At 43.3% G+C, this 54,955-nt stretch carries 47 protein-coding genes and 1 pseudogene; 28 read left to right on the forward strand and 20 right to left on the reverse strand.

Annotated elements, in window-relative coordinates; genetic code table 11:
• The first annotated feature begins 208 nt into the window (after positions 1-208).
• From ACEYKX_RS00620 to ansB, 5 genes are all read left to right on the forward strand, one after another.
• Complete coding sequence (locus tag ACEYKX_RS00620) at positions 209-1,306, forward strand: transferrin-binding protein-like solute binding protein (protein WP_373767438.1); 1,098 nt, start codon at positions 209-211, stop codon at positions 1,304-1,306.
• A 247-nt stretch (positions 1,307-1,553) separates the two neighbouring features.
• The gene (glmU, locus tag ACEYKX_RS00625) at positions 1,554-2,927 is read left to right on the forward strand and encodes a bifunctional UDP-N-acetylglucosamine diphosphorylase/glucosamine-1-phosphate N-acetyltransferase GlmU (RefSeq protein WP_373767439.1); all 1,374 of its coding nucleotides are present in this window, start codon (positions 1,554-1,556) and stop codon (positions 2,925-2,927) included.
• Between the two features lie 332 nt (positions 2,928-3,259).
• Positions 3,260-3,985 carry a 30S ribosomal protein S2 gene (gene rpsB / locus ACEYKX_RS00630; RefSeq protein ID WP_373767440.1) on the forward strand — a complete coding sequence of 242 codons (726 nt, stop codon included), beginning with the start codon at positions 3,260-3,262 and terminating at the stop codon, positions 3,983-3,985.
• Positions 3,986-4,083: 98 nt separating this feature from the next.
• Positions 4,084-4,935 (forward strand): translation elongation factor Ts, encoded by an 852-nt coding sequence (tsf, locus tag ACEYKX_RS00635; protein WP_373767441.1) that lies wholly within the window; start codon positions 4,084-4,086, stop codon positions 4,933-4,935.
• 234 nt (positions 4,936-5,169) lie between these two features.
• The gene (gene ansB / locus ACEYKX_RS00640; protein ID WP_373767442.1) at positions 5,170-6,213 is read left to right on the forward strand and encodes an L-asparaginase 2; all 1,044 of its coding nucleotides are present in this window, start codon (positions 5,170-5,172) and stop codon (positions 6,211-6,213) included.
• Positions 6,214-6,252: 39 nt separating this feature from the next.
• Here ansB and ACEYKX_RS00645 read toward each other — a convergent pair whose 3' ends face one another.
• On the reverse strand, positions 6,253-7,791 hold the full coding sequence (locus tag ACEYKX_RS00645) for a phosphoethanolamine transferase (protein WP_373767443.1): 1,539 nt from the start codon (positions 7,789-7,791) through the stop codon (positions 6,253-6,255).
• 142 nt (positions 7,792-7,933) lie between these two features.
• Between ACEYKX_RS00645 and pyrH the strand changes: the two genes are divergently transcribed.
• The 10 genes and pseudogenes from pyrH to ACEYKX_RS00695 all read left to right on the forward strand — a co-directional run bounded on the left by pyrH (position 7,934) and on the right by ACEYKX_RS00695 (position 18,911).
• A complete protein-coding gene (pyrH, locus tag ACEYKX_RS00650) occupies positions 7,934-8,647 on the forward strand; it encodes a UMP kinase (RefSeq protein ID WP_373767444.1) in 714 nt (237 codons plus the stop codon).
• Positions 8,648-8,916: 269 nt separating this feature from the next.
• A complete protein-coding gene (locus tag ACEYKX_RS00655) occupies positions 8,917-10,455 on the forward strand; it encodes a phosphoethanolamine transferase (RefSeq protein WP_373767445.1) in 1,539 nt (512 codons plus the stop codon).
• Between the two features lie 26 nt (positions 10,456-10,481).
• Positions 10,482-11,093 carry a fused MFS/spermidine synthase gene (locus ACEYKX_RS00660; RefSeq protein ID WP_373767446.1) on the forward strand — a complete coding sequence of 204 codons (612 nt, stop codon included), beginning with the start codon at positions 10,482-10,484 and terminating at the stop codon, positions 11,091-11,093.
• A complete protein-coding gene (locus ACEYKX_RS00665; protein ID WP_373767447.1) occupies positions 11,086-12,591 on the forward strand; it encodes a fused MFS/spermidine synthase in 1,506 nt (501 codons plus the stop codon). The genes ACEYKX_RS00660 and ACEYKX_RS00665 overlap by 8 nt, the downstream gene beginning before the upstream one ends.
• Positions 12,592-12,736: 145 nt before the next feature.
• Positions 12,737-12,937: pseudogene (locus ACEYKX_RS00670) on the forward strand (ACT domain-containing protein); the annotation flags it as partial.
• A 456-nt stretch (positions 12,938-13,393) separates the two neighbouring features.
• On the forward strand, positions 13,394-14,341 hold the full coding sequence (locus ACEYKX_RS00675) for a sigma 54-interacting transcriptional regulator (protein ID WP_373767484.1): 948 nt from the start codon (positions 13,394-13,396) through the stop codon (positions 14,339-14,341).
• Entirely contained in the window at positions 14,341-16,017 is a 1,677-nt protein-coding gene (locus ACEYKX_RS00680) for an ABC transporter substrate-binding protein (RefSeq protein ID WP_373767448.1), read from the forward strand. The genes ACEYKX_RS00675 and ACEYKX_RS00680 overlap by 1 nt, the downstream gene beginning before the upstream one ends.
• 12 nt (positions 16,018-16,029) lie before the next feature.
• Complete coding sequence (locus ACEYKX_RS00685) at positions 16,030-16,989, forward strand: ABC transporter permease (protein ID WP_373767449.1); 960 nt, start codon at positions 16,030-16,032, stop codon at positions 16,987-16,989.
• Complete coding sequence (locus ACEYKX_RS00690; protein ID WP_373767450.1) at positions 16,979-17,866, forward strand: ABC transporter permease subunit; 888 nt, start codon at positions 16,979-16,981, stop codon at positions 17,864-17,866. The genes ACEYKX_RS00685 and ACEYKX_RS00690 overlap by 11 nt, the downstream gene beginning before the upstream one ends.
• 7 nt (positions 17,867-17,873) lie before the next feature.
• Positions 17,874-18,911: an oligopeptide/dipeptide ABC transporter ATP-binding protein gene (locus ACEYKX_RS00695; protein WP_373767451.1), complete on the forward strand. Its 1,038-nt coding sequence runs from the start codon at positions 17,874-17,876 to the stop codon at positions 18,909-18,911.
• A gap of 86 nt (positions 18,912-18,997) precedes the next feature.
• Here the strand turns inward: ACEYKX_RS00695 and ACEYKX_RS00700 are convergent, their stop codons facing one another.
• The gene (locus ACEYKX_RS00700) at positions 18,998-19,888 is read right to left on the reverse strand and encodes a LysR family transcriptional regulator (RefSeq protein WP_373767452.1); all 891 of its coding nucleotides are present in this window, start codon (positions 19,886-19,888) and stop codon (positions 18,998-19,000) included.
• Positions 19,889-20,026: 138 nt separating this feature from the next.
• Between ACEYKX_RS00700 and topA the strand changes: the two genes are divergently transcribed.
• Positions 20,027-22,639, forward strand: a complete 2,613-nt coding sequence (gene topA, locus ACEYKX_RS00705) for a type I DNA topoisomerase (protein WP_373767453.1) — start codon at positions 20,027-20,029, stop codon at positions 22,637-22,639.
• Here topA and ACEYKX_RS00710 read toward each other — a convergent pair.
• Genes ACEYKX_RS00710 through proB form a run of 4 tightly spaced genes read right to left on the reverse strand, consistent with a single transcriptional unit; the run spans position 22,603 to position 26,000 of the window.
• Positions 22,603-23,457, reverse strand: a complete 855-nt coding sequence (locus ACEYKX_RS00710; protein ID WP_373767454.1) for a YihY/virulence factor BrkB family protein — start codon at positions 23,455-23,457, stop codon at positions 22,603-22,605. The two genes, topA and ACEYKX_RS00710, sit on opposite strands and share 37 nt — an antisense overlap.
• A 9-nt stretch (positions 23,458-23,466) precedes the next feature.
• Positions 23,467-24,102, reverse strand: a complete 636-nt coding sequence (nth, locus tag ACEYKX_RS00715; RefSeq protein ID WP_373767455.1) for an endonuclease III — start codon at positions 24,100-24,102, stop codon at positions 23,467-23,469.
• A 3-nt stretch (positions 24,103-24,105) separates the two neighbouring features.
• A complete protein-coding gene (locus tag ACEYKX_RS00720) occupies positions 24,106-24,879 on the reverse strand; it encodes a TSUP family transporter (RefSeq protein ID WP_373767456.1) in 774 nt (257 codons plus the stop codon).
• Between the two features lie 20 nt (positions 24,880-24,899).
• Positions 24,900-26,000 (reverse strand): glutamate 5-kinase, encoded by a 1,101-nt coding sequence (gene proB, locus ACEYKX_RS00725; protein ID WP_373767457.1) that lies wholly within the window; start codon positions 25,998-26,000, stop codon positions 24,900-24,902.
• Positions 26,001-26,083: 83 nt separating this feature from the next.
• Between proB and folA the strand changes: the two genes are divergently transcribed.
• The 5 genes from folA (at position 26,084) to ACEYKX_RS00750 (ending at position 31,341) form a co-directional block, all read left to right on the forward strand.
• The gene (gene folA / locus ACEYKX_RS00730; protein ID WP_373767458.1) at positions 26,084-26,584 is read left to right on the forward strand and encodes a type 3 dihydrofolate reductase; all 501 of its coding nucleotides are present in this window, start codon (positions 26,084-26,086) and stop codon (positions 26,582-26,584) included.
• Between the two features lie 193 nt (positions 26,585-26,777).
• Positions 26,778-28,373, forward strand: a complete 1,596-nt coding sequence (locus tag ACEYKX_RS00735; protein ID WP_373767459.1) for a lactate permease LctP family transporter — start codon at positions 26,778-26,780, stop codon at positions 28,371-28,373.
• 122 nt (positions 28,374-28,495) lie between these two features.
• Positions 28,496-29,227, forward strand: coding sequence for a (Fe-S)-binding protein (locus tag ACEYKX_RS00740; protein ID WP_373767460.1), 732 nt, complete (start codon positions 28,496-28,498; stop codon positions 29,225-29,227).
• 1 nt (position 29,228) lies between these two features.
• Positions 29,229-30,635: a LutB/LldF family L-lactate oxidation iron-sulfur protein gene (locus tag ACEYKX_RS00745; RefSeq protein ID WP_373767461.1), complete on the forward strand. Its 1,407-nt coding sequence runs from the start codon at positions 29,229-29,231 to the stop codon at positions 30,633-30,635.
• Positions 30,636-30,639: 4 nt separating this feature from the next.
• The gene (locus ACEYKX_RS00750) at positions 30,640-31,341 is read left to right on the forward strand and encodes a lactate utilization protein C (protein ID WP_373767462.1); all 702 of its coding nucleotides are present in this window, start codon (positions 30,640-30,642) and stop codon (positions 31,339-31,341) included.
• 69 nt (positions 31,342-31,410) lie between these two features.
• Here ACEYKX_RS00750 and mltA read toward each other — a convergent pair whose 3' ends face one another.
• The gene (mltA, locus tag ACEYKX_RS00755) at positions 31,411-32,523 is read right to left on the reverse strand and encodes a murein transglycosylase A (protein ID WP_373767463.1); all 1,113 of its coding nucleotides are present in this window, start codon (positions 32,521-32,523) and stop codon (positions 31,411-31,413) included.
• A 178-nt stretch (positions 32,524-32,701) separates the two neighbouring features.
• Between mltA and ACEYKX_RS00760 the strand changes: the two genes are divergently transcribed.
• The gene (locus ACEYKX_RS00760; protein ID WP_373767464.1) at positions 32,702-32,974 is read left to right on the forward strand and encodes a GNAT family N-acetyltransferase; all 273 of its coding nucleotides are present in this window, start codon (positions 32,702-32,704) and stop codon (positions 32,972-32,974) included.
• Here the strand turns inward: ACEYKX_RS00760 and ispF are convergent.
• The 3 genes from ispF to ftsB are packed head-to-tail and all read right to left on the reverse strand — an operon-like array spanning position 32,971 to position 34,411.
• On the reverse strand, positions 32,971-33,450 hold the full coding sequence (ispF, locus tag ACEYKX_RS00765) for a 2-C-methyl-D-erythritol 2,4-cyclodiphosphate synthase (RefSeq protein WP_373767465.1): 480 nt from the start codon (positions 33,448-33,450) through the stop codon (positions 32,971-32,973). The genes ACEYKX_RS00760 and ispF overlap by 4 nt on opposite strands.
• Entirely contained in the window at positions 33,447-34,127 is a 681-nt protein-coding gene (gene ispD / locus ACEYKX_RS00770) for a 2-C-methyl-D-erythritol 4-phosphate cytidylyltransferase (protein ID WP_373767466.1), read from the reverse strand. The genes ispF and ispD overlap by 4 nt, the downstream gene beginning before the upstream one ends.
• Before the next feature lie 8 nt (positions 34,128-34,135).
• Complete coding sequence (ftsB, locus tag ACEYKX_RS00775; protein WP_373767467.1) at positions 34,136-34,411, reverse strand: cell division protein FtsB; 276 nt, start codon at positions 34,409-34,411, stop codon at positions 34,136-34,138.
• A 176-nt stretch (positions 34,412-34,587) separates the two neighbouring features.
• Here ftsB and pckA point away from each other — a divergent pair, with 176 nt between their 5' ends.
• Positions 34,588-36,198 (forward strand): phosphoenolpyruvate carboxykinase (ATP), encoded by a 1,611-nt coding sequence (pckA, locus tag ACEYKX_RS00780; protein ID WP_373767468.1) that lies wholly within the window; start codon positions 34,588-34,590, stop codon positions 36,196-36,198.
• Between the two features lie 213 nt (positions 36,199-36,411).
• On the opposite strand, the gene ACEYKX_RS00785 is transcribed toward pckA, so the two are convergent.
• The 6 genes from ACEYKX_RS00785 to ACEYKX_RS00810 all read right to left on the reverse strand — a co-directional run bounded on the left by ACEYKX_RS00785 (position 36,412) and on the right by ACEYKX_RS00810 (position 45,190).
• Positions 36,412-37,533 (reverse strand): porin, encoded by a 1,122-nt coding sequence (locus ACEYKX_RS00785; protein WP_373767469.1) that lies wholly within the window; start codon positions 37,531-37,533, stop codon positions 36,412-36,414.
• Positions 37,534-37,764: 231 nt separating this feature from the next.
• Complete coding sequence (gene sucD, locus ACEYKX_RS00790) at positions 37,765-38,637, reverse strand: succinate--CoA ligase subunit alpha (protein WP_373767470.1); 873 nt, start codon at positions 38,635-38,637, stop codon at positions 37,765-37,767.
• Entirely contained in the window at positions 38,637-39,803 is a 1,167-nt protein-coding gene (sucC, locus tag ACEYKX_RS00795) for an ADP-forming succinate--CoA ligase subunit beta (protein WP_373767471.1), read from the reverse strand. Before sucC ends, sucD begins: the two co-directional genes overlap by 1 nt.
• A 298-nt stretch (positions 39,804-40,101) precedes the next feature.
• Positions 40,102-41,331, reverse strand: a complete 1,230-nt coding sequence (odhB, locus tag ACEYKX_RS00800; RefSeq protein WP_373767472.1) for a 2-oxoglutarate dehydrogenase complex dihydrolipoyllysine-residue succinyltransferase — start codon at positions 41,329-41,331, stop codon at positions 40,102-40,104.
• 168 nt (positions 41,332-41,499) lie between these two features.
• On the reverse strand, positions 41,500-44,307 hold the full coding sequence (gene sucA / locus ACEYKX_RS00805) for a 2-oxoglutarate dehydrogenase E1 component (protein ID WP_373767473.1): 2,808 nt from the start codon (positions 44,305-44,307) through the stop codon (positions 41,500-41,502).
• A gap of 244 nt (positions 44,308-44,551) precedes the next feature.
• Positions 44,552-45,190, reverse strand: a complete 639-nt coding sequence (locus ACEYKX_RS00810; protein WP_373767474.1) for a LysE/ArgO family amino acid transporter — start codon at positions 45,188-45,190, stop codon at positions 44,552-44,554.
• 113 nt (positions 45,191-45,303) lie between these two features.
• Here ACEYKX_RS00810 and udk point away from each other — a divergent pair, with 113 nt between their 5' ends.
• Positions 45,304-45,957, forward strand: a complete 654-nt coding sequence (gene udk, locus ACEYKX_RS00815) for a uridine kinase (protein WP_373767475.1) — start codon at positions 45,304-45,306, stop codon at positions 45,955-45,957.
• 12 nt (positions 45,958-45,969) lie between these two features.
• Positions 45,970-46,554, forward strand: a complete 585-nt coding sequence (gene dcd, locus ACEYKX_RS00820; RefSeq protein WP_373767476.1) for a dCTP deaminase — start codon at positions 45,970-45,972, stop codon at positions 46,552-46,554.
• Between the two features lie 56 nt (positions 46,555-46,610).
• On the opposite strand, the gene ACEYKX_RS00825 is transcribed toward dcd, so the two are convergent.
• Together ACEYKX_RS00825 and leuB are read right to left on the reverse strand one after the other, a co-directional pair.
• On the reverse strand, positions 46,611-47,681 hold the full coding sequence (locus tag ACEYKX_RS00825; RefSeq protein ID WP_373767477.1) for a transferrin-binding protein-like solute binding protein: 1,071 nt from the start codon (positions 47,679-47,681) through the stop codon (positions 46,611-46,613).
• 258 nt (positions 47,682-47,939) lie between these two features.
• Positions 47,940-49,016 (reverse strand): 3-isopropylmalate dehydrogenase, encoded by a 1,077-nt coding sequence (gene leuB, locus ACEYKX_RS00830; RefSeq protein WP_373767478.1) that lies wholly within the window; start codon positions 49,014-49,016, stop codon positions 47,940-47,942.
• A 124-nt stretch (positions 49,017-49,140) separates the two neighbouring features.
• Here leuB and ACEYKX_RS00835 point away from each other — a divergent pair, with 124 nt between their 5' ends.
• Positions 49,141-49,371: a YceK/YidQ family lipoprotein gene (locus ACEYKX_RS00835; RefSeq protein WP_373767479.1), complete on the forward strand. Its 231-nt coding sequence runs from the start codon at positions 49,141-49,143 to the stop codon at positions 49,369-49,371.
• Positions 49,372-49,421: 50 nt separating this feature from the next.
• On the opposite strand, the gene ubiG is transcribed toward ACEYKX_RS00835, so the two are convergent.
• Positions 49,422-50,135, reverse strand: coding sequence for a bifunctional 2-polyprenyl-6-hydroxyphenol methylase/3-demethylubiquinol 3-O-methyltransferase UbiG (ubiG, locus tag ACEYKX_RS00840; protein WP_373767480.1), 714 nt, complete (start codon positions 50,133-50,135; stop codon positions 49,422-49,424).
• Positions 50,136-50,365: 230 nt separating this feature from the next.
• Between ubiG and gdhA the strand changes: the two genes are divergently transcribed.
• A complete protein-coding gene (gene gdhA / locus ACEYKX_RS00845) occupies positions 50,366-51,706 on the forward strand; it encodes an NADP-specific glutamate dehydrogenase (RefSeq protein WP_373767481.1) in 1,341 nt (446 codons plus the stop codon).
• Positions 51,707-51,807: 101 nt separating this feature from the next.
• On the opposite strand, the gene ACEYKX_RS00850 is transcribed toward gdhA, so the two are convergent.
• Entirely contained in the window at positions 51,808-52,317 is a 510-nt protein-coding gene (locus ACEYKX_RS00850; protein ID WP_373780355.1) for a peptidylprolyl isomerase, read from the reverse strand.
• A 241-nt stretch (positions 52,318-52,558) separates the two neighbouring features.
• On the opposite strand from ACEYKX_RS00850, the gene ACEYKX_RS00855 reads away from it, so the two are divergent.
• Positions 52,559-54,955, forward strand: a 2,397-nt coding sequence (locus tag ACEYKX_RS00855; protein WP_373780356.1) for an ESPR-type extended signal peptide-containing protein, incomplete at its 3' end; no start/stop codon positions are given.

Consider the following 54,955-nt stretch of genomic DNA (forward strand, 5'->3'; position numbering starts at 1 on the left):
AACCGACCGCTTGTTGTGTTTTATATCAGTGTTTCCCTCGCAAAACTTGATTTTTGCTAAACTTTGCTAAATTTTTACATAAAACAGGCGTTTGTCTGCTGGTTTTTTTGAGGATTTAGCCTATACTCACCTTATACCTTCCGGCTTTATTTTGAAGGTCTCCCGCCCGTTTAAACGGCTCGTCAATATTAAAAATATAGGTGTAATTATGAAACGCTTGGTCTTCTTTTTTCCTATTTCATTGATTTTGGCATTAACCGCATGCGGAGGCAGCGGTGGCGGCGGGAATTCCGCCGGCACGACCGTACAACCTGATACGACCTCAAGCACTCATGCTAACCAAACTGCCAATAATTCCTCAAATTCCTCAACTACCTCCGACGCACAAAATAGCGGAACCACATCGGGAACCACCGGTACAAACGATACACCGAATACTTCTACTACAGATAAGTCGGATGATTCCGTGGGGCAGAACGGAACAAGCGGTACGGTAAACAAGACCGTCTCCGGACACTATAATGAATTTATCCAAGCTACCCCTTTGGACAATATCCAACCTGTTCAAGAAATATTCTCTATAGGCAATACGGAGCATATTGATCACTTAAATCTAGAGGGGAAAACCATTAACCTTCAGCCAATCTCGGATATGCACCATTCGGTGAAAGAATTTGCCGAGTTTCCGAATATTTTTGTTAAAGTACCGAATGACGGTACCGATCCAAGCATAATCGAGAAAATTAGCGACACGAAACAGATTGAAGAGTTACTGGTCGGGATGGATTTAAATTATGCACGCTACGGCGTGGTTTCCAATGCGCTTAGAGGAAACCGTGACTCGGGTATCGCCGCCACGGCGTTTGCTCAAGGTTATCAAACGGCGTTAGAGGCAATGCCGAATAGGGGGAGTGTAGAATATAGAGGACATGCTCTCGTACATACGCCATCCGGTATCCAAAAACCGATACCGATGGGGCTTTCTGCTGATTTTGATAGGAAAATGGTATTGGGTGAGATTGATTTATCCAATTTCCATTCTGACTACTATGCACTTGGCAGTGCAAGCGTTTATGCTGATAGTACCTTTGCCTTTTATGCTAAAATTACCGGAAACACGTTCCAAACCGAAAAAAGAGCACCTACGCCTCATGACTATGTTGACACCTTAGATGTATCGTACTTACATGAAACTGTAGCACAAGGTGCCTTCTACGGACCGAATGCGGAGGAAGTCGCCGGTACATTCTATAACGGTGTGGAAGGTGGAGCATTCGGCGGTAAAAAAGTGGAGAATGGAAAATAGCACGGAGTACACGTCTCACCGCTATGTGTTAACACACCCATCCGCAGGGTAAACAAGCGGTCGGTTTCACCCCAAAATTTGCAAATTTTGAAGGAAAACCGACCGCTTGTTGTGTTTATAACCTGTTGCTTAGTCAAGTGATATTTACTCAATTAAATTTTTTTTACAACTTATGGTCTATACGTTGCATTCTTTTTTAACGTAAAATGCACCCCGTTATTTTCTTTTTAAATCAATAAGGTTATTTATGACTCAGCTCAGTGTGGTAATTTTAGCCGCGGGTAAAGGTACCCGTATGTACTCGGATTTACCGAAAGTATTGCATCCGATTGCAGGCAAACCGATGGTGAAGCATGTAATTGATACGGCAAAACAATTGGACGCGAAACAAATTCATCTTATTTACGGTCACGGCGGTGATCTGTTGCAACAACGCCTTGCCAATGAGCCGGTAAATTGGGTATTACAAGTGGAGCAGCTTGGTACCGGACACGCCATGCAGCAAGCGGCGCCGTTTTTTGCGGATGATGAAAATATTTTAATGCTTTACGGCGATGCACCGTTAATTACCAAAGACACCTTGGAGAAATTAATTGCAGCGAAACCGGATAACGGTATCGGTTTGCTTACGGTCGTGTTGGACAACCCGACCGGCTATGGGCGTATTGTGCGTGAAAACGGCTCGGTGGTGGCGATTGTCGAGCAAAAAGACGCGAATCCGGAACAGCTTCAGATCCGAGAGATCAACACCGGTGTAATGGTGGCAAGCGGTGCAAGCTTTAAAAAATGGTTGGCACAATTGGATAACAATAATGCCCAAGGCGAATACTACATCACCGATGTGATTGCGATGGCAAACCGTGACGGATTTAAAGTCGAAGCCGTTCAAGCAAGCGATTTAATGGAAGTCGAAGGGGCGAATAATCGCCTTCAACTGGCGGCATTAGAGCGCTATTATCAAAAAACACAGGCGGAAAAATTGATGCTTGCCGGCGTGACGATTATCGATCCGACCCGTTTTGATATTCGCGGCACCGTGACGCACGGTAAAGATGTCGTGATTGATGTGAACGTGATTTTAGAAGGTGAAGTCAAACTCGGTAACAACGTTAAAATTGGCGCAGGTGCTATACTGAAAAATGTCGTACTTGGTGATAATGTTGAAATTAAACCTTACTCTGTTCTTGAAGATAGCGTCATTGGTGAGAGTGCGGATGTAGGACCGTTCGCCCGTTTACGTCCCGGTACGGAGCTTGCCGCCAAAGCGCATGTCGGCAATTTCGTCGAAATCAAAAAATCAACGATTGGTGAAGGCTCTAAAGTGGGTCATTTAACCTATATCGGTGACACTGAAATCGGTGCAAACGTGAATATCGGCGCAGGTACCATTACCTGTAACTATGACGGAGCGAATAAATTCAAAACTATTATCGGCGATAACGTCTTTGTCGGTTCCGATACGCAATTGGTTGCGCCGGTAACGGTGGCAAGCGGAGCCACGATCGGCGCCGGTTCAACCATTACCAAAGATATTGCGGTGGACGAACTGGTTATTACGCGCGTGGCGCAACGTCATATTCAAGGCTGGCAACGACCAACTAAGAAAAAAGAGTCGGAATAAACGGATTAAACATAGTAGGGTAGGTTTTAGCCTACCCTATAAGTGACTTTATTTTCACTCTCATGATAAAGATATTTGCAAAATTCCCATAAGATCCGACCGCTTGTTGCGAAAAATCGCTAGTCTTCTTTCCTAATTTCCTGTAAAATCCGCCCGTTTTTTGTGCTTAAAAGTTTAAGTCATAAAAAGCATTTATTTTTCATTTACACTAAATCACACACATATCGCAGACTAAGCGTCGGGGTGCTGTTGAAAAACGGTCGATGACTTAGGATATGTGGAGGCAAAACCCTTTCTGCCGCGGCAGAAACAACAACAAGGAAACTATTCTTATGGCACAAGTATCTATGCGCGATATGCTTAACGCAGGCGTTCACTTCGGTCACCAAACCCGTTACTGGAACCCACAAATGAAACCTTTCATTTTCGGTGCGCGTAACGGTGTTCACATCATCAACTTAGAGAAAACCTTACCGTTATTTAACGATGCATTAGCAGAGTTAACCCGCATTGCAAGCAACAACGGTAAAATTCTTTTCGTTGGTACCAAACGTGCGGCGTCTGACGCAGTAAAAGCAGCAGCAGTAGAAAGCCAACAATTCTATGTCAACCACCGTTGGTTAGGTGGTATGTTGACTAACTGGAAAACCGTTCGTCAATCAATCAAACGCTTAAAAGATTTAGAAGCACAATCACAAGACGGTACTTTCGACAAATTAACGAAGAAAGAAGCTTTAGACCGTACCCGTGATATGGCTAAACTTGAATTAAGCTTAGGCGGTATTAAAGAAATGGCGGGTCTTCCGGACGCGATTTTCGTTATTGGTGCGGACTACGAACATATCGCCATCAAAGAAGCAAACAACTTAGGTATTCCGGTATTTGCTATCGTTGATACTAACGCAAGCCCGGCGGGCGTAAACTACGTTATCCCGGGTAACGATGACGCAGCGCGTGCGATCCAACTTTACTTAGATGCAGCGGTTGCGGCAATCAAAGAAGGTCGTGGTCAAGAAACCGTTGCAGCGGAATTCGTTGCAGAAGAAGCGGCTGAGTAATCGTCTTAAGGCAAGCCCTTAAAACACATTCAACATTGTGAAGCAGGGGCAATCATACCCCTGCTTTTCTTTATCTATACTATCAAGAGGACTTTAAAATGGCTGAAATTACAGCAGCACTTGTCAAAGAGTTACGTGAGCGTACCGGTGCAGGTATGATGGAATGTAAAAAAGCGTTAGTAGAAGCAAACGGCGATATCGAATTAGCCATCGACAACATGCGTAAATCCGGTCAAGCGAAAGCAGCGAAAAAAGCAGGTCGCGTGGCGGCTGAAGGTGTAATTCTTGCCCGTATCGGCGCAGGTTTCGGCGTATTGGTTGAAATGAACTGCGAAACCGACTTCGTGGCAAAAGATGCCGGCTTCTTAGGTTTGGCAAACGAAGTTGCAGATTATGCACTTGCAAACAAAGGCACATCAATTGAAGCGTTACAAGCACAATTTGAAGAAAAACGTGCGGCGTTAGTAGCGAAAATTGGTGAAAACATGAATATCCGTCGTGTACAATACTTAGACGGTCAAGTGATCGCACAATACTTACACGGTGCGAAAATCGGCGTATTAGTGGCAGGTCAAGGCTCGGCGGATGAGTTGAAAAAAGTGGCAATGCATGTTGCTGCCTCTAAACCGGATTTCGTCAATCCGGAAGACGTTTCTGCCGAAGTGGTTGCTAAAGAGCGTGAAATCCAAATCGAAATCGCCATGAACTCAGGCAAACCGAAAGAAATCGCAGAGAAAATGGTTGAAGGTCGTATGGCGAAATTCACCGGTGAAGTTTCATTAACCGGTCAACCGTTCGTGATGGATCCGTCACAAACCGTAGGGGCATACTTAAAATCAGTGAACACTTCCGTATCTAACTTCGTTCGTTTAGAAGTGGGTGAAGGTATTGAGAAAGTGGAAGAAGATTTTGCGGCAGAAGTGGCGAAAATCACCGGCGGTAACGCTTAATATCGAATGAATATGAGAAACGGGCTTTACGCCCGTTTTTTTATGCCTACAAGCGGTGTGTTTGATATTTATTTTTGCAAATTAAGCAAAGGATAAAATTTTATGTCTATCGGGTAAATGAACTCATTTATTGACGGAGATCAGTTTATACGGACGGATTGTTTTACAAATGAGGTCAGATGGTTATGCTATATGGGTTTTTTCTTTATTTTTAAACGAACTCGGAGCAGGTTTATGAAATTAAACACATTAGCTTTTTTATCTTTATTCGGCGTATCTACGGTTTATGCTGCGCCTTTACCGGATATTACCATTTTGGCAACGGGCGGAACCATTGCAGGTAGTGGAGAAAGTGCGGTCAGTTCTGCATATCAGGCAGGGCAATTAAATATCGATACGTTAATTGGCGCCGTGCCTGAAATGAAAACATTAGCAAATATCAAAGGCGAACAAGTCGTGAAAATCGGTTCGCAAGATATGAGCGATGATGTGTGGTTAAAACTGGCTAAAACGATTAATCGGCAATGTGCCGACACGGATGGTTTTGTGATTACGCACGGTACCGACACGATGGAAGAAACGGCTTATTTTTTAAATTTAACCGTTAAATGTGATAAGCCGGTAGTTTTAGTCGGTGCAATGCGACCGGCAACGGAAAAAAGTGCCGACGGTCCGCTGAATTTATATAATTCTATTGTAGTTGCAACTGATCAAAAATCGCGCGGTCGAGGTGTATTAGTCGCGATGAACGGGCAAGTGTTAGGCGCCCGAGACGTGACAAAAACCAGCACTACCGCCGTACAAACCTTCAATTCACCTAATTTCGGTTCCCTTGGTTACATTCATAACAGTAAAGTCGATTATGAACGTTCTCCGGAGAGTAAACATACGACTAATTCGCCGTTCAAGGTGGATGAATTAAGCGAATTGCCGAAAGTCGGTATTATTTATGCTTACGCCAATATGCCGACTGAACCGCTTAAAGCCTTGTTGGACGCCGGTTATAAAGGGGTTGTCGTCGCGGGTGTCGGTAACGGTAATATGAATGCGGCGAATTTAGCTTTATTGGAAAAAGCGGCGAAAGATGGTGTGGCGGTGGTACGTTCTTCCCGATCACCGATCGGTTATACGACACGCGATGCCGAAATTGATGACAGTAAGTACGGTTTTAGTGCTTCCGGCACGCTGAATCCGCAAAAAGCTCGCGTATTATTGCAACTGGCATTAACGAAAACGCAAGACCCGAACGAAATTCAGCGATACTTTAATGATTTTTAACAGAATTGGATAAGGTGCGGAAAGTTTTCCGCACTTTAATTACTGAGGAATCACAACGGCAGGGTCAACCTCGCCTTCAAATTGTTGAATCATCTCTTTCAAACCGTAATCGCTTTTATCCGGCTGATTACTGAATAAATCGACATCCGTATTCAGCTTAGGATTTGAAATCCCCACCCATTTGGCAATGCCATCGGTAAAGTTCAGACCTGATTTAAACACCTTATAGGTTTTTCTTTCCATATCATCGCTGGAAATTTTAAATAGCGGAATATCGAAGTGCAGTTTACTTTTTCCGCTGCTGTTATGAATCACGATATTGTCTTCGGTAATTTGATGTGCCAAACCGTGATCCGAAAAATAGATCATCGAAAACAAGCGGTCACTTTCGCGCTGATTTTTGCGAAGCGCTTCATACAATTTTTCGATGACTTCATCCGTTTTTTTAATAGAAGAAACATAGCAGTTAACATTGAAGTATTTTTTAGCGATTTTTTCATCATCAAACATTTTCGGATAGTCATTGAGACGATCGCAGCTGATCGGGTGGGAACCGTACAAATGCACCACAATAAAGCGCTTACCGTTTGTCGGCTGTTTGAGGATCTGTTCAAATTTCGGTAATAATTCAAAATCACTGATATTTTGATTCAATGAATCCCCCGCCTTTAAAAAGAGTTTTTCATCGCTTTTGTTGGCAATGGATGAAATCGGCGTATCGTAAGTGCCGAGATAACCTTGATTGGAGAGCCAGTAGGTTTTGATGCCGGCGGATTTGATTAAATCAATTAACGTTAAGCCGTATTCTCCTTCCCATTTTTCGGTATCCGGTTTTGTCAGCATTAATTTGAGTGAAGCAATGGTATTTGTGCCGCCCGCAGTCATTCCGTCAATCAGCGTCCCTTTGGCGTTACTCATAAACGGTGTATTTTCAGCCGGGTAGCCGTAAGCATGGTGGTAGTCTTTTCGCGCACTTTCACCGATGATTAAAATATAATCGTCGTAGCGCGAATCAGCGGTAAGCGTGGAGGTTCCCCACAAACTTTCAATCGATAAATTGTTTAAACGATCTAATTCCTCTTTGACCTTCATGGTCGACGTATAACTTTCCTGTAAAAATTTAAACGGCGGTGTAGAAAAGAGTACAACTAAAAAGCTTGCCGCTAAAAAAGTCTTATTTTTATGGAAATGAATCTGATATTTTTTGCACAGAAAACGAAATAAAAAAAGCGATAAAAAAATCGTGACGCACGCCAAATAATTTTGTAACGGGATTTGGCTGAAAAATTCTTTGCTTTCTTGAATATCCGTGGCAAATACGGAAGCAATGTATTGATAAGACGGTGGACCAAAGGTTAAGCCGACGGGGGTATAAAGGGCATATAAACACGTCAATGGTACCACTAAAATGTAAAATGCTTTTCGAGAAGCACTGAGAAAAACGATAAATAGAGCAAGTAACAGTATGTTAAGCGGCTCGGGAGACGGGAAGAAGCCTGAGCCCATCAACATTAAATAGCTTGCTAAACAAACCAAACCGAAAGCCGTAATGGCGGCAAATATGTGTGATATTTTCATAAATTAAGGTAAATATAATGTGAATAACGGCGATTTTACCGAAATTGAAGCTAAAATTCCATGAAGCTGTCGCTTTCCGATAAGGAAAAGATATTTTATAATAACCCGATTTTCCCTAGAAACCGTTACGAAAGAGGTCAAAATGAGCAATCCGATTTATAAACGTATTTTGTTAAAGTTAAGTGGTGAAGCATTGCAAGGTGACGAGGGCTTTGGTATTGACCCGTCTATTTTAGATAGAATGGCTTTAGAAATCAAAGAATTACTGGCAATGGGTGTGGAAGTCGGTGTTGTGCTTGGCGGTGGTAATTTATTCCGCGGCGCAAAATTGGCGAAAGCCGGCATGAATCGCGTGGTAGGTGACCACATGGGCATGTTGGCAACGGTAATGAACGGCTTGGCAATGCGTGATGCTTTACACCGTGCTGATGTGAATGCCAAATTAATGTCCGCTTTCCAATTAAACGGTATTTGTGATACGTACAACTGGTCTGAAGCAATTAAAATGTTAAGAGAAAAACGGGTGGTGATTTTTTCTGCCGGTACCGGTAGCCCGTTTTTTACGACGGATTCCGCAGCCTGCTTGCGCGGGATTGAAATTGAAGCGGATGTTGTACTAAAAGCGACAAAAGTAGACGGCGTTTATGACAAAGATCCGGCGAAATATGCCGATGCAAAACTTTATCAAACCTTAACTTATGCGGAAGTGATTGAAAAAGAGCTACAAGTCATGGATTTAGCCGCATTTACGCTTGCCCGAGATCACGGGATGCCGATTCGTGTGTTCAATATGGGTAAACCGGGTGCGCTAAAACAGGTGGTGACCGGTGCAGAGGAAGGCACAACGATTTCTTAAAAAGAACATAGTGTGAATTGTTTTATAAAGGTTCGGAACACTCATTTTCCGAACCTTTTCTTTTATCGGCGCTCATTAGATTATTGTAAATTTTATAAATCTAGGTCTTTTTATGTATTGAATGAAAAGGTTTAGTGAAGTAGAATGCTAAACATACTTGCTTTATACATACACTTACTACCTCTATCAACATGCTAAAAGGATTTTTAAATTATCTAAACCATCGAATTTTTTACATCTGGTTACTTTTCTTTTCATTTCTATCTACAATGATCTCCCCTGAGAAAGGGCTGTTTTACGGTATTTTTAGTATCTTTATATTTTATTATTTACTGCTCATTGTTAATGAAAAACTCTTTGTTTACGTTGTGACATTTATTGTCGTGACTTTGTCATTATATTATCCGATCTATTTGCTCTACGGTTCTTTAAATTCAGGTATTGTGGCGGCATTTCTAGAAACGAATTTGTATGAATCTTTTTCGTTTACAGAAAAATTTGATGTAACGGATTTCTTATTCCCTGCTTTTTTTATTTATTCATTTATATTACTAATGCGATTAAAAAAATACAGAGTGGTGAATACAGGAACGTCGGATAGAAAGCAAAAAGTATTACACGGCGTACTTGTCTTGGTGCTTCTGTTAAGCATTTTTTGGGTGCCGGTTAAATATTATTTTAGTTCTCAAAACCAAATAGATAAAAAGCCGTGGACATTATCCGACAGCCCGGTGAATGTATTATCTTTTTATTTTAATATTTATGACAGCATAAAAGGTTATTATGTTGAAAAACAAGAGTTGGAATTAGCGGCTAAGGCGCTGTCTCCTTGGCATGTCGTTTCGTTTGAACCGAAATATAAAAATTATATTTTAGTCATAGGAGAAAGCGCCCGAAGAGATTATTTTTCCGCTTATGGATTTAAATTAAATACCTCCCCATTTTTGGCTAAGACGACAGGATATGTGAATCGTGGATATATATCGGCCGCACCGGCAACCTATCATTCTTTATTACATTCGTTATATTTTGTGAAAGACGGTCAGAAAAAAATTGATTATGCCTATAATATTATTAATTTGGCTAAATCGGCGAATATTAAAACGACGTGGATATCGAATCAAGGCAGTATCGGTAAATATGACACGATTTCAAGCCGGATCGGAGTGAGTTCGGATAACCCTATATTTACTAAAAAAGGCGGATTTAATATGACTAATGTTGATGATTCAAAATTAATTGAAATATTGTCTCATCAACTGAAAGAAACATCGGATAAAGATAGGGTAAATTTGTTTGTGTTACATTTAATGGGGTCACACAATAATTTTTGCGATAGACTTATCGAAACGGATGAAAAATTGGATTTTATTAATAAAGACATGGGATGTTATGTAAGTTCGATCTTAAAAACGGATAGACTTATTGAATCTATTATCACTATGTTTAAAGAAAAAAATGAAAGTTATTCTTTAATCTATTTTTCGGATCATGGTTTAGCACATGTTGAAAAAGAAAATAAAGATAAACTCACTTTAGATTATGATATCGATTATAAGCAAAGTTATGAGATACCTTTCTTTAAAATTTCCAGTGATGACACGGAAAGAAATGAGGTCAACGTAAAACGAAGCGCATTTAATTTCATGTACGGATTTTCTCAATGGCTAGGTATAAAAACAGAAGAATTAAACGGAGAATATGATTTCTTTTCTGACCGAGAAGATAAAAATATTAAAGTCTTTAATTTTGATGAAATGGTGAATTTTGATGAATTGAAAGATGATCCTATTCCGGCGAATAATTAAATATGGTTTTAGAAAAGGAGATAAAAATGAAAAACATCGGGATGTTTACAATTAAGTTCGTTTTTTTCATGTCCGGATTTTCGGCATTGATCTATCAAATTGCTTGGCAAAGAATGTTATTTACCGCATTCGGCGTTGACTTGGAATCCATCACAATTATTATTGCCGTTTTTATGGCAGGTTTAGGGATTGGCGCATATTGGGGCGGCAGAATAGCGGATAAATTTCCGACCAATATGATTGGCTTATTTGCGATGGCGGAAGTCGGTATTGGTACTTTTGGTCTGATGAGTCCGTTTTTAATCGAAACGACACAGGCGATATTTCTCTATTCCGATACATTAACTATTGCGATTGCAAATTTTATGTTGTTACTTTTTCCGACTTTTTTGATGGGAAGTACTTTGCCATTATTAACGCAATATTTAAATCAATATATTGACAATATCGGAAATAACATTGGCTGGTTATATTTTACCAATACGCTAGGTGCCGCGTCAGCTTGTTTTACGGTAGGATTCTTTTTATTTAATTATTTTACCTTAACGGAAGTGATTGGTATTGCAGGGATCGTAAATTATATTGTGGCGCTAATTGTGTTTGTGAAATACGGAAGAAAAGGAATTAAAAATGTCTAGAAAAGCAATGCTGCTATCCTTTTTGGGGGGCTTTTTAAGTTTAAGTATAGAGGTCATTTGGATTCGCTTATTTACGTTTTACACGGCATCCATTCCTCAAGCATTTTCATTTACGCTGTCACTCTTTTTAGTAGGCATTGCGTTAGGCGCATTTATTGGAAAACGGGTTTGCCAAGAGGGGAAAGCCTCCGTTCATTATATCGGCTATATTTTCATTATTGCCGCATTTTTTGATTGTTTGGCGATTTTATTTTTGATTTGGTTAACCGGCAGTGCTTCGCCCGGCAGCACCGTATTTCTTTTGGCTGTCGGTGTATTTTCTTGTGCGTTAGTACGTGGAATCGTGTTCCCTATCGTGCATCATCTCGGTTCGGAAGGTAAGAAAACCGGGGCGGCAATATCAAATGTATATTTTGCCAATGTATTGGGATGTACGTTAGCGCCTATCTTTATCGGCTTTTACTTATTGGATTTATTCACTACGCAGCAAACGTATTTCGTGGTTATTTTAATCACGTTGATTGTTGCCTGTTTTTGTGTGAAGCAGAGCGTATTGAAAGTCGCAACGTCGAGCTTGGCGATCGCCGCACTGGGATGCATATTTCTTCCGGAAAAACTCATCCATTCCTTATCACAAAAAGAAGATGTCGCTTTAGAAGAAGTTATTGAAAATAAGCATGGTTTTATTCAGGTTTATAAAAATAGTCAAGATGACCGTTTAGTTTTCGGTAGTAATGTGTATGACGGAACGCTGAATGTCGATCTGATCAATAATTCGAATATGATAGACAGGGCGTATTTATTACCGATGCTTGCTCCGCAAGCCAAACATATTTTGGTCATCGGCTTAAGTACGGGATCTTGGGTTGATGTGTTAACAACGATGCCCGAGCTGGAATCCATTACCGTTATTGAGTTGAATCCGGCTTATGTACAACTGGCGAATCGTTATTCGGAAATGGATAATATATTAAAAGATAAACGAGTCCGTATTATTACGGATGACGGTCGTCGTTGGTTAAGCCGAAATACCGATAAAACATTCGACTTTATTTTAATGAATACCACATTTCATTGGCGAAGTTATGCAACGAATTTGTTAAGTCAGGAATTCCTTGAATTAACGAAATCCCGCTTAAATCCGAACGGATTTATTTATTTCAATACGACGGGATCAATGGATGCATTTTATACATCAAAATCGGTATATCCTTACGTATATAAGTATAAGAATATGTCTTTAGCCGCATTGACGCCGATTGAAAAAATCAGCCGGGAAAAAGTCGCCTCTGCATTGCAAACCATGCAATGGCGACATAACGGAGAATATGTATTTAATACAGAGGATAAATTACGTCAAGGTGTTGATAAAATGTTGGAATATCCAATAGTAGGTTATCACGATATTGATTTTTCACCTTTGAAACGTGCGCCTGAAATCATCACGGATAAAAATATGATTACGGAGTATAAATACGGTATTTTTTCCTTTGAGTAAGATAAAGGATTGAGCGGTGGCAACACCGCTTTTTTTATGTACGATGAATGTAAACAAAAGTTTCCAAATGTAGCGTTAGGGAGTATTATAGCGACTTTACAAGCGGTGAGATTGTCATGATATTTTGCAAATAGCGGGAGGGAATATGCGATTAGCGATTGAGTGTATTGAACGTGTCGGAGTGGTTCAAGATATCTTGAGTTTGCTGGCGGCACAGCAGATCAATCTTGAAGGCATTGAGCTGCAAAAGCAATCTGACATCGGGATTATTTATCTGCGGACAGAAGTCATTGACGTGCCTCACCAGACCCGATTGATCCGACAAATCGAGCAACTTCAACATATTACGGCGGTTTATCCGATTCACCATCTTCCGCAAGAACGGAAAAATCTCGAGCTACGAGCCTTGTTTGAGGCGCTTCCGAACCCGGTGTTATCACTGGATCTGAACGGCAATATTGAATTTGCCAATTCTCAAGCAGGTAAATTGTTATTACCGCTATATCGTCAATCGTTACCGAAGAAAAAGCAGGAGCAATTGCTTTCCTTAACGGCTATCCCGCTCAATGACATTATCGTCAATTTGAACAAAACCAAATGGTATTCCGCTTTTTTACAGCAAGGAATGACCATTCAAGCCAGTACGTTACAGCCGATTTCTCATCCGATTCAACTGAATAACCAAATGTGGCGGATGGATTTGCTGCCTATTGAGTTATGGGAAGGCGAACAAAACCGTCTATTGGGTTATGTGGTCACGTTGCAATCACAAAAAGCGATGCAAATTGATTTACGTCAGTTTATGGCAAATCAAAATAGTGATTTTGATCATATCATTGCCAAAACCGCTAAAATGAAAGCCGTTATCGAACAGGCGAAAAAATTTGCGATGTTGAATGCGCCCTTGCTGATTCAAGGGGAAACGGGAACCGGTAAAGATTTTTTTGCGAAGGCGTGCCACCAATTCAGCTTTCGCCGTGAGCAGCGGTTTATTGCGGTCAATTGTGCGGGCTTACCGGCGGAAGAGGCGGAAAGTGAAATGTTCGGGCGGCGGAGTAACGGTCAAGAAAGCATGGGATTTTTTGAATATGCTCACGGCGGAACCGTATTATTGGATTCCGTGGCGGAACTCTCTTTAGAAATGCAAGCAAAGTTGCTTCGCTTCTTAAACGACGGCTCTTTCCGTCGTGTCGGGGAAGACAATGAAATTCATGTGGATGTGCGGGTGATCTGTACCTCACAGAAGGCGCTATCCACGTTAGTGGCGGAAGGTAAAGTGCGGGAAGATTTATATCACCGCTTAAATGTGCTAACCCTGAATTTACCCCGCTTATGTGAGCGTCAAGGCGATTTGCCTGCGCTAGCGACTCAGTTTATTCAGCAAATCAGTCAACAGCTGGGCATTGATGTGCCGCAATATGATGAAGATTTTATTCAGGCGTTGCGAGCGTATCACTGGCCGGGGAATTTGCGTGAATTGTACAATGCGCTGTATCGGGCATGTTCGCTTGCCGTAAATAATCAATTGGCGGTTGCGGATTTGAATTTACCGGAGGACATACCGGCGGAATGGTCGGTCGAATCGTCGTCCATGCACGGTACGCTGGAAGAACTTGTGAATCGTTTTGAAGCCTCACTTTTGCGTAAATTTTATGCGGAATACCCGAGTACGCGCAAATTGGCACAACGTTTGGGGATTTCACATACTGCCGTTGCCAATAAGTTACGCATTTATGGGATCAGTAAATAATGAAAAGCAGGCTACAAGCGGTCGGATTCATCGTTTTTTTTGCAATATCAGGCATGTTGCAATCCGTACACGGTGCACCGAAAATTCCCCAACCATTGCTTGAAAACAGTTTGGTCTATTGTTCGAATGCGTCGGGGTTTTCATTTAATCCGCAAAAAGCGGATGTCGGAACCAACATGAATGTAGTGACCGAGCAGATTTATGATAAGTTATTGGAATTTGACCCGGTATCAAATACGCTAAAACCGTCGTTGGCGGAGCGGATAGACATCAGTGAAGACGGATTAACCGTCACGCTTCATTTACGTAAAAACGTCTCGTTTCATCAAACTCCTTGGTTTACGCCGACCCGCCATTTTAATGCGGAAGATGTGGTGTTCTCTCTGAATCGGGTGATCGGTAAAAGCGTCGATTTGCCCGCATTAAATCATCCGCCGACAAATGAACGTCATTATCGCCAAAGTGAGATTTTTCGTGAAATGGCAAATCGGGCACATTTTCCCTATTTTGAAAGTATTGATTTGAAACATAAGATTGACGCAATCCGCGCCGCTTCCAATCATGTGGTGAAAATTACCTTGACCCAGCCGGATGCTTCGTTCCTTGCTCATTTGGCAAGCCAATATGCCGTGATCTTATCGAAAGAATATGCACTGCAGTTAAATGCCGATGAAAATTTGATTCAATTGGATATTTTACCGGTCGGTACCGGGGTATATCAGTTGGACAGTTATGTGCAAAATGATTATGTCCGCTTACAGCCGCACCCTCGATATTGGGGAAAAAAAGCCCATATCCGTAATATGATAGTCGATTTTTCTACGACGGGAACCGGACGGATGGCAAAATTTTTAAACGGCGAATGCGACGTGGCGGCGTTTCCCGAACCGAGCCAAATTTCTATCTTGAAGCCGGAGCAAGGTTATTTGGTGGAAAGTCCGGGAGCGAATCTTGCCTATTTGGCATTTAATTTTCAGCGACCTTTGATGCGTAATATTGAATTGCGCCGTAAAATTGCCCAGTCGATAGATCGCCAACGTTTGGCAAACATTTTGTTTTACGGCGTTGCCGATGTGCCGGAAAATGTGCTGCCGAACGCGTTGTTTTCCGAAAAGAATCCGAACGGTTATCCTTATGTTCAGTCTTCGGTAAATCGTAAAATATCGACGAAAACCGACCGCTTGATCTTATGGGTTATTGATGAAAAGCGTGTCTATAATTTGCATCCGCTAAAAATGGCGGAATTTATCCGTGCCGAGTTGGCGAAAGCCGGTATTGACGTGATAGTTCGCCAAGTCAGCCGGGCTTATTTGGTTCAACAATTGGAAAAAGGTGATGCGGAGTATGATTTGATTCTCAGCGGTTGGTTGGCGAATAATTTCGATCCGGACAGTTTTTTGTCACCGATATTGAGTTGCCAAGCGCAAAGTTCGGTGACGAATTTGGCCAATTGGTGTGATGAGGGGTTTGACCGCTTATTGTCCGAAGCGCGTACCAGTGAAGAAAAAGAGGTTAGAACGGTATTATATCGGCAAGCGCAGCAGTTGCTTGAGGCGCAGTTGCCGATTTTGCCGCTCGTCAATGTCAGACGGCTACTGGTGGTCAATAATGATATCGATAATGTCAAAATCAGTCCGTTCGGGCAGGTTAAATTATCCGAGATAAAATTAAGATAAGCGGGGTGAGTGATGTTAATTGCGTTAATTCGTAAGCTTTTTCTGACGATGATTACGTTGCTGATTTTGTCGTTTATCGGTTACAACATCTTGTTGCGGGATCCGATTAACAATTTGGCGGGCGGTGGATTTAACGCCTACTTGAATTATGTGGAAGGGCTGCTGCAAGGGGATTTCGGGATTAGCTACAGTACGGGGGAACCGCTGGCGAAGCAAATTTTAAGTGTGTTCCCCGCAACCGTTTCGCTTTGTTTGTCGGCATTCGTACTGTCCTTGATTGTCGGCATTCCCCTTGGTTTTTTTGCCGCCACCCAGCGTAAGAATGTGATCGGTAAATTGTTAAGTTCGTTAGGATCATTAAGTCTTGCGGTGCCGGTATTTTGGCTGGCAATCGTATTGCTGGCGTATGCATCCGTTCAGCATTGGGAAATTGCCGCGGTCGGTGAGTTACATCCGATCTACAGTGTAGAAACGATCACCGGTGTTAAAATGGTCGATATTTTTTTATCGGATTCGCCCTATAAATTGAAAATGATGCAGAGTGCTTTGCACCATTTGGCGTTACCCGCTTTAATTCTTGCCGTTCCGGCAACCTTGGAAATTATGCGGATTACATTGCAACGAACGGAGTATGTTCTGAAACAAAGTTATGTCAACGTCGCACGATCACGCGGTTGGTCGCCTTGGCGGATTTGGTGTACGCACATTGTGTCCAACACGTTACCGCCGTTGATCCCGATGATTGCGCGTAATATCACATTGATTTTTGCGTTTGGTTTGTTGATTGAAAATGTCGTGAGCTGGGGCGGTGTCGGGCGATGGATGGTGAATGCACTTTCTCTACGGGATTATAATGCGATTTCTGCAGGCGTTGTGGCAATCGGATTATTTGTGTTGGCGGTGGACTTGTTGGCGGAGCTAATCACCACATTGTTAGATCCGTCTCAGAAGAAAGATTGGTATGTTAAATAGAGATCCGGAACAATTCAGAGAATCCGCCTACTTAAAACAGTTTTGGCATGAATTACGTAAAGATACTATGGCTCTGATTAGTGTGTATCTTTTTATCGTCTTACTCGGTTTGGTCATCTTAGGCTATTGGCTTGCACCTTATACGGCGGATCAGCAGTTTGTCGGGCAGGAATTGATGCCGCCTTCTTGGCAGGATGAAGGGCAGATTGGTCATTTTTTTGGTACGGACGATTTGGGCAGAGATATCTTCAGCCGAATTCTGTACGGTTTTTATTACACCGTGGGTGCGGCGTTAGTAATTACGTTAGCCGTCGGGCTCATCGGTGGAACGATCGGTGTCTTGGCCGGTACGCAGAAAAGTCGATCGTTTTTTATTTTAAGTCACCTGTTTGATACATTTTTGTTTATCCCGATTTTATTGATCGCCATTATTATTGCCACGTTGATGGAACCGAGTCTGACCAATGCCATGTTAGCAATTTTTTTGGCGATGCTGCCCCATTTTATTCATAAAATTTATCAAACGACCCAGCGTGAACTCAAACGGGAATATGTGGTGACATTGCGCTTGGATGGTGCAACCCGTAATGAATTGATTCGACAAGTGATTTTACCGAATTTAACCAGTATCGCAGTGAAGGAGCTTTCCCATATTTTTGTGATTGCAGTGTTGGACATCAGTGCACTGAGTTTTATCGCCCTTGGCGCCAAAAGCCCGACACCTGAATGGGGCGCAATGATTCGTGATTCGATGGAATTGATTTATATTGCTCCGTGGACCGTTTTTTTACCCGGTGTGGCGATTATTTTCGTGATTTTGATCATCACCATGCTCGGTAACAGCGTTGTTCGTGTGTTGGAAAAATATCGGTATTAGGATCTATATGGCATTATTGGATATTCGACATCTCTGTATTGAAATTGATACCCCCAAAGGGCGTATCAAAATGATTGATGATGTCAATCTTACGTTGGACAGTGGGGAAGTTTGCGGCTTGGTCGGAGAGTCCGGGTCGGGAAAAAGTTTAATTGCCAAAGTCATTTGCGGACTCGTCAAGGATGAATGGATAATTACCGCGGATCGTTTTCGTTTTAATGATATTGAATTGTTGAAATTATCGCCTTATCAACGTCGTAAGTTGGTCGGCGATGACATTTCAATGATTTTTCAAGATCCGCTGTCTTGTTTGGACCCCGGTAAGCCGATAGGAAAACAACTGATACAGACTATTCGTTTTAAAGGGCAGTGGTGGGAGCGCATCGGCTGGAAGAAAAAAAAGGCGATTGAATTGTTACATAAAGTTGGTATTAAAGATCACAAAGATATTATGCAAAGTTATCCGAGTGATATTACGGAAGGAGAGGCACAAAAAATCATGATTGCCATGGCGGTGGCAAATCAACCCCGCTTGTTGGTGGCGGATGAGGCGATCAATACGATGGAAGCCACCACTCAATTACAAATTTACCGTTTACTCTCAAGCATGAATAAAAATCTCGGTACGTCGATCATTCTGGTCAGTAACGATATACTCGGCATTTATAAATGGGTGGATGCTTTTAATGTGCTGTACTGCGGACAAACGGTAGAAATTGCGAATAAAGATACCATTATGACGACACCTTACCATCCTTATACCTCGGTGTTATTGCATAGCGTGCCGGATTTCTCCCAACCGTTGCCTTTTAAAGGGCGCTTAAATACGCTAAAAGGCACGGTGCCGATGCTGCAGGATATGCCGATCGGATGTCGTTTAGGACCGCGCTGCCCGTTTGCGCAGAAAAAGTGCGTCGTGAAACCGCCTTTGCGGAAATTTCGTCAACATGAATTTGCCTGTCACTTTCCGATTAATTTCAGAGAACAGAATTTTTTACGTAAAGAAGAATTTAGCCCGGTCGTTGTCGGTGAAAAAGCGGAATAATTCCCGAGGTCGTGGTCGCTGTACACTTTGACGTGCGATACAAGCGGTCAGTTTATCGGATTATTTTGCAAATTTATCGACAGCGATCACAAAAAGGCTTTCTGTTCTTTCATGAGTTGCTCAAAAAAAGCGATCACGACTTTGACTTTCGGTGACAGGTAACGGCGATGCGGATAAAGTAAACTGATATCCAAACTATCCTGTTCCAAATGAGGCAAAATGGGTGTCAACTCACCGGAAGCCAATTCGTCTTTAATCAAAAATTTGGGAATATTAATAACCCCTAAACCGGCTCTTGCCATCTGCACCAACGCATAACCGTTATTGCTATAGACGTTTGCCGTCGGTTTGAATTTCACCGACTGTCCGTTCTCATTAAACTGCCATATTGGTGCGTTGGCATACAGCAAGCATTGATGTCGCTCTAATTCCAACGCAGTATGCGGTGTACCGAATTTCGTCAAATAATCGGGCGAAGCGACTATCATATGATGGGATTGTCCGATACGTTTGGCAACAATGGAACTGTCTTCCAGTTTACCGATCCGCAACACCAAATCATAGCCTTCCGCTACCACATCAACCCGACGATCATTAAATTCCAAATTCAGCTGCAGATGCGGGTAAGTACTGATAAATTTGCCCAAATGCGGTGCAATAAAACGAGAACCGAAATCCATCGGCACCGACATGGTTAATTTACCTTGTAGGGTAGAGGTAATATCGGCAACGCACGCTTCGGCTTCTTTCAGTTCATTTAGGATAGGTTGGCAGCGCTGATAAAACAACAAACCGGCTTCGGTCGGGTTAATTTTTCGTGTGGTTCGGTGTAAAAGCCGCACATTCAAGTGTTCTTCAAGTTGTGCCACCAGCTTACTTGCCATGGCGAGTGAAATTTGTTCAAGTTGAGCCGCATGAGTGAAACTTTGGGTCTCGATCACTTTACAAAACAGGTTAATTGCGTTTAGTTTGTCCATTTTATCTCTTTATATATTGTGTTTTAAAGAAAGCCTTGCTATTGTCTCCAGCATTTTGCGTGAAAGCAGATTAATTATCAACTTAAAAGAAATAATTTTCATCCGACTTATTACATTGTTATAAATTTAGGTAGTTCAATGGGAAAATCATTAGTTATTGTCGAGTCACCGGCTAAAGCCAAAACCATTAATAAATATTTAGGCAGTGACTTTGTCGTCAAATCCAGTGTCGGTCATATTCGTGACTTACCGACCGGAGGCAGTGAGAAAAGTGAAACAGCCGAAAAAGCCAAGCCTGTTTCAACCAAAGGGCTCAATGCCGAGCAAAAATCCGCCTTAAAATCCGAAAAAGAACGTGTGGCGTTAGTTAAACGTATGGGCGTGGATCCGTATCACGACTGGAATGCAACTTACCAAATTTTACCGGGTAAAGAAAAAGTGGTTTCAGAGCTGAAATCTCTTGCCAAAAAAGCCGATCATATTTATCTCGCTACCGACTTGGATAGAGAAGGGGAGGCGATTGCGTGGCATTTGCGTGAGGTGATTGGCGGTGAGAACGAACGTTTTAGCCGTGTCGTGTTCAATGAAATTACCAAAAATGCGATCAAACAAGCCTTTGAAAAGCCTGAACAGCTCAATATGGACAGAGTCAATGCGCAACAAACACGCCGTTTCTTAGATCGTGTGGTGGGCTTTATGGTGTCGCCGCTGCTGTGGAAAAAAGTGGCTCGTGGCTTATCGGCAGGGCGTGTGCAGTCTGTGGCGGTGAAATTGTTGGTTGAGCGTGAGCGTGAAATCAAAGCGTTCCAGCCTGAAGAGTTTTGGGAGATTTTAGCCAAAACGTCTGCGAAGAAAGGCGAATTGGCGTTAGATGTTGTTCAATATAAAGGCAAAAAATTCTCCGCGAAAACCCAAAAAGAAGCGGAACAAGCGGTCAGATCTTTGCAAAATTCTGCATTTATCGTCACTGAAATTGATAAAAAACCAACGTCATCAAGAGCGAAAGCCCCGTTTATCACTTCCACGTTACAACAAACGGCAAGTACCCGTTTAGGCTTTAGCGTGAAGAAAACGATGATGTTGGCACAGCGTTTGTATGAAGCCGGCTACATCACCTATATGCGTACCGACTCAACCAATTTGAGCCAAGATGCACTGACGATGGCTCGTAGCTATATCGAAAAACAATTTGGTGATCGTTATTTGCCTGAAAAACCGAATTTTTATGCCAGCAAAGAGAAAGCTCAAGAAGCACACGAAGCCATTCGCCCGTCTGATGTGATGGTGAAAATGCAAGATCTGAGCGGTATGGAAAAAGATGCAGAACGCCTATATGACTTGATTTGGCGGCAATTCCTTGCGTGCCAAATGACCCCGGCGGAATATGACTCAACCGGTTTAACCGTTACAGCCGGGGATTACGAACTCAAAACCAAAGGGCGTGTATTACGTTTTGACGGCTGGACAAAAGTGCTACCGATCCAAGGCAAAACGGCGGAAGATCAAGAGTTACCGGAAGTGAGCCTGAATGAAACCTTGCAGCTTAATGCGATTGAACCTAGCCAACACTTTACCAAACCACCGGCACGTTATAGTGAAGCGGCATTAGTGAAAGAGTTGGAAAAACGAGGGATCGGTCGTCCGTCAACCTATGCCGCCATTATTTCGACCATTCAAGAGCGTGGCTATGTGCGAGTAGAAAACCGCCGTTTTTATGCAGAGAAAATGGGCGAAATCGTGACAGATCGCTTAAATGAAGCCTTTAGCGATTTGATGAATTACGATTTTACGGCAAATATGGAAGATACCCTTGACCAAATTGCGTCGGGCAATAGCAACTGGAAAGTCGAATTAAACCGTTTCTTTGCCGATTTCTCGGAAAAATTAACTACCGCAGAGCTTGATGAGCTTGAAGGCGGAATGCGTCCGAATAACTTGGTGGAAACCGATATTCTTTGCCCGACCTGCGGACGTAAAATGGCAATTCGTACCGCAAGTACAGGGGTATTTTTAGGCTGTACCGGCTATGCGTTACCGCCAAAAGAGCGTTGCAAAACCACGATCAACTTAATTCCGGAAGCGGAATTGCTGAACGTGTTAGACGAAGATTCGGAAACGAATGCGTTAATGAAACGTAAACGTTGCCCGAAATGCGATACGGCAATGGATAGTTATGTGATCGATCCACAACGCAAAATTCACATTTGCGGTAATAACCCGAACTGCGACGGCTATGTGATTGAAGAAGGTTCTTTCAAAATCAAAGGTTATGACGGTCCGATTGTCGAATGTGACAAATGCGGTGCGGATATGCACTTAAAACTTGGACGCTTCGGCAAATATATGGGGTGTACCAACTGCGACAATACGCGCAAAATTCTCAAAAACGGCGAAGTTGCCCCGCCACGAGAAGAGCCGGTTGCATTCCCTGAGTTAAAATGTGAAAAATCCGATGCGTATTTTGTGCTACGAGATGGGGCAAGCGGTGTGTTTATGTCGGCACATAACTTCCCGAAATCCCGTGAAACACGTGCCCCGAAAGTGGCAGAGTTAGCGTTATACCGTGATCGTTTGCCTGAAAAATTGCAATACCTTGCGGATGCACCAAAACAAGATCCGGAAGGCAATGAAGCGATTATCCGCTTTAGTCGCAAAGAGAAACGTCAGTATGTGACCTCTGAGAAAAACGGCAAGGCAACCAAATGGATTGTGGATTACCTTGATGGCAAGTGGGTAGAGCGGAAAAAATAGCGCCAATACGAGTCAACGAAAACAGCACAACAAAGTTGTGCTGTTTTTTTTGCAAAATATAGCCCGAAACAGACCGCTTGTTGGATCGATTTAGATTGTACAACTTGGCAAATAAGGGCGCCGCATAAAAATAAAATCCATAATGTGTTGATCCAAAACAGCATGATGACTATTCCGACAAAATCATGAAATACGACCGAATAAGTGTCGTTCCAGTAAATTAAGGTATGAAATAAACGGCTGATTGGAAACCACACAATCAAGCAAAATAATGCGCCGATCATCGCGGAATACGTACGGATATGACGACGGGGAATAAACTTAAACAGCCCGGTCAGTATCCAAAAACTAAACAGATAAGTTAACGCATTTTGTATTGCAATCGGAAAGCTTTTTATCGCAAACAATAAGGCGGAACAGCTACAAATAAAGATGAAAAACGTACTCCAAGTACAATAAAAACGTTTGTCTAAACGGGTGGTACATTTCCAAAGCTTATTTAATGTCGTATCTATTTTATAGATTAAAATAAAGATACTAAAAAAGAAAAAGACGAGCGTAAACTGGCGGGCAATGCCGGCATGTGTATTATGGACGAAATCAAACAGCGTACTGCCGACGCGTTCACCGATTTTTCCCATCGGATCGAGGAAGCCGTGCATTACGACATGAAAAAGATCATCAATTAAAAAGAATTCAAGTAGCCCCAGCCAAAAAGCCAATAGCGGTACAATGGCTATCAGGCTGTAGTATGTCAGAGATGTCGCGTGAAGTTGAAGCGGAAAACGTTGCAAAACCATCAACACCTGACGAATCATATTCTTCTCCTAGCTATCCGTTTTCTCTTTATATTCACACAGATCTTCAATAATACACGAACCGCAACGAGGTTTACGGGCAATGCAAGTGTAACGTCCGTGCAAAATCAACCAGTGGTGGACATCGACTTTGAATTCATCCGGAACCACTTTCAATAACTTTTCTTCCACTTTTACCACATCTTTACCCGGGGCAAAATTGGTTCGGTTGGATACGCGGAAAATATGGGTATCAACTGCAATGGTCGGTTGTCCAAAGGCGGTATTCAGCACCACATTTGCCGTTTTACGCCCCACTCCCGCAAGGGCTTCTAATTCTTCACGCGTTTGAGGCACTTCGCCATTGTGTTTTTCAATTAAATCACGACAGGTCTTGATAATATTTTCCGCTTTGCTGTTATAAAGCCCAATGGTTTTAATATACTCTTTTAGCCCATCAATCCCTAAATCTAAAATCGCTTGTGGCGTATTGGCAACCGGAAAAAGCTTGGCGGTAGCTTTATTTACACCGACATCGGTAGCTTGTGCGGAAAGAATCACCGCAATCAGTAATTCAAAGGGATTTGAATACTGTAATTCGGTAGTCGGGTGCGGATTTTCATTGCGTAAGCGAGTCAGTATCTCAATACGTTTTTCTTTATTCATCTGTTATCCTAAAAAAGCAAAATAGCCCTGATCCCATAGCATTTTGGCCACCATAGTAAACGACATCACTACAATTAACGGGCGAATAATTTTTTTCCCTTTGGTGACGACCATTCTAGCGCCGAGAGAAGCGCCGATAAATTGCCCGATCATCATTAAAAAACCGATTTTCCATAAAATTGCCCCGCCAATGATAAAAAAGATCAACGAAGCGATGTTGGATGTAAAATTCAATACTTTAGCATGAGCAACGCTTTGGGTGAGGTTAAATCCAAGCAGCAGGACAAAGGCAAGGGTAAAGAATGAACCGGTAGCCGGACCGAACAAACCGTCATAAAAGCCGATTCCCATGGCGGCGGTGCAGGCAAACATTGGGTAACTCATGCGCTGACGACGTTGTTCATCGCCCAAACTCGGGCTAAACAAAAAATAACAACCGATGACTAAAATTAAAAACGGCAAGGCAACTTTTAAGGCATTGACATCAACCAGCTGAACCAAAATCGTACCAATAGCGGCGCCAATAAAGGTCAATAATATTAAGAGCCAAATCTCTTTCAAATCGACGGCTTTTTTACGCACAAAATAGAGCGACGCCGAAAACGAACCGCCACAGGCTTGTAATTTGTTTGTGCCTAATGCAACCGCAGGCGGAATACCGACGGATAACAGTGCCGGGATGGTAATTAATCCGCCTCCGCCGGCAATGGCATCAATAAAGCCTGCCACGAAAGCCGCAACAAATAAGATGACGATGATATCCGGTCCGAGTTCCATATTTCCCTCATCCAATTATTTTAATGATGAACCACCATTTCATCCCGGTGGAACACGACTGAACCGAATTCGTAACCTAGAATAGCTTCAATTTCTGTGGATTTTTTGCCTTTAATTAATGCCAGAGCTTCACTGTTGTAACGACTGATACCAAGCGCAAGCACTTTACCGTCAAGGTTACAAATTTTAGTCACTTCACCGCGGGCAAATTGCCCTTCGATTTTAGTAATACCGGCAGGCAAGAGCGATTTATGTTGTTCCACTAAGGCTTTTTCCGCGCCGTGATCGATAAAGATCGTGCCGGCCGGAGGGGCTCCGAACAACCAACGTTTACGCCCTTCTACTTTGTCGCTTTGGGCTAAGAAACGCGTTCCGATATTTTCACCTTGAACGACATCGAAGATCACGTTTTCTCGTTCACCGGAGGCGATGAATGTCTCTACGCCGGAACGGGTAGCGATATCGGCTGCGGTAATTTTGGTGCTCATACCTCCGGTTCCAAGCGTTGTGCCGCTTCCGCCCGCCATTTGACGGATTTTGGGGGTGATTTTTTCAACCACGGAAAGTAATTTGGCATTCGGGTTTTTACGTGGATCACTGTCAAACAAACCTGGTTGATCGGTCAGCAAAATTAATTGCTCCGCTTGGGCGAGAATCGCCACTAATGCGGAAAGGTTGTCATTATCGCCGATACGGAATTCCGCCGTGGCAACGGCATCATTTTCATTGATAATCGGGATGATCCGCTGGTCGAGCAGGGCGGTTAACGTATCACGCGCATTTAAAAAGTGGTCTTTATTTTCAATATCGGCTCGGGTTAACAGCATTTGTCCGATCTTGATGTTATAAATCGAAAACAGGCTTTCCCATACTTGAATCAATTGGCTTTGCCCGACGGCGGCTAAAAGTTGTTTGCTGGCAAGGGTTTTTGGCAATTCTCGATGACCTAAATAATCCCGCCCTGCCGCAACGGCACCGGATGTCACGATAATCATGCGGTGTCCTTGCTCATGCAGTTGAGCCACTTGTTTTACGACTTCCAACATATGCGGGCGGCTTAAACTTTTTGTGCCGTGGGTTAAGGTGCTGGTGCCTAATTTTACAACGATAGTTTTTGACATAATGTTTTATCTGAAAAAGAAACGAAATCGGGCGTTATTATCTGCTAAAATCCGCCTTATTTCAAAATAAGAGAAGCATAAAGATGAAAATCAGTGTAATTGTGGCGCGAACGTTAAACAAAGTGATTGGTAAAGATAACCGAATGCCGTGGCATTTGCCGGCGGACTTGGCATGGTTTCGGGAGAATACCTTGGGCAAACCGGTGATTATGGGGCGTAAGACCTATGAATCCATCGGCAGATTATTACCGAAACGCCCGAATATCATTCTGTCCCGTTCAGGCTTTTCCGTTGAGGGTGCCTATGCGGCGGAAAACCTTGAACAAGCGGTCGGTTTAGCCAAAAATTTTGCAAATAGTGACGAAATAATGATTATCGGCGGCGGTGAGTTGTTCAGGCAAGCGATGCCGCTGGCGGATAAACTGTATTTAACGGAAATCCAAGCGGAAATTGACGGCGATACGTTCTTTGAATTTGACGAAAGCCTGTGGACAAATACCTTTGAAACTTTTTCGGAAATCGATGAAAAAAATGCGTATCGCTGTCGCTTTATGATTTTGAGTAAGTCGAATTTCTCCGAATAACGAATTTATATCAACAATACCCCTTTCGACATTGGAGCAAAATGGCATCAATTTGCTCCATTTTTAAGCGGTTAGTGGATTAGGATGTGATAAGGTTCACAAATTCATAACAATTCACTGCATTCTGTAATAAATTAACATAAAATCCAACGCCGATTTGACCATGTCGGTCAGGCTTTTTTTGAGGTATTTTATGGCTCTGTTTCTCAGTATTTTTCCTATCGTTTTACTGATTTATTTAATGGTAAAACGCAACGCATTACCTTCCTATGTCGCTTTACCGTGGATTGCGGTAGTGGTGTTAATTATCCAGCTAATCTATTTCGGCACCGATATTCAAACGGTCAGTGCGAATATCGCTTCTGCCTTGATTGCGGTACAAACACCGATTACCGTCATTTTCGGTGCTGTGCTTTTCAACCGTTTTTCCGAAGTATCCGGTGCAACCAATGTGTTGCGTAAATGGTTATCGAATATCAACCCGAACCCGGTGGCTCAGTTAATGATCATTGGTTGGGCATTTGCTTTTATGATTGAAGGCGCGAGCGGTTTCGGTACACCTGCGGCGATTGCCGCACCGATCTTAGTCGGTATCGGTTTCCACCCGCTTAAAGTGGCAATGTTGGCATTAGTGATGAACTCTGTACCGGTTTCATTCGGGGCGGTGGGTACGCCAACTTGGTTTGGTTTAGGTCCATTGCAATTACCTGAAGAACAGATTTTAGAAATCGGTTCTATCACTGCATTTATTCACTCTGTTGCCGCATTTATCATTCCTGTCATGGCATTGCGTTTAATCGTGAGCTGGTCTGAAATTCGCAAAAATATCGTGTTTATCTACATCAGTATTTTTGCTTGTGTGATCCCGTATTTTTTAATTGCTCAATTAAACTACGAGTTCCCATCATTAGTGGGTGGTGCAATCGGTATGGTGATTTCCGTTTGGGTTGCAAATAAAGGTATCGGTTTAGCGAAAGCAGATAATACCGTAGATAGCAATGCGGTGTCTTTCGGACAAGTCGCCAAAGCTCTATTCCCGACCGGTTTATTAATTGCGATCTTAATTGTAACGCGCATTAAACAATTGCCGTTAAAAGCTATGATGAATGACGCAACCTCTTGGTTCAGTGTAAAACTGGGTTCGCTCGGTATATTTGATATCAGCCACGGTTTAATTTTCAGCTTAAAAGAGATTTTCGGTACGAGTATCAGTTCAAGTTATAAATTACTTTATGTGCCGGCACTGATTCCGTTTGTAATCACTGTGTTAATCGCTATTCCGGTTTTTGCGGTATCGGCGAAAAATACCAAAGAAATTTTCTCCAGTAGCTTAAAACAAACGAAAAATCCGTTTTTTGCCCTTGTGGGTGCGTTAATCATGGTAAACCTAATGTTAGTAGGCGGTGATGGCTCCATGGTGAAAATCATCGGTAAAAGCTTTGCGGAAGCGACGGGAGAATACTGGACGATTTTTGCCTCTTACTTGGGCGCGGTAGGCGCATTCTTCTCCGGTTCAAATACCGTGTCGAACTTAACTTTCGGTAGTGTTCAACTTTCTACCGCACAGCTAACAGGATTATCGGCAAGTTTAATTTTGGCATTACAATCCGTCGGCGGTGCAATGGGGAATATGGTGTGTATCAACAATATTGTAGCGGTGTGTTCGGTATTGAATATTGATAATAAAGAAGGCGAGATCATTAAACATACGGTGGTACCGATGATCGTTTACGGTATCATTGCCGCAGTCGCCGCACTCTTTATCGTACCGTTGTTCTATAATGTGTAACCTTGGGTGGGGAGCTTCCCCACCTTTCATTTTTAAATGTTGAAGGACAAGCGATACGTTTTTGTAAAAATTTTGCAAAATCCAACCGCTTGTTTTTTCTTTTCTTATTTGTTGGAGTTGTTATGAACGTGAATTTTTACGTCACCTGCATTGCCGATATCGTCAAAGCAGGCGTTGCCAAAAATAGCGTGCTATTGTTAGAAAAACTGGGTTGTAAAATCACTTTCCTTGAAAAACAAGGGTGCTGCGGACAGCCGGCAATTAACAGTGGTTATACAAAACAAGCCCTTGAAGGAATGAAAAAGTTAGTAGAAACTTTTGAAGTCAATGATTATCCGATTGTTGCCCCTGCGGGTTCTTGTGTTTATGCCATCAAAACCTATCCTGACCATTTTGAACGCTTTGGCGAACCGGAATGGGCGGCTCGTGCGAAAAAAGTCGCAGACCGTTTTCACGATTTAACGGATTTTATCGTCAATAAACTGGGGGTCACCAATGTCGGTGCAATCTTAACGGGCAAAGCCGTTTATCACCCGTCTTGCAGTCTGTCGCGTAAATTAGGCATTGTGAATGAACCAATCACCTTATTACAGAACGTTAAAGGCTTAGAGTTGTTACCAATTCAAAATCAACAAACCTGTTGCGGTTTCGGCGGGACTTTCTCGGTCAAAATGGCGGAAATTTCAGGCGAAATGGTCAAAGAAAAAGTCGAGCATATTGCCGAAGTTGAACCGGAATATTTAATTGGTGCGGATGTGAGCTGTTTAATGAACATCGGCGGACGTTTAAGCCGTGAAGGAAAAAATATTAAGGTAATGCACATTGCCGAAGTATTAATGCAGGAGGGCAAATAAGATGTCATTGAAAACCAGCAATCTTGCCTTTAAAAAGCGGGTAGACGATCAAATCCACAACGCCATGATGCGTAAAGCGGTGGTAAAAGCCCAAGAAACCATCGGGGCGAACCGTCAAAAAATGGTAGACGAATTAGGGCATTGGGAAGAGTGGCGTGACGCAGCAAAACAGATCCGTAACCACGTTCTCGCCAATTTAGACGCTTATCTCTACCAATTAAGTGAAAAAGTACAACAAAACGGCGGTAAAGTCTTTTTTGCAGAAACTGCCGAAGAAGCGACCGCTTATATTCGTCAAATTGCCTTAGAAAAAAATGCTAAGAAGATCGTTAAATCCAAATCCATGGTGACGGAAGAGATCGGCTTAAACCACGTCCTTGAAAAGGAAGGCATTAAAGTGGTTGAAACGGACTTAGGCGAATATTTACTCCAAATCGTTGGCGATAAACCATCTCACATCGTAGTACCGGCGATCCACAAAGATCGCTATAAAATCCGTCAAGAGTTACACGAACAGCTCGGCTATAACGGCTCGGAAACCCCGGAAGAAATGACAGCATTTGTGCGTCAGGTGATCCGCAAAGATTTCTTAGAGGCAGATATCGGCATTAGCGGTTGTAACTTTGCCGTAGCGGAAACCGGTTCTGTTTGTTTAGTGACCAACGAAGGTAACTTACGTTTAGCTACAACTGTGCCGAAAACCCATATCGCTGTAATGGGTATGGAACGTTTAGCCCCAACTTTCCAAGAAGTTGATGTGTTAATCACAATGTTAGCGAGAAGTGCGGTCGGTGCAAAACTCACCGCCTACAACACTTGGCTAACAGGACCACGTCTTGAAGGCGAAACGGACGGACCGGAAGAGTTCCATTTAGTTATCGTAGATAATGGCCGTTCAAAAATCCTTGAAAGCGAATTTAAAGAAGTTTTACGTTGTATCCGTTGCGGTGCGTGCTTGAACACTTGCCCTGCCTATCGTCAAATCGGCGGACACGGCTACGGCTCGATCTATCCGGGTCCAATCGGATCAGTGATTTCACCATTGTTAGGTGGCTATGAAGAATTTAAAGAACTGCCTTACGCTTGTTCACTTTGTACCGCTTGTAACTCTGTTTGCCCGGTGAAAATTCCACTGGCACAACTGATCTTAAAACACCGTGAACATATCGCTCAAAATGGTATGACCCCAACAGCAGAGCGTTTGTCGATTTTCGGTTTCAACTTTGCGAACTCGCACCCAACTTTATGGAAAGTCGGGGTGAATATCGGGGCAAAAGTGGCAGGTAAATTCATCAAAAACGGCAAAGCACCAATTCAAGTGGGCGCGCTTGCAGAATGGACAAAAGCCCGTGATTTACCGTCAGCCGAAGGCGAAAGTTTCCGTGAATGGTTCAACAACAGAGGATAAGAGAATGGATTTACAAAACCGTGAAAATTTTCTAAATAAACTGGCGGAAAGAATGGGCAGACCGCGTCAGCTCGTGCCTGAACCAATGCCGAAATTAGTCAATGATTATCCGACGACACGTTTAACGGATCGCACCCAAGCTCAATTAGTCGAGGAATTTGTCAGCTTTGCCAAAGTGATGATGACCGATGTGGCGGTGGTGAAAGAAGAAAATCTTATCGCAGAAGTGACCGCACTTTGTGACAAATATGGCGGTGGCTCGGTGATTATTAATAACGACAGCCGTCTAGTCGATTTAGGCATTACGCCAGCATTGCAAGCCAAATACGACAGCTATGTTTGGGATCACAATGCAGATGGCAATGTGAATATCGACAAAGCAGAAAAAGCCAATATCGGCGTGGTTTACGGCGAATACGGCTTAACGGAATCAGGCGGTATTGTACTGTTTTCAGATAAAGAGTTTGGACGTTCTGTCAGCCTGTTACCTGAAAAATCCATTGTTGTTTTGCGTGCCAGCACCGTGTTACCCCGTGTAGCACAGTTGGCTAAAATCCTACACGACAAAGCCCAACAAGGCGAAAGAATGCCGTCATGCGTAAACATTATTTCAGGACCGAGTGCCACGGCGGATATTGAGTTAATCAAAGTCGTCGGCGTTCACGGACCGGTGAATAAAATCTATGTCGTGATTGACGATTTGTAAAATATCAAAAGAAAATGACCGCTTGATCAGTGATACAAGCGGTCATTTTTATGCTGAATTTTGCAAATCTTAATTTAACACCCAAACACGTCCGTAATGTTTCATATGTCCGGCACGGTGTCCGGCTTGATTACCGATACCTTGGTATAAGTCAAAGTGCTGACCTTTTACTGCACCGCCGCGATCGAGCGCCACCATTAAGCGCAATTCATGTTTACCCGTCCAATTCCCGTTATTGTCGTTGATCGGCATTTCAACCAACAGCACACTGCCGGACGGTACGATTCTGGTATCGGAGGCAACGGATGCCAATGCCACTAAAGGAACCTGAGCGGAACCTTTGACATCGAGTGTGTTGTCAGGTCTAAAGTAAACGAATGAACGGTTACGTTCTAAAAGTGATTGTAAGCGGGCAGGGTTTCTCGCCGCCCAGTCGCGAATCGCTTGGATCGACATTTTTTCTTTCGGAATTTCACCGTCTTCCACTAACAAACGACCGATACTGGTATAGCTATAGCCGTTTTTATCGCCGTAAGCAAAATGACGTAAATTCCCTCCGCCGATATCAACGAAGCCACTGCCTTGAACTTCCATTAAAAAATTTTCTAACATGGAATTGGTGTAAGCCAGTTCTAATCCTTTACCTGCCAATGCACCACGATAAATTTCCGCACGCGAGAATTTTTTATTGCCGTACGGAATCGCATAAAGCGGGTGACGGAATTCGCCTTGCGGTGTCATGCGGGCAGGAATAACCGGGATGTAATAACCGGTCATCAATACGTTTTGGTAACCGTCTTCACCGCGCATTTGACGTAAGTTAATACCGTATTTGGTCAGATCTTGCACATTACCGCCGGCGTTCAACCATGACGAGATTTTGCCGTAGGTGCCGGCGTAACGTCCGGTGATGGTGTTTGAATAAGTCCGCACATTAGCGATCTGTTGTAAAAAGTCACGAGGGTTGACAACGTTGCCTTTTGTTGCAATTTGGGAGACGGCGACAAACGGCATATTATAAGGAATAAATTGGCGACCTTGGAAAACGGCGCCTAATTTCGCCGTTTCCGGATTGTAGCCGGTCGTCGGTTTTTTGGTTTTGGTCGATGTACTTGAACAACTTGCCAGCAGTAAGGCAACGGCAGCGGTCAAAGTAAGCTTCTTATATGTTTTCCATGACATAACATGAATTCCTAAAAAATGAAAAAAATGGGCGCGTAGAGTAACAAAAAATGTTTAGAAACGATACTGAAAATTGTCAGTGTAAAATTTACGTTCCGTATTTTTATCACGAGACTTTATCTTGTATTAAGAACATCGCATAATAAGCGTATGTATCATGTTGAATATGAGGTGTGATATGACTATTGTCCATAATATAACCAATCATGAGTTCGCTTATTTTACCGACGAGCAAGTTAAAGTCGGAGAATTAACTTATCGTTATATCAATACGCACTGTATTGATGCTTTTCATACACAGGTAGATAACGCATTTCAAGGAAAAGGCATTGCAGGAGAACTCTACAATGCCTTAATTGAATTTGCCCGACTACAACATCTTAAAATTAAACCGAGCTGTGTTTACATTGAAAAACGGATGATGCGCAGTCATCCCGAGTTAATGAGCTAGCTTTTTTTGACCAATAAGGCGACAGCTTCACAAGCGATACCTTCACCGCGTCCGGTAAAACCGAGTTTTTCGGTGGTGGTGGCTTTTACGTTCACTTGATGAATGTCACAATTCAGATCCTCGGCGATCGCTTGACGCATTTGGTCGATATAAGGGCGCATTTTGGGGGCTTGAGCAATAATGGTGACATCAACGTTGCCGACAACATAGCCGGTTTCTTGAACTTGACGGTAAGCTTCGATCAATAAGCCTCGGCTGTTTGCGCCTTTATACGCCATATCCGTATCGGGAAACAGTTTACCGATATCGCCTAAGGCGGCGGCACCCAACAGGGCATCGGTCAATGCGTGTAAAGCAACATCGCCGTCCGAATGGGCGATAAACCCTTTTTCATAAGGAATCGTGATACCGCCGATAATTAAAGGCCCTTGTTCACTAAAGGCGTGAACATCAAAACCGTGTCCGATTCGAATCATGCTGTTTCTCCTTTTGTCAGATAAAATTCGGCTAAAGCGAGATCTTCAGGCCGCGTGACTTTGATGTTATCACTACGTCCCATAATTAATTGAGGATGAAATCCGGCAAATTCCATTGCCGACGCTTCGTCGGTAATGGTTTGCTGTTTGGCAAAAGCGTGTTGCAACGCCGATTTAAGCGAACCGGCAGGGAAAAATTGCGGGGTGAGCGCATGCCATAAGGTCGTGCGATCTTCCGTATGTAAAATGGTGGAACCGGAGGCACGTTTCATCGTATCAATTGCCGGTGTTGCCAAAATGGCGCCGTTAGGATCGTCAATTTGTAAAATATTATCCAAATCAGACCGCTTGAGACAGGGTCTGGCGGCATCGTGTACCAACACCCATGCCTCGTTTTCCACTGCTTTTAAGGCGTTGAATACGGAATCCGCACGGGTTTCACCGCCGAAGACCCACTGAATTTTAGCGTGGTTAAGCAGCGGCAATGTAGAGTAGTAGCTGTCTGTTTTCGACACGGCAACAACGATTTTTTCGATAAGCGGGTGCTGTATAAAAGGGATGAGCGTATGTTCTAAAATCGTTTTATTTTGAATTTTGAGGTATTGCTTAGGAAAAGGCGCATTCATTCGACTCCCCACACCGGATGCAGGAATAATCGCAACAATTTTACGTGTCATACTGTTCCTTAATGTTTAGGGACGATTCTGTAGAAGATTTCGTCTTCTTTCACCATTTCACGTTCAAGGCGAGCGCGTTCTTCCAATGCATTTACGCCGTATTTTAAATCATCGATTTCCGCCTTAATTAAGGCGTTACGCGCTTCAAGTTTAACGTTTTCTCCTTTTAAGTGCGCTACGGCTTCTTCCGCATCTTGGTACTCGTTCCAGCCGTTTTGTCCAAACCAAAACAGGTATTGAAAGTATCCTAACACAATGGTTAAGCAGACAATAAGTAATCGCATTACAGGTTCTCTTTATAAAAATCATCGTCTTATTTTACCTTGAAATCGGAAAATCAACATGTAAATTTGTAAATGTTTTTACAAATATTCAAAAATTTGAAGTAGATAACATTTTTTTTTGGAGAAAAATTTTATAATCGCCTCAGTTTTTATTTTTCCATTAATGAGGTTATGCTATGTTAAATCGTATTGAACAAGAACTTGCACTTTTAGGCATTACTAATGTTAAAGAGATTGTTCATAACCCAAGTTATGAACAACTCTTTGAAGAAGAAATGAAACCGGGATTGGAAGGCTTCGAAAAAGGAGTTTTAACGACTTCCGGTGCGGTTGCAGTAGATACCGGGATTTTCACCGGACGCTCACCGAAAGATAAGTACCTTGTCTTGGATGAAAACACCAAAGACACTGTTTGGTGGACAACGGATGAGGTAAAAAACGATAACAAACCGATGACTCAATCGACTTGGCAAAGTTTAAAAGAGCTGGTGACCAACCAACTTTCCAATAAACGTTTATTTGTGATTGACGCGTTTTGCGGAGCAAACGAAGACAGCCGCGTAGCGGTACGTATCGTCACCGAAGTGGCATGGCAGGCGCATTTTGTAAAAAATATGTTTATTCGTCCGTCTGATGCGGAATTGGCAAATTTCAAGCCTGATTTTGTTGTGATGAATGGGTCAAAAGTGACCAATCCGAACTGGAAAGAACAAGGGTTAAATTCCGAAAACTTTGTGGCGTTTAACTTAACCGAAAAAATCCAATTAATCGGCGGTACTTGGTACGGCGGTGAAATGAAGAAAGGTTTGTTCTCTTTAATGAACTACTGGTTACCGTTAAAAGGTATTGCGTCAATGCACTGTTCCGCGAACGTTGGTGAAGACGGTGATGTAGCGGTATTCTTCGGTTTATCGGGTACGGGTAAAACGACATTATCAACCGATCCGAAGCGTAAATTGATCGGTGATGACGAGCATGGCTGGGATGATGACGGTGTATTCAACTACGAAGGCGGTTGCTATGCGAAAACCATCAAACTTTCACCTGAAAACGAACCGGATATTTACGGAGCGATTAAACGTGATGCATTATTGGAGAACGTTGTTGTTCGTGCGGATGGTTCCGTCGATTATGATGACGGTTCGAAAACGGAAAATACTCGTGTTTCTTACCCGATTTACCACATCAACAACATTGTTGAGCCGGTATCAAAAGCAGGTCATGCAACGAAAGTAATTTTCTTAACGGCGGATGCATTCGGTGTATTACCACCGGTATCTAAATTAACGCCTGAGCAAACCAAATATTATTTCTTATCCGGATTTACGGCTAAATTAGCCGGTACCGAACGCGGTGTAACTGAGCCGACCCCGACATTCTCAGCCTGTTTCGGTAAAGCGTTCTTATCATTACATCCGACTAAATATGCCGAAGTATTGGTAAAACGTATGCAAGCTTCAGGTGCGGAAGCGTACTTGGTGAATACCGGCTGGAACGGTACGGGTAAACGTATTTCAATCAAAGATACCCGCGGTATCATTGATGCAATTTTAGACGGTTCGATTGAAAAATCTGAAATGAAAACATTGCCAATCTTTAATTTAGCCGTACCGACAGCATTACCGGGCGTTGATCCTGCTATTTTAGATCCGCGCGATACTTATGCCGACAAAGCTCAGTGGCAAGCGAAAGCGGAAGACTTAGCCGGTCGTTTCGTGAAAAACTTTGAGCAATATGCAACAAATGATGAAGGTAAAGCATTAGTTGCGGCAGGTCCGAAATTATAATCCAAGGATTTGGATAATATAAAGCAAAACGGTGCTAGAAATAAGCACCGTTTTTTATATCTGAAGACAACCCGAATTATACTTAATCTGATCGGTTTTTGATTTACCGTTTGATATGTTGCTGAATACAAGCGGTTTGTTTTGGCGATTATTTTGCAAAAAAGAAGAACCGAGGAAAACCTCGGTTCTTTTCTATCTGGATGGCAATTAAGATTACCAGTATACGCGCATACCGATACCGATTGCTTTGTCGGTCACTTTATTGCCGGTATAGTTATCCGCTGAATTGTAACCTTTTGTACGAACATATTTCGCTTCAACAAAGGTTACTGCGTGTTTGTGTAGTTTATAGTCTACACCGATTAAACCACCGTGAGAGGTCTCTTTTGCAGCACCAGTAGCATTTTTAACTTTAGCAAAGCTTGAGCCTTCTACTGAATCATCATTACTGATATTGCCAGTGAATTTATTGTGTTCGTATAAGTAGTTACCATAAATACGGGAAGCTTCAGTCACTTGATACTGAATCCCCGGTGAAACAAAGTAACCGCGTGCTTTAGCGCCACCTAATTTTTCATTGCCGTAGCCTAAGTCTGCCACTAAGGTTAATGCACCGATACGGTAACCAACACCCAATTCTACACCGTCAGCATAATGTTTTGAATTTGTGTAAGTTGCGTAATTATTACGGGTATAAGCAGATTCAATCATGAATTTTTGCTCAGGAGCTACATCAGTCGCATATACGAAACCGACACCGTAACCGTTTTTAATTTTGTTTACTAACACTTCACCGCTTGCATCACGATTTTCTGCAAAGTTATAGTTCACACCTAATTGCAAACCTTCAATACCTTTGTAGTCATAACGTACAACAGATGTACCGTCTGTTTGGGTATAACCCGGGATAATACCGTATTCGTAATCATCCGTTAAACCGATATCATCGGCAATGGTTAATTGGCGACCGAAAGTCACTTCACCATATTGTTTATGCCCTAGTCCGACATAAGCACGTTTTGCATAGAGATCACCAAAGTCTGATGTATCTGTAGAATCATCTTTATTGTCAAAGCGGAATTCTAAACGCCCTAATGCGTATAAGCCGCTATCCAATTCATGATTGACACGAACACCAAAACGGGAGTCAGCGTTACGTAAATTGGAGTGAGTACGGTTACCTTGCCCGTTTACCTCTTTTTTCGCATTTTCTAGGATTAAACGTAAAGAACCGTCAAATCCAACCGTAGTTCCTTCATTTTCATACACAGTTAATGCTTGAGCTGAAGTTGTTGCTAACGCAGCTGTTGCTAATGCAATAAGTGTTTTTTTCATAACATGTTCCTTTTTAAAGACTAAGGATTTAATACAAATTCCCGAGTGGAATTCACTTTACTTACTAAACTAAATAAAGCAAAAGCATAATAACAAAACAAATGCTTACGAACATAAATTTATGCAAAATTGATAGAAGAAGATCACGGTTTTCGTAAAAATAAGCTCCATTTGGAGATAAATGGAGCTTTATACCGGTTAGAAATGTAAATTTTACATCAATTGGAGTGCTTATTGATGTAAGAGGGATTGTAATGCAGAACCAATATCCGCCAAACTACGCACGGTTTTTACACCAGCGGCTTCAAGGGCTGCGAATTTTTCATCTGCCGTGCCTTTTCCACCTGAAATGATTGCGCCGGCATGCCCCATGCGTTTCCCTTTTGGTGCGGTAACGCCTGCGATATAACTGACCACAGGTTTAGTCACATTTGCTTTAATGAACGCAGCCGCTTCTTCTTCCGCTGAGCCACCAATTTCACCGATCATCACAATGGCTTCGGTTTCAGGATCATCTTGGAACAGTTTCAAAATATCAATGAAGTTTGAACCCGGAATCGGGTCGCCACCGATACCCACACAAGTGGATTGACCAAATCCGTAATCTGTTGTTTGTTTTACCGCTTCATAAGTTAAAGTACCGGAACGAGAAACAATCCCGATTTTGCCTTTTTTATGAATACTACCCGGCATAATGCCGATTTTGCATTCATCCGGTGTAATCACGCCGGGGCAGTTTGGACCGATCATACGAACGCCGGTTTGATTTAGGCGTTGTTTAACTTGGAGCATATCTAAGGTTGGAATGCCTTCGGTAATACAGATAATTAACTGAATACCCGCATCAATCGCTTCTAAAATCGCATCTTTACAGCCCGGTGCAGGAACATAAATCACGGTTGCCGTAGCGCCCGTGGTTTCCACCGCTTCACGCACGGTATTAAATACCGGTAAACCTAAGTGAGTTGTACCGCCTTTACCAGGAGAAACGCCACCGACAAGTTGTGTACCGTAATCTAAGGCTTGTTGAGAATGGAATGTGCCTTGTCCGCCGGTAAAGCCTTGGCAGATCACTTTAGTATCTTTATTAATTAAAATAGACATTATTTACCCTCCGCAGCTTTCACGGCTTGTACTGCCGCATCGGTTAAGGTTGCAGCTGCAATGATGTTTAATCCGCTTTTTGCTAAAATTTCACGTCCTAATTCGGCATTATTACCTTCTAAACGAACAACCACAGGCACATTGACACCTACTTCGTTTACCGCCGCAATGATACCGTCGGCAATTAAATCACAGCGCACAATACCACCGAAAATATTGACTAATACCGCTTTCACCGCTTTATCGGATAAGATGATTTTGAACGCTTCAGCAACACGTTCTTTGGTTGCACCGCCGCCTACGTCTAAGAAGTTTGCAGGGAAACCGCCATGAAGTTTAACGATATCCATCGTTCCCATTGCAAGACCTGCGCCGTTGACCATACAGCCGATATTACCGTCCAAGGCAACATAGTTGAGTTGATGCGATTCCGCAAGGGCTTCACGCGGGTCATCTTGGCTTGGATCGTGCATTGCCGCTAATTCAGGTTGACGATATAACGCATTGCCGTCCACCACCATTTTGGCATCTAAGCAGAGCAGGTTACCTTCTGTGGTAACAACTAATGGATTGATTTCAAGTAATGAAAGATCTTTTTCAACAAACAGTTTAGCCAGTTGGGTGAAGATAAAGCCGAATTGTTTGATTTGATCGCCTTCTAAACCAAGTTTAAATGCGAGTTCACGTCCTTGGTACGGCATACCGCCTGTGAGTGGATCAATGACTAATTTATGTAACAGCTCAGGTGTTTTTTCGGCAACTTCTTCGATATTCATTCCGCCTGCGCTAGATGCCATAAAGACGACTTTTTGTGATGAACGATCAATGACCGCACCTAAATAAAGTTCACGAGCAATACCTGCGGTTTCTTCGACATAAAGCGTATTAACCGGTTGACCGTTTGCATCGGTTTGGAAAGTGACTAAGCGTTTGCCAAGCCATTTGTCGGCAAATTCACGGACTTCCGCTTCGTTGCGCACTAATTTTACACCACCTGCTTTACCGCGTCCGCCTGCGTGGACTTGGCATTTAATCGCCCATGCATCACCTTTTAATTGTTTGATTGCATCAACCGCTTCATCAGCTGTTTTACAGGCAATGCCTTGGCTGACAGGAAGTTTGTATTTGGCAAAAATCTGCTTGCCTTGGTATTCATGTAGGTTCATAGAGTTGGGGTTCCTATGTTTTCTTGTTCTAATAAATTAATTTCTTCGTCTTGTCATCTGCCAAATCTCCCCTAACCCCTCTTTGCTAAAGAGGGGGATCAGATCGAAGAAAATAATAATTCATCTGAACATTTAAATATCTTTTTGGATAACTTCGATATTGTATTTTCATCTGCACTAGTTCCCCTCTTTAGCAAAGATGGGTTAGGGGAGATTTAGCAGAAGTAATAGCGAAGAAAAAACTTACAAAATTACACCATAAGATAACCGCTTGTGGTAATACAAGCGGTTAGTTTTATTAAATTTCTAACAACAAACGTGTCGGATCTTCAAGTAAGTCTTTGATGGCAACTAAGAAGCCGACAGATTCGCGACCGTCAATTAAGCGGTGGTCGTAGCTGAGTGCTAAATACATCATCGGGCGAATCACCACTTGACCGTTTAGGGCAACAGGGCGATCTTTAATTGCATGCATGCCTAAAATCGCACTTTGCGGCGGGTTGATGATTGGGGTTGACATTAATGAACCGAATACACCGCCGTTCGTGATAGTGAAGTTACCGCCGGTTAAATCTTCAACGGTCAGTTTGCCGTCTCGGCCTTTTTCGGCTAACGCTTTGATTGCTTTTTCAATATCCGCCATAGAAAGTTTGTCGCAGTCACGTAAAACGGGAGTCACTAAGCCACGTGGGGTAGACACTGCGATGCTGACATCAAAATAGTTGTGGTATACCACATCGTCACCGTCAATAGAGGCGTTGACTTCCGGATAACGTTTTAACGCTTCCACTACCGCTTTAATGTAGAACGACATAAAGCCTAAGCGAGCACCATGTTGTTTTTCAAATTTCTCGCCATATTGCTTACGTAAATCCATGATTGGCTTCATGTCGACTTCATTGAACGTAGTCAGCATAGCCGTCGTGTTTTTGGCTTCTAGTAAGCGTTCTGCAATACGTTTACGTAAGCGGGTCATTGGTACGCGTTTTTCGCTACGGGAAGAGTAGGCCACCGTGCTGATGGTATTTTCAACGTTTTCCGCCGCTTTTTTAGCTTCTTTGGCTTTTTGTTTTGTGATTGCCACTTCAAGATCCTCACGGGTTAAACGTCCGCCGACACCGGAGCCTTTGATTTGGCTTGCGTCTAAACCGTGTTCCGCCAATAAGCGACGTACACTCGGGCTTAATATGTCGGAGGCGCTGTTATCCGGCTCAAGCGAAGCGGTTTGACGATCCGATGGTGTTGCAGCGTTTGCCGGTTTTAATGTGGCAAGGGAAATATCGCCGGCTTGTTGTGCCGTTAAAATACCCAAAACTTGTTTGCTTACTACGGTAGCACCTTCGTCTTGTTGGATTTCAGTAATCACACCATCACTGGTCGCCGGGACTTCCAATACCACTTTGTCTGTTTCGATTTCGACGATGACTTCATCACGTTTTACGCTATCGCCGACTTTTTTATGCCAAGTCGCCACGGTTGCATCAGCAACGGATTCAGGTAAATCTGGAACGAGTATTTCGATTGTCATAGCATTTTTCCTTTTTTAATTTGATTCCCCCACTCCGTTTACGGAGGAGGGGTAGGGAGGGAGATTGCAATCAAATTTGCAAAATTTTGGCGAAAACTCACCGCTTGCATTCTCCCTCTTTTACCTTTGGTACCGTCCCCCTGCAAATGGGGAAGGGAAGTTATAAAACTACAGTGTCAACGCATCATCCACCAATTGTTTCTGCTGTTTGGTATGGAGTGACATATAACCCACCGCCGGGGAAGCCGATGCCGGGCGACCGGCATATTTAAGCTTCGCATTATCCGGAATGGAAGCGTCAAAATTATGTTTACTGCAATACCAAGCCCCTTGATTCAGCGGCTCTTCTTGACACCAAACGAAATCGGTAACATGTGAATAAGGCGCAAGGGCTTTTTTCACATCGTCATGCGGATAAGGATAGAGCTGTTCGATACGGATAATAGCAATATCGGTTTGTTCGCGTTTACGGCGCTCTTCAAGTAAGTCGTAGTAAACTTTACCCGAACACATCACTACGCGTTTGACTTGTTTCGGGGCGAGATTGTCAATTTCACCGATCACATTTTGGAATTCACCGTTAAGCAATTCTTCTAAGGTTGAAACCGCTAGCGGATGACGGAGGAGCGATTTCGGTGAAATTGCGACCAGCGGGCGACGCATTTTGCGAATCGCTTGACGGCGCAACATGTGATAAACCTGTGCCGGTGTAGACGGAATACAAACTTGGATATTTTGTTCCGCACAAAGCTGTAAATAACGTTCTAATCGGGCGGAGGAGTGCTCCGGACCTTGTCCTTCATAGCCGTGCGGAAGTAGCATGACTAAACCGCACATACGTCCCCATTTTTGTTCGCCCGAACTGATAAATTGGTCGATCACGATTTGTGCACCGTTGGCAAAATCACCGAATTGTGCTTCCCAAATGGTGAGTGTTTTCGGATCGGTGGTGGCATAACCGTATTCAAAAGCAAGCACCGCCTCTTCAGAAAGTACCGAGTCCCACACTTCAAAACGCCCTTGATTTGCATGCAATTGGGTTAACGGTACATAGCCTGTTCCGTCGTTTTGATTATGCACTACGGCGTGACGGTGGAAGAAGGTTCCGCGTCCTGCATCTTCACCGGACAAGCGCACATGCGTACCTTCGTCCAATAAGGTAGCGTACGCCATCGTTTCAGCCATACCCCAATCAAACAATTTCTCACCGTTATACATCTCTTTTCGATCGCTGTAGATCTTTTCAACTCGCGGATGAGGGCGAACGCTTTCCGGGTATTCACACACGCGTTTGGCAATGGTTAAGAATCGCTCTTGCGGAAATTTGCTTTCGTAAGCGTCGGTCCAATCATAGTTGAGATATTGTAGCCAGTCCATCGTTGCCGTGTCCATTTCACGCCATTCGGCGACAACACGTTCGCCGTTATCAAGCGCATCACGGTAGAGATTGATCATCTCAATTTCATCATCACCGGTAATGACACCTTCGGCAATCAGGCGATCCGCATACACTTTTCGCGGTGTCGGGTGTTTTTTGATGATGCCGTACATCATCGGTTGTGTGGCTAAAGGTTCATCGGCTTCATTGTGACCGTGACGACGATAAGAGATTAAATCGATAAAAATATCTCGTTTAAATAAGCAACGATATTCCACCGCCATTCTTGCGGCAAATGCGACCGCTTCAGGATCGTCACCGTTTACATGAATAATCGGTGCCTGAATCATTTTGGCAATATCGGTACAATACTCGGTAGAACGGGTGTCGTTCGGGTTAGAGGTGGTAAAGCCGATTTGGTTATTGATCACAATACGAATGGTGCCGCCGACTTTGTAGCCGCGCGCATTTGACATATTTAAAGTTTCTTGTACGACACCTTGACCTGCAACGGCGGAGTCACCGTGCACGGTAATCGCTAAGACCTTATTATGTTCTTTGTCGTGAATACGCGTTTGTCTTGCGCGTACCGAACCGATGACGACAGGGCTGACGATTTCTAAGTGAGACGGGTTAAAGGCCAACGCTAAGTGGACGCGTTTGCCGTCAACGTCAAAATCGGAAGAGAAGCCTTGGTGATATTTTACGTCACCGGTGCGATTATCATCGGCATGCTTTCCGGCAAATTCATCGAATAATTCGGCAGGTTTTTTACCGAGTACGTTAACCAATAAGTTCAAACGGCCGCGGTGCGCCATGCCCATTACGATATCACTCATACCTTGACGACCGGCATGGCGGATAATTTCTTTCATCATCGGGATGAATGCATCAGAACCTTCCAATGAGAAACGTTTTGCCCCCGGGAATTTTGCTCCTAAATAGCGTTCTAGCCCGTCTGCGGCGGTCAGCTCTTGAAGCAGGTTGATTTTTTCATCTTTAGTGAACAGCGGCTTGTTTAGTACGGATTCCATTTTGGCTTGGAGCCAGTTTTTTTGTTCCATATCTTGAACATGCATAAATTCAAGTCCGATACTGCCGCAATAGGTTTCTTTCAGCGCGTCGGCAAGTTCGCCAAGCTTTATGGTTTCTTTGTTGTAGACATAACGACCGATATTGAAGGTTTCTTCTAAATCTTTCTCCGTCAAACCGTGGTGGCGGTAGTCCAATTCAGGCACTTGGGATGTCTTCCAACGATAATAATTGAGGGGATCAAGTTTGGCTTCAAGGTGGCCACGGAAACGGTATGCATTGATGAATTGAAGAATTTTAACCAATTTGGCGCTGGCTTCAGGATCGATGACTGTAATGGCTTCCGCTCGGTTTTCGCGGGCTAGGCGACGAAAATAGTTGCGTACGGTGGAATGAGGTTGCTCGACTGCCGTTGTTTTCGGTAATTGGGAAAAAACAGCTTGCCAGCTTTCATCAACACTCTCAGGATCTTCAAGATACTGTTCGTATATTTCTTCAACATAAGACTGATTTGCGCCGCCAAGTGCGGTTGATGCAATCCATTCATCAAAATTATTATGTTGCATAAAGACCTAACCTTATTTCTGGGGTTACAAATATTTAACGTTTCACCATTATGAATATTGATGGTGGCGATTTAAAGCATTGCATGAAAACAGTGCCTATACAGGGCAATACTTTGATACGAATTATGCCTGAAATTTAAAATGAAATCTGTGACATAAGTCTTATTTTTACAAATCATTAACAAATAGAAGGGGGTTATCGGAACCTAAGCAACGATAATGCGGAATATCTCATAATATTCTTCTAGTTAATGTGAAGTGTTGTACCTATTTGAAATACATAAATAAGCAAGCTAACGGCAATGACATACATAATTACGCCGGTGATAAAATCCAAAATCTGCCAGGTTCTGCGTTTTTCAAAATAAGGGGAAAGTAAACCGGCACCATAGCCAAGTCCAAAGAACCATAAGAAAGAACAAATCAGCGCACCGATTAAAAAGTGAATTTTTCCATCGAAGCTTAATGTACCGCCGATTCCGCCGACAATCACAACCGTATCAATATACACATGCGGATTCAGTAACGTGATGGCTAAGGTGATCATAATCACTTTTTTCAAGGCGGATTTGGATTGTTCTTGCTTTGCTAATAGTTGACTGGTACCGCGATAGGCGCTGATAAAAGAACGACTACCGTAAGTCAATAAAAAGACGGCGCCAAGCAGTGCTAATAACATACTGGCGAGCGGGGATTGCGCAATCAGTGAGCCAAGCCCAAGTACGCCGATGCTCATTAATGCCACATCACATAAAAAGCAGAGTAACGCTACCCAAAAAACGTGTTGTTTTAAAATCCCTTGCTTTAAAAGAAAGGCGTTTTGTGCGCCGATAGAAACAATCAATCCAAAGCATACAACAAAACCGTGCAAAAAACTGTTCATAACTTAATTTATCCTCTAAATAAGCGAAACGTGCAATTATACTGAGAATTTAGCAAATTTTGCGTTATAATTCGCAAGTTTATCCCGCCTAACTTAAATTGAAGGAATTTGTTATGTCACAAACAACCGAAAATGCCTCTTGTATCGTTATTGCCATTGCCGGCGCTTCGGCTTCCGGAAAAAGTTTAATTGCTTCAACGATTTATAAAGAACTTAAAACGGAATTGGGGCAAGATGACATCGGTATTATTTCGGAGGATGCGTATTATCGGGATCAAAGCCACTTAGCCATGGAAGAGCGCATTAAAACCAACTACGATCATCCGAGTTCCATGGATCATGCGTTACTCGTTTCCCATCTCCAAGCGCTGAAAAAAGGCGAATCCGTTGACATTCCCGAATATGATTATGCCGAACATAACCGCAAAAAAACCGTCACGCATTTCACCCCAAAACGCATTATCATCTTAGAAGGTATTTTATTACTGACGGATGAGCAAATCCGTAATGAAATCAATGTGTCTATTTTTGTGGATGCACCACTGGATATCTGCTTTATCCGCCGTTTACAGAGAGATATGGAAGAGCGGGGGAGAACCTTAGAATCCGTGGTTAATCAATATCGAACGACGGTACGTCCGATGTTTTTGCAGTTTGTCGAACCGTCAAAACAATATGCCGATATTATTATTCCGAAAGGCGGAAAAAACCGTATTGCCATCAATATTCTAAAAGCCCAAATCAAACAACTGCTGGGTAAAAAATAGTCGGAGAAAGTTATGCGTTTATGCGATAGTGATATTGAACGTTATTTGGATGAAGGCATTATTAGTCTGACACCTCGTCCGTCAAACGATAAAATCAACGGAGCAACCATTGATGTGCGTTTGGGGAATTCGTTTCGCGTGTTTCGCGAACATTCAACGCCTTACATTGATTTGAGCGGACCGCGTGAAGAAGTGACCGCACAGCTTGAATCGGTAATGAGTGATGAAATTTTAATTCAAGACGGCGATGCCTTTTTTCTGCATCCGGGAGAATTGGCGCTGGCGACCACGTTAGAGTCGGTCAAATTACCGGCAAATATCGTCGGCTGGTTGGACGGACGTTCTTCGCTTGCCCGCCTTGGTTTAATGGTTCATGTGACTGCTCACCGCATTGATCCGGGTTGGGAAGGCAAAATCGTCTTGGAATTTTTCAACGCCGGTAAATTGCCGTTGGCATTACGACCGAATATGGCGATCGGCGCATTGAGTTTTGAGATTTTAAGCGGCGAAGCAAAACGCCCGTATAATGCGCGTAAAGATGCCAAATATAAAAATCAGCAAAGTGCGGTATTCAGCCGTATCAACCAAGACGATTAATTTGCAAATGATGGAAAAGATCAGACCGCTTGTTAAGCGGTCTGTTTTTTTGAAGTCTATTTATCACCTTCGATTTTTTTCGCACCGAATGCCCCGCCTTCCCAGCCGGAGTAGAACGTACCGGCGACTTCTTCAGCCTGTGGTCCGTAGAATGCACCTTGGACGACGACATCGTGAATAAGCGGTGTACCGTCATATTTTATAGAGTGAGGCGCAACTTGTCTTCTTTCGGTTTGGAAGGTATTTCCGGTAATTTTGGCTTGGAAAGGACCCGCTCCTCCGTCATTAAGCAGAAAGTTCCATAAACCTAAATCACCTTCAATTACTTTGTTATCAAAGTCAGCAGTAAGCTCAATTCCGTAAGGTGTATTCATCCATGAATTGGTATAGACAAGAGCGTGCCCGAAATAATTGATTTTCCCCATTGTCGGCACAGCGTCTGACGGTGTTTGGTGACCTTGCACAAAAGCTGTAGCGGCAATATCCGGACCAACCGTGCCGCGTAGTCTGTTCGACACAACACCGTAGCGGACATGTTCCAAATCAGCCCCGACGAGCAGCTCCGTCATATAATTGGTACTCCTCAGTGGTTCGTTAGCATTCGAGTCGGTATCATCTCTAGGTTCTTTAACAAAGATATTCGGATAATCAATAAAGGTTTTAACGGTGAGATGGCTATCCGAGACCGGTAACAAATCAATAGTCGTTTCGCCGATATTCAATTTATTAAGGTCACTCGTTGCCTCAAGATTAATAACCTCTTGATGGGCTTTCTGTTCGGCAACGGTAAATTGAACAAATTCATTATAGTGACCGCTGATCGTATTGGTCGCGGGAGGCTCAGTAACAGTATTAGGGTCTGATCCCTTAGTGCCTGCGGTTTCCCCTAACGGATTAGCTGAATAGGGATCGTTTTGTGTGTCATTTTTAACCGTAGAGACGGAAGTATTTTCCGTATTTTGTGTCTCAGAAACAGTTGAGGAATTATTCGTTTGGTTGGCACTAGTGGTTGATGTAGTATCAGGTTGTACGGTAGTACCGGCGGAATTTCCGCTGCCACCGCTGCCTCCGCATGCGGTTAATGCCAAAATCAGTGAAATAGGAAAAGAAAAGACCAAGCGTTTCATAACAGCACCTACATTTTTTTAACATTGATGAAGCCGTTTACACGGCGGAATACCTTTCGAGTGAAGCGGAAAAGTCTTTGTGAGTATAGGAAAAAAAACATAAAAGACCAGTAGACAAGCGTTTTTTTATGTAAAGTTTGGAAAAGTTGGGCAAAATTAAATTTTGAGTGAGGAACGGATATAAAACACTACAAGCGGTCGGTTTTCTTTCAATATTTGCAAAATATTGGGCGAAACCGACCGCTTGTTACGTCGGTATTAAATGGATTTGGCGATTAAATCACCCATTTCGGACGTGGACAGTGGTGTTGATTTATCGGCTAAATCCGCTGTGCGATAGCCATCCGCCAACACGTGTTGCACGGCATTTTCGATAGATTTTGCCGCTTCTTCCAAGCCGAAACTGTAACGCAGCATCATGGCGGCAGAGAGAATTTGAGCAATCGGGTTGGCGATATTTTTTCCGGCGATATCCGGAGCCGAGCCACCGGCAGGCTCGTATAAACCAAAGCCTTTTTCATTCAGGCTTGCCGAAGGCAACATGCCCATCGAGCCGGTGATCATCGCACATTCATCGGAGATAATGTCGCCAAAGATGTTTGAGCAGAGTAACACATCAAAGAAATCCGGTTGTTTGATGAGCTGCATGGTCGCATTATCGATATAGATATGATCGAGTTTGACTTCAGGGTATTGTTTCGCCACCTCATTGACGGTTTCACGCCACAGGATTGAGCTCATTAGCACATTCGCTTTATCGACGGAAGTTACGTGTTTAGTGCGTTTCATTGCCGTTTCAAACGCCACTTTGGCGATACGTTCGATCTCGTAGCGGTGATACACTTCGGTATCGAAGGCTTTTTCATTCTCGCCTTCACCTTCACGACCTTTCGGTTGACCGAAATAAATGCCGCCGGTTAATTCGCGCACGGTCACCATATCAAAGCCTTTTGCCGCAATATCGGCGCGTAACGGGCAGAATTGCTCCAAGCCTTTGTACAACGTAGCGGGGCGGAGATTGCAGAATAATGCAAAGTGTTTGCGCAGCGGTAACAACGCACCGCGTTCTGGTTGCTCGTTCGGCGGAAGGTGTTCCCATTTCGGACCGCCCACGGAACCGAATAAAATCGCATCCGCAGCTTCACAACCTTTTAGCGTGACATCGGGTAACGCTTTTCCGTGGTTGTCGATGGCAATACCGCCGACATCATAGCGGTGATAATGCAGCTTGAAACCGTATTTTTGTTGGACGGCATCAAGCACTTTGATCGCTTGTGCCATGATTTCCGGACCGATTCCGTCACCGCTTAAAACGGCAATGTTGTAACTTTGCATATAAATTCCTCAATTTATTGAAATAAAGAAAGGCTGTAATATAAAACATTTTGAGCGGAAATGGATCGGTTTTCGTGAATTATTCGGTATGATATGCCGTCATTAAGTACATGTTGGGTAAACCATGAAAAAACAGTGGATAAAATGGGTGTGTTTTGCAATTTTTGTCACGAATCTCACCGCTTGCGGCACGATTAGCAGCTTGGCGGAAGGGGATTATGCGGTCTATGCCGGAGTGAGTAAAGATTTCCAAGCCATTCAAGAAGGCGGGATATTAAGTGTGTTCGCGGTGATTGACTTACCGTTAAGTTTTGTGTTGGATACCTTGATGTTGCCCGTGACGTTAAGTCGTTAGATAACATAATATTTGCGGGGCGGACCGGTGTGTCCGCTCCTACAAACTATTTATTTTACATGTCGTACTGTCGCAATATAGTTACAACTCACATCCCGATTCAGCCAAAATTTTTCGGTCAGCGGATTAAAGTGATAACCGACCATTTCATCGCAATTTAAATTCGCCTGATCGCTCCATGCCAATAATTCGGCGGGCTTGATAAACTTCTCAAATTCATGCGTGCCTTTCGGCAACATTTTCAGCACGTATTCCGCTCCGACAATCACTAACATGTACGCTTTTAACGTCCGATTAATCGTGGAAAAAAATAATCTCCCGTTCGGTTTAAGCAACGCTTGGCAGCTTTGAATAACCGATAACGGTTTAGGGACGTGCTCCAACATCTCCATGCAGGTAATTACGTCAAATTTTTCAGCATGACAAGCGGTCTGATCTTGTAAAAAATTTTCAATTGTCGTTTGTCGGTAATCGATTTGTAACCCGCTTTGTTCGGCGTGTTGTTTAGCGATAGCGAGCGGTTCCGAGGTCATATCGATACCGGTGACCGTTGCGCCGAGACGTGCCATCGATTCGCTTAAAATACCGCCGCCACAGCCGACGTCCAATACCTTCTTGCCGAATAATCCGCCGGACTTTTCATTAATGTAAGCTAATCTCAACGGGTTTAGCAGGTGAATCGGTTTAAAGTCTCCTTGCGGATCCCACCAAGTTTTTGCCATTTTTTCAAATTTTGCGATTTCGTGTTGATCAACGTTACTCATGATATGCCTTAGGGTGAATGGTCAGTGGCGGCATTCTAACGTAAATTCGGCAAAATGGGCGAAATCCATCGACATCATGGCATACAAAAAGCCTAAAAAACAACCAATCGATTAGTTTTTTTAATTTGTTGGATGAATTTTTTTAATTTTTTTGTTTGCAAATTAGAAATTGCCTGCTAGACTTCGCCCCAGTCAACATAACATCTTTAATTTTAATTCGGAGAATAACAATGAGCGACTTAAACGCCCTTTTCCAAAAAATCAAACAACGTGACCCGAACCAAGCGCCGTTCCACCAAGCGGTTGAAGAGGTGTTCGGTAGTCTTGCCCCGTTCTTGGCGAAAAACCCGAAATATACCCAACAAGGTTTATTAGAGCGTATCGTTGAGCCTGAGCGTGTAATTTCTTTCCGCATCACTTGGGTGGATGATAAAGGTCAAGTACAAGTAAACCGCGGTTATCGTGTACAAATGAACTCGGCGATCGGCCCTTATAAAGGCGGTATCCGTTTCCACCCGACGGTAGATTTAGGCGTTTTAAAATTCTTAGCCTTTGAACAAGTCTTTAAAAATGCGTTAACCACATTGCCGATGGGCGGTGGTAAAGGCGGTTCGGATTTTGACCCGAAAGGCAAATCCGATGCGGAAGTGATGCGTTTCTGCCAAGCGTTTATGAGCGAATTGTTCCGTCATATCGGTGCAGATACCGACGTACCGGCAGGTGATATCGGCGTAGGTGGTCGTGAAATCGGCTACATGTTCGGTCAATATAAAAAATTACGTAATGAGTTCACCTCTGTTTTAACGGGTAAAAGCTTAACTTGGGGCGGTAGCTTGATTCGTCCTGAAGCAACTGGCTACGGTACGGTTTATTTCGCCGAATCCATGTTGAATACCCGTGGTCAAAGCATTGAAGGCAAAGGCGTGGTGATTTCAGGTTCCGGTAACGTGGCGCAATATGCGGCGGAAAAAGTGATCCAAAAAGGCGGTCGCGTATTAACCGTTTCGGATTCAAACGGCTATGTGCTATTCCCGGCAAGCGGTATGACCGAAGCGCAATTAGCGGCGTTATTGGAATTGAAAAACGAACGTCGTGAACGTTTATCCGTGTATGCCAAAGAGCAAGGCATCCAATATTTCGACGGTCAAAAACCGTGGGGTGTAGCTTGTGAAGTGGCGTTGCCTTGCGCAACCCAAAACGAATTGGATACGGAAGATGCGAAAACCTTACTCAAAAACGGCTGTGTCTGTGTGGCGGAAGGGGCGAATATGCCTTCTACATTAGGTGCGGTTGAAGTGTTTATTTCGGCGAAAATCCTTTACGCGCCGGGCAAAGCCTCGAATGCGGGCGGTGTAGCGACTTCAGGTTTAGAAATGAGTCAAAACGCAATCCGCCTCTCTTGGAGCCGTGAAGAAGTGGATCAACGCTTATTCGGTATCATGGAAAATATCCACCAAAACTGTGTGGAAAACGGTGCGGAAGGCAACGGTTATGTGAACTACGTCAACGGTGCAAACATTGCGGGCTTCAAAAAAGTGGCAACGGCAATGTTGGAACAAGGCGTTATCTAATCTCGCTTAATGCTATAAAAAGCCCGTGTCGGTTGAACTGACACGGGCTTTTTTATGGCTTACAAGCGGTCGGTTTCGGCTTGAATTTTACAAATCGTCCGTTATTCGACGGTTACCGACGTGATCACCACATCTTCTTTCGGCACATCTTGGTGGAAGCCTTTATTGCCGGTTTTCACGCTTTTGATTTTATCAACCACCTCCATGCCTTCCACCACTTCACCGAATACGGCATAGCCCCATTCTTGTACCACTTCACGACCATGCATTTCTTTTGAACGGTAATCTAAAAAAGTATTGTCCGCCACGTTAATAAAAAATTGGGATGAAGCGGAATGCGGATCAGAAGTACGAGCCATAGCAATGGTGCCGCGCTTATTACTTAAACAGTTGTTGGCTTCGTTTTGAATCGGTGCGCGGGTCGCCTTTTCGATCAAACCGGCTTCCATTCCGCCGCCTTGAATCATAATACCGTCAATCACACGGTGGAAAATTGTATTATTGTAAAAGCCGTCTTTACAATAGGTTTCAAAGTTTTGTGCGGTAATCGGTGCTTTGTCAAAGTTTAATACGATTTTGATGTCGCCGAAGTTTGTATGCAGGGTAATCATAAATGTTCCTTAAATCGATAGGGTAAATAAGGCGGACGATAATAGCAAAATTAATGTAAAAAAAGCAAATCAGCTAAACAATGGCTAAATTTTTGTGCGCCATACGGAAAATACTCTTATCTACAGCGTTTCTTTTGTTTGCTAAACTTATTGCAATTAGATTGTGTTTTGTATATCATTTGGTAAATTTTTGTCAAAATTATATTTAAGTATAAATTCATTTAGATCTTTGAGGTGGTTTATGAATAAGATTTACAAAGTGATTTGGAATGCTGCAACAGGGACGTTCGTTGTTGTATCGGAATTGACCAAGTCAAAGAGCAAAACAAAATCGAAAAATATCAGAAAAGTCAATACGATAACCATGATGACGTTGCTCTCTCTTGGTGGTGCCGGTGGTAGTGAGGCTTTGGCGGCATCTGTTGCGATAGGCGGAAATGATTCTTCTACGATAGGCTATGCCGTTAAAGGCGGGGCGGCAAGTACAGGAGCGAACTCCACTGCAGTGGGAGATCTCAGTAATGCCAGTGGATTGGAAGCTTTAGCGCTTGGTTATAACGCAAGCGCTGCAAGTAGTTATGCGTTGGCAATTGGCGCCAATGCGAATGCCAGAGGCGGAAACTATGTTATTGCATTAGGTTCTAATTCATCGGCTAACGGTCAAGGCGCTTTTGCGATCGGGCGTAGCTCGATTGCTCAGGGAAACTATTCGCAAGCCCTTGGTGATACCACAAAAGTATACTCGGCGTATTCTACCGGAATGGGGATCGCAAATACTATTGGGAATAGTTCGACTAATGCAACATTATTAGCTTCTTGGAGTAAGATTGCAGATAATTCTGCGAATGCTAGCCTTATTGGATATAGAGCTAATGTTTCCGGCGTTAACAGCATCGGTATCGGCTATGCCGTAAACGTGAGTGCGGCAGATGCTATTGCGCTTGGACGCCAATCAAATGCGGCGCATGCCAATTCCGTGGCATTAGGAGCAAACTCGACGACATCCGCAGTCAATACCAGCAATGCCGTAAATTATGCTTATAATGCAGATAACGGTTCATCCACAAACTCAGCAAATTTCGCAGGGCAACCTAGTTCGACAAACGGTGCAGTTTCCGTCGGAAAAGTGGGGGCGGAGCGTCAAATTCAACATGTAGCGGCAGGGAGAATTTCTGCCGATTCCACCGATGCGATCAATGGTAGTCAGCTCTATCAAGTAGCGACAAATACCGGTTTCAATATCCAAAATAACGGCAATGCCGTTTCCCGTATCAATAATAATGGACAGGTGAATTTTACTGACGGCAATTATACTACCGCAGTCGTTACTGATGGTGAAAATAGCTCAACGGTTAAATTTGACGTGGTTACAAAATCATTGGCGAATATTAACGGAAAAGTTGTCTCTAATCTTGGCAATGACGGATTAGTGACATCAAATACAGTCGCTTCAGCGATTAATAGCTCCGGTTTTACTTTAAGAGCCAATAGCGATACTCAAAATGAATCACTGATCAACCCGGGCGATACCGTTGTAATTGCAGAAGGGCAGAATATCAATGTTACTCAAGTAGGTGAGACGATCACCATCAAAACCGTAGACTCGCCAACATTTACCTCATTAACGACAACCGCAGATGCGACCATTGGCGGAGCCTTGACGGCAAACAATGGCGTGCGGGTGACATCCGGTGCCGTGAATTTTAGTGGTACAACGTCAGTGAATATGGGAAATAATATTGTTACCGGAGTTATGGCCGGGGTTAATGCGACGGATGCGGTTAATAAAGGGCAGCTCAATACCACCGACAGAAGAGTGGACTCGGTAGAAGCTACAGCCAATACTGCGCGGGATACGGCGAATCAAGCCAAATTAACCGCAGATAGCGCGACAAATACTGCGACAACGGCACTTGATGCGGCAAATAATGCGGATAGCAAAGCAGATCGAGCTACGTCTATTGCAAATGATGCGAATCAAACGGCGAGAGCGGCAAATTCGGCAGCGATTTTGGCAGAGGAAGCCGCTGATAGGGCAAATACTACAGCAGTAGCTGCAAATACAAAAGCCGACAGTGCATTAGCAAAAATTGATTTGGGATGGAATATTCAAGGAACCAGCAGTGAAGGTGGTGCGATTAATGTCGATAGCCGTTTAGAGCAAATCGAGATGGGCGAAACAGTTACATTAAATGCAGGTAAAAATATTAATCTCACACAAGCCGGAAGTACTTTTAGCATCGCAGTGAATGACTCACCAAGTTTTATCAAGGTGACGGCAGATACAGTCGAAACTAACTCATTGATTACCACAGGTGCTGCAACAATTGGCGGGCAATTGTCTACAGCAGGCTTATTAACTGCAAAAGCAGGTCTGTCCGTTATTGGAGGTAGTGTTGATTTGACCGGAACAACATCGGTGAATATGGGAAATAATATTCTAACCAATGTTGCCCCGGGGCGTGAACTCACGGATGCAGTGAATAAAGGACAATTGGAAACGGTTAATGCGACAGCAGGGAATGCATTATCTACCGCAAACAGCGCAAGCAGTACGGCGAATACGGCAAGTGATGTCGCTACTCGGGCTCATTCAACGGCAACAAGTGCATCAAATACCGCATCAACGGCTCTCAAT

Origin of the sequence: Glaesserella sp. (assembly GCF_041817755.1) — a bacterium.
Classification (GTDB): domain Bacteria; phylum Pseudomonadota; class Gammaproteobacteria; order Enterobacterales; family Pasteurellaceae; genus Glaesserella.

Coding starts and splice junctions, on each gene's coding strand:
- sucD (WP_373767470.1), bottom strand. CDS start 38,637: ATGTCTATTTTAATTAATAAAGATACTAAAGTGATCTGCCAAGGCTTT.
- ACEYKX_RS00700 (WP_373767452.1), bottom strand. CDS start 19,888: ATGGACAAACTAAACGCAATTAACCTGTTTTGTAAAGTGATCGAGACC.
- ACEYKX_RS00750 (WP_373767462.1), top strand. CDS start 30,640: ATGGATTTACAAAACCGTGAAAATTTTCTAAATAAACTGGCGGAAAGA.
- ACEYKX_RS00740 (WP_373767460.1), top strand. CDS start 28,496: ATGAACGTGAATTTTTACGTCACCTGCATTGCCGATATCGTCAAAGCA.
- ACEYKX_RS00710 (WP_373767454.1), bottom strand. CDS start 23,457: ATGATTCGTCAGGTGTTGATGGTTTTGCAACGTTTTCCGCTTCAACTT.
- ispD (WP_373767466.1), bottom strand. CDS start 34,127: ATGACACGTAAAATTGTTGCGATTATTCCTGCATCCGGTGTGGGGAGT.
- ACEYKX_RS00720 (WP_373767456.1), bottom strand. CDS start 24,879: ATGGAACTCGGACCGGATATCATCGTCATCTTATTTGTTGCGGCTTTC.
- ACEYKX_RS00785 (WP_373767469.1), bottom strand. CDS start 37,533: ATGAAAAAAACACTTATTGCATTAGCAACAGCTGCGTTAGCAACAACT.
- ACEYKX_RS00735 (WP_373767459.1), top strand. CDS start 26,778: ATGGCTCTGTTTCTCAGTATTTTTCCTATCGTTTTACTGATTTATTTA.
- proB (WP_373767457.1), bottom strand. CDS start 26,000: ATGTCAAAAACTATCGTTGTAAAATTAGGCACCAGCACCTTAACCCAC.
- ispF (WP_373767465.1), bottom strand. CDS start 33,450: ATGATTCGAATCGGACACGGTTTTGATGTTCACGCCTTTAGTGAACAA.
- ACEYKX_RS00655 (WP_373767445.1), top strand. CDS start 8,917: ATGATCTCCCCTGAGAAAGGGCTGTTTTACGGTATTTTTAGTATCTTT.
- dcd (WP_373767476.1), top strand. CDS start 45,970: ATGCGTTTATGCGATAGTGATATTGAACGTTATTTGGATGAAGGCATT.
- tsf (WP_373767441.1), top strand. CDS start 4,084: ATGGCTGAAATTACAGCAGCACTTGTCAAAGAGTTACGTGAGCGTACC.
- rpsB (WP_373767440.1), top strand. CDS start 3,260: ATGGCACAAGTATCTATGCGCGATATGCTTAACGCAGGCGTTCACTTC.
- ACEYKX_RS00685 (WP_373767449.1), top strand. CDS start 16,030: ATGTTAATTGCGTTAATTCGTAAGCTTTTTCTGACGATGATTACGTTG.
- ftsB (WP_373767467.1), bottom strand. CDS start 34,411: ATGCGATTACTTATTGTCTGCTTAACCATTGTGTTAGGATACTTTCAA.
- folA (WP_373767458.1), top strand. CDS start 26,084: ATGAAAATCAGTGTAATTGTGGCGCGAACGTTAAACAAAGTGATTGGT.
- ACEYKX_RS00825 (WP_373767477.1), bottom strand. CDS start 47,681: ATGAAACGCTTGGTCTTTTCTTTTCCTATTTCACTGATTTTGGCATTA.
- ACEYKX_RS00680 (WP_373767448.1), top strand. CDS start 14,341: ATGAAAAGCAGGCTACAAGCGGTCGGATTCATCGTTTTTTTTGCAATA.
- gdhA (WP_373767481.1), top strand. CDS start 50,366: ATGAGCGACTTAAACGCCCTTTTCCAAAAAATCAAACAACGTGACCCG.
- pyrH (WP_373767444.1), top strand. CDS start 7,934: ATGAGCAATCCGATTTATAAACGTATTTTGTTAAAGTTAAGTGGTGAA.
- ACEYKX_RS00645 (WP_373767443.1), bottom strand. CDS start 7,791: ATGAAAATATCACACATATTTGCCGCCATTACGGCTTTCGGTTTGGTT.
- ACEYKX_RS00835 (WP_373767479.1), top strand. CDS start 49,141: ATGAAAAAACAGTGGATAAAATGGGTGTGTTTTGCAATTTTTGTCACG.
- ACEYKX_RS00760 (WP_373767464.1), top strand. CDS start 32,702: ATGACTATTGTCCATAATATAACCAATCATGAGTTCGCTTATTTTACC.
- ACEYKX_RS00660 (WP_373767446.1), top strand. CDS start 10,482: ATGAAAAACATCGGGATGTTTACAATTAAGTTCGTTTTTTTCATGTCC.
- ACEYKX_RS00810 (WP_373767474.1), bottom strand. CDS start 45,190: ATGAACAGTTTTTTGCACGGTTTTGTTGTATGCTTTGGATTGATTGTT.
- ACEYKX_RS00675 (WP_373767484.1), top strand. CDS start 13,394: ATGGCAAATCAAAATAGTGATTTTGATCATATCATTGCCAAAACCGCT.
- ACEYKX_RS00620 (WP_373767438.1), top strand. CDS start 209: ATGAAACGCTTGGTCTTCTTTTTTCCTATTTCATTGATTTTGGCATTA.
- ACEYKX_RS00690 (WP_373767450.1), top strand. CDS start 16,979: ATGTTAAATAGAGATCCGGAACAATTCAGAGAATCCGCCTACTTAAAA.
- leuB (WP_373767478.1), bottom strand. CDS start 49,016: ATGCAAAGTTACAACATTGCCGTTTTAAGCGGTGACGGAATCGGTCCG.
- glmU (WP_373767439.1), top strand. CDS start 1,554: ATGACTCAGCTCAGTGTGGTAATTTTAGCCGCGGGTAAAGGTACCCGT.
- sucA (WP_373767473.1), bottom strand. CDS start 44,307: ATGCAACATAATAATTTTGATGAATGGATTGCATCAACCGCACTTGGC.
- topA (WP_373767453.1), top strand. CDS start 20,027: ATGGGAAAATCATTAGTTATTGTCGAGTCACCGGCTAAAGCCAAAACC.
- ACEYKX_RS00665 (WP_373767447.1), top strand. CDS start 11,086: ATGTCTAGAAAAGCAATGCTGCTATCCTTTTTGGGGGGCTTTTTAAGT.
- odhB (WP_373767472.1), bottom strand. CDS start 41,331: ATGACAATCGAAATACTCGTTCCAGATTTACCTGAATCCGTTGCTGAT.
- nth (WP_373767455.1), bottom strand. CDS start 24,102: ATGAATAAAGAAAAACGTATTGAGATACTGACTCGCTTACGCAATGAA.
- sucC (WP_373767471.1), bottom strand. CDS start 39,803: ATGAACCTACATGAATACCAAGGCAAGCAGATTTTTGCCAAATACAAA.
- udk (WP_373767475.1), top strand. CDS start 45,304: ATGTCACAAACAACCGAAAATGCCTCTTGTATCGTTATTGCCATTGCC.
- mltA (WP_373767463.1), bottom strand. CDS start 32,523: ATGTCATGGAAAACATATAAGAAGCTTACTTTGACCGCTGCCGTTGCC.
- ACEYKX_RS00695 (WP_373767451.1), top strand. CDS start 17,874: ATGGCATTATTGGATATTCGACATCTCTGTATTGAAATTGATACCCCC.
- ansB (WP_373767442.1), top strand. CDS start 5,170: ATGAAATTAAACACATTAGCTTTTTTATCTTTATTCGGCGTATCTACG.
- ACEYKX_RS00850 (WP_373780355.1), bottom strand. CDS start 52,317: ATGATTACCCTGCATACAAACTTCGGCGACATCAAAATCGTATTAAAC.
- ubiG (WP_373767480.1), bottom strand. CDS start 50,135: ATGAGTAACGTTGATCAACACGAAATCGCAAAATTTGAAAAAATGGCA.
- ACEYKX_RS00745 (WP_373767461.1), top strand. CDS start 29,229: ATGTCATTGAAAACCAGCAATCTTGCCTTTAAAAAGCGGGTAGACGAT.
- pckA (WP_373767468.1), top strand. CDS start 34,588: ATGTTAAATCGTATTGAACAAGAACTTGCACTTTTAGGCATTACTAAT.